The organism is Streptomyces polygonati (genome assembly GCF_042650325.1).
GTDB lineage: Bacteria > Actinomycetota > Actinomycetes > Streptomycetales > Streptomycetaceae > Actinacidiphila > Actinacidiphila polygonati.
This window is the reverse complement of the sequence record NZ_JBHSBB010000009.1, coordinates 422,992-479,669: the sequence shown is the minus strand read 5'-3', so window position 1 is coordinate 479,669 and position 56,678 is coordinate 422,992. Positions and strand designations below refer to the sequence as shown.

Below are 56,678 nucleotides of genomic sequence, written 5' to 3'. Positions count from 1 at the left end.
GTGTTGGTGTTGACGTCGTAGGTGACCAGGCGGCCGTCGGTGGTCTCGATGAACTCGAAGCCGGCCACCTCGATGCCGTGGCGGCGGGCGAAGTCCAGATACTGCCCGAGGACCGGGTGGTCGAAGTCCTCGCGCAGGGCGAACAGACTCGGCGCGTCCGGGCCGCCGTCGATGGCGCAGGCGTCGGCCGGGCACAGCTCGAAGCCGCCGCGGGCGGTGTCGGCGGTGAGCGCGTAGACCACCTCGCCGTCGACGATCTCGACCCGGGTGATCCTCGGCTCGGCGGCCGGCAGGTATTCCTGCAGCAGCGTGATGCCGTCCACCGGCGACTGGTGGTCCGGGTCGGCGAGGTGGTCGGCGAAGGCGTCGACACTGTCGAAGAGCGCGACCCCGAGGCCCTTGCCGCCCTGGTTGTGCTTGACGATGAAGGGCGACGGCAGCTCGGCCGCGGCCGCCAGCAGCTCGCCGCCGCCGACCACCGCCAGGGTGCGCGGCACCGCTATGCCGGCCGCGCGCAGCGCGGTGAGCTGGTCGACCTTGCTCATCTCCAGCTCCAGCACCCGCCGCCCGTTGACCACCCGCCGGCCGTGCGCCTCCAGCCAGTTCAGCACCGACCGGGTGTGGTCCTTGGCCAGCACATGGCCGCGGGTGTGCGCGGAGGCGCTCATCCTCGACCAGAAGACGCCCTGCGGCGGCTCGGCGTCGAGATCCAGCCGTCCCTCACCGAGCAGCCACTGCTCGTGGTCCACACCCTCGGCCTCGAAGGCCGCGGCGAAGGGCGGATACCAGTCCGGGTTCTCGTGGATCACATACGCCTTCACCTGATATGCCGCCTTCCGCAGATTCCTGTCCCGGACCGAGGTTATCGCACGGGTTTTCGCAGGCGGCGGGCCCTGCCGCGGCTCACCGGGGGGCGGGAGACGGCCCACCGCGGGGCCACGCGTGCGGAGCGGCGCGAAGGGTCGCGAAGGGTTGTAAAGGGTCGCGAGGGGTCAGGAGGGGTCACGAGGGGTTCGCCGACAGCAAGAAGTCCGGACCGAATCGATCTCGGCCCGGACTGTGCTGGGGAGTTGTGCTGGGTGTCCGAGGGGGGACTTGAACCCCCACGCCCGATAAAGGGCACTAGCACCTCAAGCTAGCGCGTCTGCCATTCCGCCACCCGGACCGGGTGTGTCACCGCGGCCTCGGGGCCGTGGCGACGAGGTAAACCATAGCAAAGATCGAAGGGCGCTCGATCACGCTGTCGGACCGGCGCCGGGGGGCGGTGCGGGGGAGTGCCGGGGGAGTCTTGGGGGCGGTGGGGGTCGCGGGGGAGGATGGGGGCGGCAGCGGTCGCGGCCGCCGGGGCGGGTTGGCGGGCGCGGCAGGGAACGAGTGAGGAGTCAGCGTGGGCGAATCGGAGTCGGGCAGGGCGGACGGCGTGCGGGGCACGGGCGAGGACGAGGTGGTCGCGCTGTGCAGTGAGCTGATCCGGATCGACACCAGCAACTACGGCGACCACTCGGGGCCGGGGGAGCGGGCCGCCGCGGAGTACGTCGCGGAGAAGCTCGCCGAGGTCGGTCTCGAACCGCGGATCTTCGAGTCGCACAAGGGCCGGGCGTCCACTGTCGCCCGGATCGAGGGCGAGGACCGCTCACGGCCCGCGCTGCTCATCCACGGGCACACCGACGTGGTGCCGGCCAACGCCGACGACTGGACCCGGGACCCCTTCGGCGGCGAGGTCGCCGACGGCTGCGTGTGGGGCCGCGGCGCGGTCGACATGAAGGACATGGACGCGATGACGCTCGCCGTCGTACGCGACCGGCTGCGCAGTGGCCGCAAGCCGCCGCGTGACATCGTGCTGGCCTTCCTCGCCGACGAGGAGGCGGGCGGCGTCTTCGGCGCCAAGCACCTGGTCGACAAGCACCCCGACCTGTTCGAGGGCGTCACCGAGGCGATCGGCGAGGTCGGCGGCTTCTCCTTCACCGTCAACGAGAACCTCCGGCTGTATCTGATCGAGACCGCCGAGAAGGGCATGCACTGGATGCGGCTCACGGTGGACGGCACCGCGGGCCACGGCTCGATGACCAACAAGGACAACGCGATCACGGAGCTGTGCGAAGCCGTCGGGCGGCTCGGCCGGCACGAGTTCCCGGTACGGGTCACCAAGTCGGTACGCGGCTTCCTCGACGAGCTGTCCGACGCGTTCGGCACCGAGTTGGACCCCGAGGACATGGAGACCACGCTCGCCAAGCTCGGCGGCATCGCCAGGATGATCGGCACCACGCTGCGCAACACCGCCGCGCCGACCATGCTCGGCGCCGGCTACAAGGTCAACGTCATCCCCGGGCAGGCCACCGCCCATGTGGACGGGCGCTTCCTGCCCGGCTACGAGGAGGAGTTCCTCGCCGACCTGGACCGGGTGCTCGGCCCCCGGGTGAAGCGGGAGACGCTGCACTCCGACAAGGCGCTGGAGACCGACTTCGACGGCTCGCTGGTGGACGCGATGCAGGCGGCGCTCAAGGCGGAGGACCCGATCGCGCGGGCGGTGCCCTACATGCTGTCCGGCGGCACCGACGCGAAGTCCTTCGCCGACCTGGGCATCCGCTGCTTCGGCTTCGCGCCGCTCCAGCTGCCGCCCGAACTGGACTTCGCCGGGATGTTCCACGGGGTGGACGAGCGGGTGCCGGTGGACGGTCTGCGTTTCGGCGTACGTGTGCTCGACCGGTTCATCGAAAGCTGCTGAAACGGGTGAAGGTCTCGGGCATGTGTGCCCGTGAGCCGGGGGTGCGTCCCCGGTAAGAGTGAATGAACCGGTGCTTTCGTAGCTCTAATTCATCCGGCCTCGTTACGACGTGTGTGGTCCGCGGCTGGGATCACACATGTCCCACGAGGAGGAACTCAATGATCAAGAAGGTTGTCGCTGCTGCGGCCGCCACCGGCGGTCTGGTGCTCGCGGGCGCCGGGTTCGCCTACGCCGACTCCGGGGCGCAGGGCGCCGCGGTGCAGTCGCCGGGCGTGCTGTCCGGCAATGTCGTGCAGATCCCGGTGCATGTGCCGGTGAATGTCTGCGGCAATACGATCAACGTCGTCGGGCTGCTCAACCCCGCCTTCGGCAACACCTGCGTCAACCAGTAGTCCTCCGCCGGCCGTGACGGCCGGATCGGCCCCGGGCGCGTTCGTTCGCGCCGCGGGGCCGATCGTCATTTTCGCCGGACGCGGTCGGACAACGCATTGATACGCAGATACGCAGATCCGCAGATACGCAGGTATGCGGAACAGAGAAGGCAGGGATGTCAGAAGTCATGCGACAGATCACGAAGAGGGGTCTGCTCACCGTCGTCGCCACCGGCGGCGTGCTGGCCGCGACCGGCGGCGGGTTCGCCTACGCGGACGCCGGCGCGGCGGGTGCGGCAGTGGGTTCGCCGGGCGTGCTGTCCGGCAACGCGGTGCAGATCCCGGTGCATGTGCCGGTGAATGTGTGCGGCAACACGATCGACGTCATCGGGCTGCTGAACCCGGTGTTCGGCAACGCGTGCGGCAACGCATCCGTGCACACGACGCCCCCGGCCGTGCCCGGCTCCCCGGGCACGCCGCGGAACCCCGGCCAGCCGGGCACCCCCGGTGAGCCCGGTGAGCCCGGCATTCCGAGCCACCCGGTCCACCCGGGCCACCCCGGTACGCCGGGCAACCCCGGCACTCCGGGCCAGCCCGGTACGCCGGGCAACCCAGGGACCCCGGGCACGCCCGGTAACCCGGGTACTCCCGGCACCCCCGGACAGCCGGGCATCCCCGGTATCCCCGGTACGCCCGGTAACCCCGGCACTCCGGGCCAGCCCGGTACGCCCGGTAACCCCGGCACTCCGGGCAACCCCGGCACTCCCGGTACCCCGGTCACCCCGGGTCAGCCCGCCAACCCCGGCGGCGCCACACCGGTCACGAACCCGGGGACCGGCACCGGCGGCGGACCCCGTACCCCCACGCTGGCGCACACCGGCGCGGACGGCATCGGGCTGGCCGCGCCCGCGGCCGGCGCGCTTGTGCTCGGCGGCGGGCTGCTCTACCGTCGCGGCCGGGCCGCCCGGCGCTGACCGCAGGCCGTAGGACCCCGCGGGCTCAGGGGCCCGCCCTGACGGGACCGGGCGGCGCGACAGCCGCCCGGCCACCCACCCGCGGGCGCCCGCCGGACCGCGGGCGGCACCAGCACCCCGCGGTCACCATGTCGCTCTGACCTGGCGGATGATGCGCCGGCGCAGGCGGACCCGGCGGCTGCCGTCGGCATAGAGCCGGACCCGGTCCAGCTCCCAGTGCCCGTACTCCGCCTCGTCGGTCAACAGGCGTGTCGCGTCCTTGCGGGAGACCCCGCGCGCCACGTACATCTCTCTGAATTCGTATTCCGGCATCGCATCTATTGTGCAAGCAACGCCCCGGTGCGGATAGCGTCTGCATCATGTCTGATGACGTGCAGCCCACCGTGGCCGAGGTCCGCGCCGCGGTCGAGGCGTTCAAGGCCGCGCTCGACCGTCACCTCGACGCGATCGAGAACCGCGCCGGCGGGGACGACCCCGCGGTCTACGCGGCGTTCGAGGCGCTGGCCTCGGCCGCCGAGGTGTATGACGAGTTGCTGTACGACAGCTACGACGAGGTGACGCCCTTCGAAGTGCCGGCCGGCGACGCGATGCCGGAGTACGCCGGCCCCGAGGAGCCGGAAGCGGTCAGCGTGCTGATCCGCCGGGACTACACCATTGTCGAGCCCGACCGGCTGTTCGCCCAGGCCAGACGGGCGGGCGAGGGTGACGACGACGCGGACACCACCACCGTCAACGCCGCGATCGGGGTGATCTTCGGGGAGTACGAACCCGATGACATCGCTCAGCGCCACAAGGAGTTCGGCCTGGAGGAGGGCGACTCCACGCTGTGGGTCTCGGCGGTGGATCCGGCCGAACCGGGGGAGTGGCTCGACGCGCCCTTCGAACAGGCCGACCCGCAGCTGGTGATCTGCCGCTTCGACGTGAGCACGGTCTTCGACGACGAGCTCAGCGTCCTCGACCCGGACTAGGCCGGGACCGGCCGACCCGGCGGCGGAAGGGCGGGGGCGCGGACCGGCGCCCCCGCCCCGGTGCGGGCCCCGGAACCGGGCCGCACGGCCCGGACCCGGATCGGGAGTGAGAGCCGGCTCACACGTCCGCCGACAGCTCCCGCAGCACGTCCGCCAGCCTGCTCGTCCGCTCCTTGGCGGCGGGCCCGGCGATCGCCTGGGCCAGGCCCTGGTCGGCGCCCTGCACCACCGACAGATGCCGTTCGCCACGGGCGAACGCCGTATACACCCAGGAACGGGTCAGCAGCGGTCCCGCGTCGCCCGGTACGACCACCACGACCGCGGGCCAGCGCATCCCGGCCGCCTGATGACCGGTGATCGCCCAGCCGTGCCGCAGCTTGCCGGCCACCTCCTCGCGGGGCACGAGCACGCTGCCGGCCTCGCCCTCCAGCCGCAGCCCGCCCGGCTCCGCGCCCACCACCGTGCCCGGCAGGGTGTGACCGGGCGCCGGGACGTGCACCACGCGGTCGCCCGGGTCGAAGCCGCCGAAGCGGCCCGGGCCGGGATTGAGCCGTTCCTTGAGCGCGGCGTTCAGCGCCCGGGTGCCGACCGCGCCGCCATGGGCGACGGTGATCACCTGTGTCCGGTCCGCCGGCACACCGATCGCCCGGGGCACGGAGTCGGCGACCAACTGGACCGTACGCAGCAGGGCTTCCTGCGGATCACGGACCGGCACCACCACGACCTCGCGGTCCGGGGCCTCGACCGCGGCGAGTTCACCGACGCTCACATACGAGGTCAGCTCGCCGATCGGACCCGGGTCGGGGGTGCGGGAGGTGACGCGCGGGCAGACCTTGGCGGCCAGCAGATCGGCGAAGGCGCGGCCGGGTCCCGCCGACCACAGCGTGTGCGGGTCGCCGCTGAGCACCAGCCGGGCGCCGTCCGGGACCGCCTCCACCAGGTCGGTGGCCTCCTCCACGGACAACTGCTGGGCGTCGAGTACGGCGAGCAGGTCGAGGGCCAGGGAGCTGTCCTCGGCGCGGCCCGGGCCGGTCGCGCCGTCGAGCAGCCCGGCCACGGTCAGCGCCGCCTCCTCGCCCACCGCCTCGGCGAGACGGCGGCGGCCGTTCTCGGTGTAGGCGACGGCGTAGGCGCGCAGGCCGGCCGCCCTGGCCGCCGTGACCAGCGTGGCGGGCTCCGCGCGGGCCGCCTCACCGCCCGTGTGCGCGACCAGGCCGCTGCCGGCGGCGGCACGGATCAGCTCGGCGGCGGAGGCCGAGGGCGCGTCGGCCGCGGCCTTCTCCCAGTCGGCGCCGTCCTCCTCGGCCGCGCCGCCGCCGAAGGAGCGCAGCAGCCGGATCAGGCCGTCGGCGAGGCTCTCCTCCGCGAGGGCGTAGCGGTCCAGGCCGAGCAGCAGCGGTACGTCCGCCGCCGCGCCCCCGGCCTCCCCGTCCGCCGCGTCGTCCTCGGCGTCCTCCTCACCCTCGAACGCGTCGTCGGCGCCGAATTCCAGCAGGCCGCCGTCCTCCACCGCGGCGGCCACGGCGGCGTCCGGGTCCGCGACGGCGTGCCGGGCCAGCGCGGTCTTGAGGGCGTCGGCGGTCAGGGCGGTGTGGCCCTGCTCGGCGGCCCGCTCCATCAGATACGCGACCAGGGCGCCCGCCCGGCGGGCGTCCCCGGGTCCCGACCCATCGCCGAGCAGGGCGCGGGCGAAGGCGTCCGCGTCCTCCACCCGGACACCCGGCAGCCCGAGCACACCCCACGGGTCGGCCCGCAGCGCCTCACCGGCCCGCTCGCCGAGCCTGCGGACGGCCTCCTCCGCCAGCTCGCCGGGCGCCCCGCCGGCCAGCAGCACCCGGCGGGCCTCCTCGACCGCCGCCGCGTCGACGGCCACCGGGCGCCGGGCGGCGGCGGGCGGGCGCTTACGGGTGGCGGCGAGCGGGGTGGTGGCCGGAGTCGCGGCCCCGGCGGTCTGGTCCGGGAACGACGGGTCCGCCGCCGGGGAGCCCTCCTCGGCGACGCGCGAGTCCGTAACGCGCGAGTCCGCGATACCCGAGTCCGCGGCGTCCGTAGCCGCCGGGTCCGTTTCCGCGACGCCCTCGCCCCCGCCCCCGTCCCCGCTCTCGTCCGCCGCCGCGGAAGCCCCGGGTGAGCCGGCCGCGGGCGCCAGGCCCGCTTCCGCCGCCTCGGCTGCCTGGAGCGCCGCGGCCTCCGCCGCCATCGCCTCGCGCCGCTTGCGCCGTGCCTCCGCCGCGTCCCCGCGCGGTGCCGGGGCCACCGGGCTCTCCCCGCGCTCGATCGACCGTACGGCCGCCGCCAGCCCGGCGAGGTCCGGCCGGGGCGCGGGAGCCCGGCCGGCGCCGGACGCGGCCGCCCCGTCCGGGCGTTCGGCGTCCGCCGCGACGGGAGCGGGCGCGGGGGCGGGCCCACCGGCCCCCTGAGCGGGCCGCGGGGTCGGGGGGAAGGTCGGGGTGTCGGTCACTGCGGGGGCCTCCGTGGAGCGGCGCGGCCGCGACTCAGAGCCTGCTCCTCCTCAGAGCGTGCTCCAGTCGTGGTCGGGATAGCGGTGCAAAGGCGCCGAGACATCGTCCAGCGCCAGACAGATCTCTTCCGGAAGCGTAAGGGCCTCCACCGACAGCGCCTGGCTGAGCTGCGCGGCGTTGCGGGCGCCGAGGATGGGAGCGGCGACGCCGGGGCGGTCGCGGACCCAGGCCAGGGCGACGTGCAGCGGCGAGACGGCCAGGCCGTCCGCCGCTATGGTCAGCGCGTCCACGATCAGCCCGGCCGTCTCGTCCAGGTAAGGGGCGACGAACGCCGCCATGTCGGCGGAGCCGCCGCGCGAGTCCGGCGGTGTGCTGTGCCGGTACTTGCCCGTGAGCACCCCGCGCCCCAGCGGTGAGGAGGGCAGCAGCCCCACCCCGAGGTCCAGCGCGGCCGGCAGCACCTCCCGCTCCACCCCGCGCTGGAGCAGCGAGTACTCCATCTGCGTACTGGCCAGCGGGGTGCGGCCGGACGACGCGAGCTGCCAGGCCGCGGCCTTCGCCAGTTGCCAGCCGCAGAAGTTGGAGACCCCGACGTAGCGGGCCCGCCCGGAGCCGACCGCGATGTCCAGCGCCTGGAGGGTCTCCTCCAGCGGAGTGCCGGGGTCGAAGGCGTGCACCTGCCACAGATCCACGTAGTCCGTACCGAGGCGCTGGAGCGAGGCGTCCAGCGCGGAGAGCAGATGCCCGCGCGAGGTGTCGAACCTGCGGTACGGGTCCGGCACGCTGCCCGCCTTGGTGGCGATCACCAGATCGGCGCGCGGCACCAGGTCCTCCAGCAGCCGCCCGAGCAGGTACTCGGCGCCCCCGTCGGCGTAGACGTCGGCCGTGTCGATCAGCGTGCCGCCGGCGTCCCAGAACGCCTTCAGCTGATCGGCGGCGTCGCGTTCGCCGGTGTTGCGCCCCCAGGTGAGCGTGCCGAGCCCCAGCCTGGACACGCGCAACCCGGTGCGGCCGAGGTGCCTTTGCTCCATGGACGCTGAGGCTAGCGCCCGTACCCCCTCAATGGGCAGCAGTGACGTACCCGACAGGCCCCGGAGCCGCGCCGGGACGCTAAAGTCCGGAGGGACAAGGACGTTACTCGCCAGTACATCGGTGAACGGGCAATAACGGGCAAAGGGGAGCGGTATGCGGCTCGGCATCAACCTCGGCTACTGGGGCGCCGGTATGGACGCGGACAACCTCACCGTGGCGCAGGAGGCGGACCGGCTCGGCTACGCCGTCTGCTGGGCCGCCGAGGCCTACGGCTCGGACGCCCCCACGGTGCTCTCGTGGGTGGCCGCGCAGACCGAGCGGATCGACATCGGCTCGGCGATCTTCCAGATCCCGGCGCGCACCCCGGCGATGACGGCGATGACCGCCGCGACCCTGGACTCGCTGTCCGGCGGCCGGTTCCGGCTGGGCCTGGGCGTGTCCGGGCCGCAGGTGTCCGAGGGCTGGTACGGCGTCAGGTTCGACAAGCCGCTGTCCCGCACCCGCGAATACGTCGAGATCGTCCGCCGGGCGATGTCCCGCGAGCGGCTGAGCTACCAGGGCGAGCACTGGACGCTGCCGCTGCCCGAAGGACCCGGCAAGCCGATCAAGCTGACCGTGCACCCGCAGCGCGAGCACATCCCGCTCTACATCGCCGCGATCGGCCCGAAGAACCTGGAGCAGACCGGCGAGATCGCCGACGGCGCGCTGCTGCTCTTCCCGTCCGCCGCGCAGCTGGAGGAGACCGCGATCCGGCACCTGCGGGCCGGCCGGGAGAAGGCCGGCCTGACGATGGAGGGCTTCGACGTGAGCCCGACGCTGCCGCTGGCGCTCGGCGACGACGTGGCCGCGCTCGCCGACGTCTTCCGCCCCTACACCGCGCTCTACGTGGGCGGCATGGGCAGCCGCAAGCAGAATTTCTACAACCAGCTCGCCCGGCGGATGGGCTACGAGAAGCAGGCCGCGGAGATCCAGGACAAATACCTGGCCGGCGACAAGCAGGGCGCGGCGGCCGCGGTGCCGCAGGAACTCATCGACTCCACCAGCCTGCTGGGCCCGGTGGAGCGGATCGCGGACCGGATCGCGGAGTACGCGGCGGCCGGGGTGGACACCCTCAACCTGAATCCGGCCGGCTTCACGCTGGACGAGCGCCTGGCAGGGCTGCGGGCGGGCGTCGAGGCGCTGGAGCGGGCCGGGCTGGCCTGACCGGCCCTGCGGCTGGAACGGGCGGGGCCGGCGTAACCGGCCGGATGCGGGCCCGGCGCGGACCCCGGGCCCGGCGCGGACCCCGGGCCCGGCGCGGACCCCGGGGCCGGCCGGGGCCGACCCGCCCGGAACCGCGCGCCCAGCCCGCGCCGGGCCGAGGTCTTCGGTGACGGCCGTGCGGCTTCCAGAGGCCGCGCGGGGTTCGTCCCGCGGGTCGGCCGCCGGCGCGCGGTGGCCGGTCGCCCGGCGCCTCGCACCCCCGAAAAGCGCACGGGTCCCCGGCGCCGGAGCGTCAGCCCGGCACCAGCCGGCCCAGCAGCCGGCCGAAGGCGATCAGCCGGGCTATCTGGCCCGGCCCGCCGTCGTCCAGCGACTTGCTGAACCGGAACGTCTCCGGCCGGAACTTCGCCGAGGTCACCGGCAGCGGCGAATCCGGGTCGGAGGCCACCGCGCTCAGCTCGTGCGGCATCCCGGTGGCCAGCACCACATAGACCCCGCGGTCGACCCGCCGGCCCAGCTCGTCGCGCCCCACCAGGGTGCGCATACCGAGATGGCCGATCGACCGCAGCGGCAGCACCTGCACCGAGGAGTCCAGTACCGTCCCGCCGGGCGCCTTGTCGTCGGCGAGCTCCTCGCTGTGCCACAGCACCAGCCGGCGGCCGTCGCAGACCGCCGCCTCCTGCCAGACCGAGGCGCCGGCCTCGGTCAGGTCCACCACCCGCTCCAGGGTGAACCCCCGCACCCGGCGCCGCCCGAGCACCCCGGCGATCGCCTCCAGCGCGACGTCCGCGTGCAGGAAATAGGCCTCCGCCGCGTCTTCCAGCCGGCCGTAAGGGGACCAGTCGGCCCCGGCAGGACCTGGTCCACCGGCGAGCTGCGGATGGCTCCTCGTCGCCTTGCTGAACATCTCCACCCGCTTCGCGCCGCCGATTCCCCGGGCCCTTGATCGACCCCCCGCTGAACCCTACCCAGGGCATGGGAAAGCGAGGAGTGCGCGGGGGACGGCGGATCGCGGAATTCCGCGGCCGTGGTGGGGGCTCGGGGGTCTTCCCCGCCACGGCCGTCCCCCAGCACAACGGGCGCGGCCGGGAAGGGTTACGGTGACGGGCATGCCCACCCTCATCCTTGTCCGGCACGGCCGTTCGACCGCCAACGCCGACGGCGTCCTGGCCGGGTGGAGTCCGGGGATCGCCCTGGACGACACCGGCCGGGCCCAGGCCACCGCACTCGCCGCCCGGCTGGCCGGCCTCCCGCTGGCCGCCGTGGTCAGCAGTCCGCTGCAGCGCTGCCAGGAGACCGTGCGGCCGCTGCTCGACACCCGTCCGGAACTGCCCCGGCACACCGACGACCGGGTCGGCGAGTGCCATTACGGCGACTGGACCGGCCGCAAGCTGAGCGAACTGGCCGACGAACCGCTGTGGGGCACCGTGCAGCGGCATCCGTCGGCCGCCGTCTTCCCCGGCGAGGAGGGGGAGTCGCTGCGCGCCATGCAGGCCCGGGCGGTCGACGCCGTACGGGACTGGAACGACAGGATCGAGGCCGAGCACGGCCCGGACGCGATGTATCTGGTCTGCTCGCACGGCGACATCATCAAGTCGCTGGCCGCCGACGCCCTCGGCATGCATCTGGACCTCTTCCAGCGGATCAGCACCGATCCCTGCTCGGTCACCGTCATCCGCTACACCCCGCACCGGCCCTTCCTGCTGCGGCTCGGCGACACCGGCGACCTCACCGGCCTGATCCCGCCGCCGCGCCCGCAGGCCGAGGAGGGCCAGGAGGACGGCGACGGCCGGGGCGGTGACGGCGGGCCCGCCGCCGTCCGGACGGCGGCGGCCGAGGACGACGCCGTGGTCGGCGGTTCCACCGGCACCTCGTGATCAGCTTCCGCAGTAGGGTTGGGCACCGGCAGCGTAAGCGCTGAAAAGCGCATTCGGACGAGCAAACGGAGCAAGGTGTGCCCCGTCAGGTCTTCTTCTACGAACATCCCGACCGTTTCGTGGCCGGGACCGTGGGCCAACCCGGCCAGCGGACGTTCTTCCTGCAGGCCAGCGCCGCCGGACGCACCACCAGCGTCGCCCTGGAGAAGACCCAGGTGGCCGCGCTCGCCGAGCGGATCGACGAGCTGCTGGACGAGGTGGTGCGCCGGACCGGCGGCAGTGCCCCGGTGCCCGCGGTCGCCCCGGCCGAACTCACCGACTCCGGGCCGCTGGAAGTGCCGGTCGAGGAGGAGTTCCGGGTCGGCACCATGGCGCTCGCCTGGGACGGCGCCCATGAGCGGATGGTCATCGAGGCGCAGGCCCTGATCGAACTGGCCGGCGAGGACGAGGACGACCTGGAGACGGCCGAGGAGGAACTCCTCCAGGACGACGAGAACGGCCCGCCGCTGCTGCGGGTGCTGCTCTCCGGAGCCCAGGCCCGCTCCTTCGCCAAACGCGCTCTGGACGTGGTGTCGGCCGGCCGCCCACCCTGTCCTTTGTGCAGCCTGCCCCTGGACCCGGAAGGACACGTATGCCCGCGTCAGAACGGGTACCGGAGGTCGGCCTGACCGCGGCCGGGCCCGAGAGCCCCGCCACGGTGGACCCGGCCGAGACCGAGACGCTGATCCACGGCGAACTGGACGTCAAGGGCCGGGTGCGCGACGCCTCCAACGCGGTGCTGTACTGCGAGAGCACGTACCAGGGCCGTACGGTCGCCTGCGTCTACAAGCCGGTCACCGGCGAGCGCCCGCTGTGGGACTTCCCCGACGGGACACTGGCCGAGCGCGAGGTCGCCGCCTATCTGGTCTCGGAGGCCACCGGATGGGGCCTGGTGCCGCCCACGGTGCTGCGCGAGGGCCCGTACGGCCTGGGCATGGTCCAGCGCTGGATCGAGTTCCCGTCCGGCCCGGGGGAGAGCGTGGACGCGCCGGAAGCCGCGGACGCCGCAAGCGCGCCGCCGCAGCTGCTCGCGCTGACCGAGGAGCTGGAGCCGGCGCCCGGCTGGAAAGCGGTCGTCGAGGCCGAGCTGGAAAGCGGCAGGACCGCCCTGCTGGTGCACGCCGACGACATACGGCTGCGGCGGATCGCCGTCCTCGACGCGGTGATCAACAACGCAGACCGCAAGGGCGGCCACCTGCTGCCGGCCCCCGACGGGCGGATCTACGGCATCGACCACGGCGTGACCTTCCACACGGACGACAAGCTGCGCACCCTGCTGTGGGGCTGGGCCGGCGAACCGCTGCCCGCCGAGGCGGTGACCGTACTGGACAAGCTCGCCGCCGAGCTGGCGGGCGCGCTCGGCGAGCGGCTCGCGACCCTGCTGACCACGGCGGAGACCGCGGCGCTGCGGGCAAGGGTGCACCGGCTGCGGGAGACCGGCACCCATCCGGAACCCGGCGGCGAGTGGCCCTCGATCCCCTGGCCGCCGGTCTGACCTGCGGGTCGCCGGGGCGGGCGGGGGGCGACCGGAGAGCCGTCCGTGCCACGAGTGCCCTGCTCCCGGTCGTTTTGACGGTGAGCTGCCCGGTTAATCTCATGACATGCATGCCTGGCCCGCTTCCGACGTCCCCGCCCTTCCCGGCACGGGACGCGTCCTCCGTCTCCACGACACCTCGACCGACGGTCCGGTGACCGTCGATCCGGGTCCCGTGGCCCGCCTCTACGTCTGTGGGATCACCCCCTACGACGCGACCCACATGGGGCACGCGGCCACCTACAACGCGTTCGATCTCGTGCAGCGCGTATGGCTCGACACGAAGCGCCAGGTCCAGTACGTGCAGAACGTGACGGATGTCGACGACCCACTGCTGGAGCGGGCCACCGCGACGGGGATGGACTGGACGGCGCTCGCCGAGCGCGAGACCGCGCTGTTCCGCGAGGACATGACGGCGCTGCGGCTGCTGCCGCCCGCCCACTACATCGGCGCGGTCGAGGCCATACCGGCGATCGTGCCGCTGATCGAGCGGCTGCGGGACACCGGCGCCGCCTACGAACTCGACGGCGACGTCTACTTCTCGGTGGAGTCCGACCCGGACTTCGGCAAGGTCTCCCGGCTGGACGCGACCGCCATGCGGATCCTGTCGGCCGAGCGCGGCGGCGACCCGGACCGCGCCGGCAAGAAGGACCCGCTGGACCCGATCCTGTGGCTGGCCGCCCGCCCGGGCGAGCCCAGTTGGGACGGCGGCTCGCTCGGCCAGGGCAGGCCCGGCTGGCACATCGAGTGCGTGGCCATCGCCCTGGAGCACCTCGGCATGGGCTTCGACGTCCAGGGCGGCGGCTCCGATCTGGCCTTCCCGCACCACGAGATGGGCGCCTCGCACGCCCAGGTGCTCACCGGCGGGTATCCCTACGCCAAGGCGTATGTGCACGCCGGGATGGTCGCGCTGAACGGCGAGAAGATGTCGAAGTCCAAGGGCAATCTGGTCTTCGTCTCCACGCTGCGCCGGGCCGGTGTGGATCCGGCGGCGATCCGGCTGGCGCTGCTCGCCCACCACTACCGGTCGGACTGGGAGTGGACCGACGCCGTGCTGGACGAGGCGGTCCGGCGGCTGGCCCGCTGGCGTGCCGCGGTGTCCCGGCCCGACGGACCGCCCGCCGAGGCGCTGGTGGAGGAGATCCGCGAGGCGCTCGCCGACGACCTGGACGCGCCGCGCGCGCTGGCCGCGGTGGACCGCTGGGCCGCCGCCCAGGAGGCGGACGGCGGTACGGACACCGGTGGGCCCGGCCTGGTCTCCCGCGCGGTGGACGCGCTGCTCGGCGTGGCGCTGTGAGCCGCTCCGCCGCGTAGGCGCCGCCGACCTGCCGCTGAACGCCGCTGGGCGGGTGCCCCCGGGTGGGGGCGCCCGCCCAGCGCGTCAGTCCTGCGAGCCGTCGTCCCCCGGCCGCGCGTCGGAGTCCGCGCTCCTGCCGGGGGTGTCATCGGGGCCGGCGTCGCCGTCCTCCGACCCGGTCCCGGTCCCCTTGCCGGAGCCGCCGGCCGTCCCGGGAGCGGGCCGGGGTCCGGGCCCCGGCCCCGAGCCGGAGTCCGGGAGGTCGCGGCCGTCGTCGTGGGCCTCCCGCTCCTCGTCGGCGCCCTCCCGGGCCTGCTGGGCGCGGTCCCTGAACTGCGGTACGCCGTCGCCGCCTTCGCTGGTGGCGTAGCCACCGCCCGCCTGCGGGTCCCGGCGGCGCAGATACCGCTCGAACTCCTTGGCGATGGCCTCTCCGGACGCCTCGGGGAGCTCCACGGTGTCCCGGGCCTCCTCCAGGGTCTGCACATACTCGGCGACCTCGCTGTCCTCGGCCGCCAGCTGGTCCACGCCCACCTGCCAGGCGCGGGCGTCCTCGGGCAGCTCGCCCTGCGGGATGCGCAGGTCCAGCAGGTCCTCCAGCCGGTTCAGCAGCGCCAGGGTGGCCTTGGGGTTGGGCGGCTGCGAGACGTAGTGCGGCACCGCCGCCCACAGGCTCACCGCCGGGATGCCGGCGTGCGTGCAGGCCTCCTGGAGGATGCCGACGATGCCGGTGGGGCCCTCGTAGCGGGACTCGTCCAGGCTGAGCGCGGCCGCCAGGTCCGGATCGGAGGTGACTCCGGTGACCGGGACCGGGCGGGTGTGCGGGGTGTCGCCGAGCAGCGCGCCGAGCACCACGACCATCTCGACGCCGAGCTCGTGCGCGAAGCCGAGGATCTCGTTGCAGAAGGAGCGCCAGCGCATGCTGGGCTCGATTCCGCGGACCAGTACCAGGTCGCGGGGCTTGGGCGAGGAGATACGGACCACGGACAGCCGGGTGGTCGGCCAGGTGATCTTGCGCACACCGGCGTCCATCCACACGGTGGGCCGGTTGACCTGGAAGTCGTAGTAGTCCTCGGCGTCGAGCGCCGCGAAGACCTCTCCCTTGAACTCCCGGTCCATATGGCCGACCGCGGTGGACGCGGCGTCCCCGGCGTCGTTCCAGCCCTCGAACGCGGCCACCATGACCGGGTCGATCAGCTCGGGAACTCCCTCGAGCTCGATCACCCAGCGCCTCCTTCCGGCCGGAGGGGGCGGTGCCGTCCCCGTACCGGCTGCTGATCCTTCACGTGCGGCACCAGCCTACGGCTACCAGCGGTCACGGGGCGCCCCAGCCGGTCCGGTAGGCCGCCCAGTCGGCGCCGGTGGCGGTGAAGTCGACGTAGAGGGCGAGGCCGAAGGTGCGCCGCTCCCGGTCGGCGCGGGCCAGCGCCACCTCGGCGCCGCGCACCGCGGCGGTGACCGTCTCGGCGTAGGCGTGGTGGCCGAGGTTCCCGGCGTGGTAGGCGGGCAGGCCGATCAGCAGGTTGGTGGCGACCGGGGTGACCGCCAGCGCCAGGCCGGTCTGCTGGGCGACATAGCCGCCGTACAGCGACGCGGTGGGCATCGCGGTGTCGTAGGCCATCACGGCGATCTGGTCCACCCGGGCGGCGACCTGGCCGAAGTAGCGCTGCGACCACCACTTGGGATGGCTGAACGGCAGCCGGGCCACCAGGTGCAGGTCCGGCAGCGGATCGATCTGCGGGGCGGCGGCGGACAGCGGCACCCCGCGGCCCTCGGTGACGGTGTGCACCGCGTCCAGCAGTCGCAGGAAGCCGCTGTCGCCGGTGGGGACGGGTTCCAGGTCCAGATGGACGCCCTCGAAGCCCGCGTCGAGGACCTGGGCGCAGGAGTCGCGCACCCGGTCGCGTACGGCCGCGTCGTCCAGCCGCAGCCCCGGCGCGCCGTCCCGCGCCACGGTGTCGCCGAGCCAGGCCTGGACGCGCACCCCGGGCAGCACCCGGTGGACGTCGGCGACGAACCGGGCGGCGTCGGGGTAGAGCGAGCGGTCCAGTGTGCCGTCGTCGGCCAGCGGACCGGTGTGGACGTACAGGTCCCGGATGCCGGTGCCGGCCACCCGGGCCCTCAGCTGTTCGAGGTCGGCGGCGGTGTGGCGGCCGTCCACCCAGGCATGGCCGAGCCAGAGCGCGTCATGCCCGCGGGTGCGCCCCGCGGCGGCCGGATTCCCCGCGTACTCGGCCCGCAGCCCGGCCGCGAGCCCCGCGACGGCCAGGACGGACAGCGCCGTCCCGGTAATCGCCGCACGTCGCAGCAGGCGCAGCAGGCTGTCCGAGTCCCACCGGGTGACCCGGCGAGACATCCGATCTGTTACCCACAAATTCTGACCTCCCCCTGGACGAATGACAGGTTCCGCCGCTATACATCGGATCATCGAAAAAAGATCCGATGTCTCGCGACGGGAGTGTGCATGAGTCCGACCATTACCGAGGTCGACGTCTACGACATCCGCTTTCCGACCTCGGAGCAGCTCGACGGCTCGGACGCCATGAATCCCGACCCCGACTACTCCGCCGCCTACGTCGTACTCCGTACCGACGCGCCCGGCGACCTGGCGGGATACGGTCTGTGCTTCACGATCGGCCGCGGCAACGACGTCGTCGCCGCCGCGATCGGAACACTGAGACCCTATGTGGTCGGCCGCCCGGTGGACAGCATTACCGGCGACCTGGGCGCCTTCTACCGGCTGCTCACCCATGACTCCCAACTGCGCTGGCTCGGCCCGGAGAAGGGCGTCATGCACATGGCCGCCGGCGCGGTGGTCAACGCGGCCTGGGACCTGGCCGCCCGTCAGGCCGGCCGCCCGGTCTGGGAACTGCTGGCGGCCATGACCCCCGAGCAGATCGTCGACCTGGTCGACTTCCGCTACCTCAGCGACGCCCTCACCCGCGACGAGGCGCTGGACATCCTGCGCCGCGCCGAGCCGGGCCGGGCCGAGCGCGCCGAACTGCTGCGCCGCGAGGGCTATCCCGCGTACACCACCGAGCCGGGCTGGCTCGGCTACTCCGACGAGAAGCTGACCCGGCTCGCCAAGGAGGCGGTCGCGGCCGGCTTCCACCAGATCAAGCTGAAGGTCGGCGCCGACCTGGACGACGACCTGCGCCGGATGCGGCTGGCCCGCGAGGCGGTCGGCCCCGACATCCGGATCGCGGTCGACGCCAACCAGCGCTGGGACGTCGCCGAGGCCATCCGCTGGATGACCGCGCTCGCGCCGTTCGATCCCTACTGGATCGAGGAGCCCACCAGCCCCGACGACATCCTCGCGCACGCCGCGGTCCGCGCCGGGCAGCCGGTCCCGGTCGCCACCGGCGAACACGTCGCCAACCGCGTGGTGTTCAAGCAGCTGCTCCAGGCCGGCGCGGTGGACTTCGTCCAGATCGACGCGGCCCGGGTGGCCGGCGTCAACGAGAACGTCGCGATCCTGCTGCTCGCCGCCAAGTTCGGCGTGCCGGTCTGCCCGCACGCCGGCGGGGTGGGCCTGTGCGAGCTGGTCCAGCACCTGTCGATGTTCGACTACGTGGCCGTCTCCGGCCGCCTGGACGACCGGATCATCGAGTACGTTCCCCACCTGCACGAACACTTCACCGACCCGGCGGTGGTGGAGAACGGCCGGTACCGGGCGCCCGGCGCCCCCGGCTTCTCCGCCCGTATGGTTCCCGAGACCCTCGCCGACTACCGCTTCCCCGACGGGCCGGTCTGGACCGCACGACAGGAGCTCACCCGATGACCACCGCACCCGCCGCGCCCGACGTGCCCCGGTACCCGCAGGACTTCGCCGGGCTGACCGCCCTGGTCACCGGCGGCGCCTCCGGGATCGGCGCGGCCACCGCCGCGCTGCTCACCGCCCGCGGCGCCCGCGTCGCGGTCCTCGACCGCGACCCGTCCGGCGCCCCGGAGGGCACCGTGCCGGTGCTCGCCGACGTCACCTCGGACGCGGCCGTGCAGGCCGCGGTCGGCGAGGCCGTGGACCGGCTCGGCGGCCTGCACATCCTGGTGGGCAACGCCGGCATCGGCGCCATCGGCACCGTCGAGGACAACGCCGACGAGGAGTGGGCGCGGGTGCTGGACATCAACGTCCTCGGCATGGTCCGCGCCGCCCGCGCCGCGCTGCCGCACCTGCGCAAGGCCGCCGCCGCGCGTCCGGGCAGCGCCTCCATCACCCACACCTGTTCCATCGCCGCCACCGCGGGACTGCCCCAGCGCGCGCTGTACAGCGCGAGCAAGGGCGCGGTGCTCGCACTCACCCTGGCGATGGCCGCGGACCACGTCCGCGAGGGCATCCGGGTCAACTGCGTCAACCCCGGAACCGCCGACACCCCCTGGATCGGCCGCCTCCTCGACCAGGCCGAGGACCCGGCCGCCGAGCGAGCGGCCCTGGACGCCCGCCAGCCGATGGGCCGGCTGGTCACCGCCGACGAGGTGGCCGCCGCGATCGTCTATCTCGCCTCCCCCGCCGCGGCGAGCGTGACCGGAACCGCGCTCGCCGTCGACGGCGGCATGCAAGGACTCCGCCTGCGACCCGCAGCAGGCTGACCCGGCAGGCACCACCCCGGCACCACCGTGCCACCAGCACCACCGCGCCACCCGCACCACCAGCACCGCCGCACCGAACCGACCGTACAAAGCCCACACTCACCCCTGGAAGGGCAGGACTCGACGATGAGACTGCGCACGACGACCGTGGCCGCCTGTGCCGCTCTGCTCGCGGTCACCGCGCTCGCGGGCTGCAACAGAGCAAGCGACAGCAAGGCCGGCAGCTCCGGCAAGGTCGGCATCGACCTGCCGCGCGCCGACAGCGACTTCTGGAACTCCTACAACAGCTACATCGAGAAGGGCGTCGCGGCCGGCGACGTCTCCGCGCTGCCGCGCACCAACTCGCAGAACGACATCGGCAAGCTCGTCGCCAATGTGCAGAGCTTCGCCAACGAGGGTGCCAAGGCGATCATCATGGCCCCGCAGGACACCGGCGCCATCGCCTCCACCCTCGACCAGATGGCCAAGAAGAAGATCCCGGTGATCAGCGTCGACACCCGTCCGGACAAGGGGCAGGTGTACATGGTGGTCCGCGCCGACAACAAGGCGTACGGCGAGAAGGCCTGCGAGTACCTCGGCGCGCAGCTCAAGGGCAAGGGCAAGGTCGCCGAGTTCGAGGGCGACCTGTCCTCCATCAACGGCCGTGACCGCTCCGAGGCGTTCGCGTCCTGCATGAAGACCAAGTTCCCGGCCATCAAGGTGATCCCGCTGGTCACCAACTGGGACGGCGCCACCGCGTCGGCCAAGCTGCAGACCACGCTCGCCTCGGACCCGGACCTCAACGGCATCTACATGCAGGCCGGCGGCGTCTTCCTGCAGCCGACCCTCGCGCTGCTCCAGCAGAAGCACCTGCTCAAGCCGCCGGGCACCGCCGGTCACATCACGATCATCTCCAACGACGGCATCCCGGAGGAGTTCAAGGCGATCAAGGCCGGGCAGATCGACGCCACCATCTCCCAGCCCGCCGACCTCTACGCCAAGTACGCGCTGTACTACGCCAAGGAAGCGCTGGCCGGCAAGAAGTTCACCCCCGGTCCCACCGACCACGGCTCCAACATCATCGCCATCCCCAACGGCCTGGAGGACCAGCTGCCCGCGCCGCTGGTGACCAAGGACAACGTGGACGACCCCAACCTGTGGGCCAACCAGCTCGGGAAGAGCTGACCCATGGGACAGGCCGTACCTCCCGCCGCGGTCCACGCGGAGGGCATCGTCAAACGGTTCGGGGCCACGGTGGCCCTGGACCGGGTGGGCATCACCGTTGCGGCCGGCGACTCGCACGCGCTGGTCGGCCGCAACGGCGCGGGGAAGTCCACCCTGGTCTCCGTACTGACCGGGCTGCAGACGCCCGACGCCGGCCGGGTCTCCTTCCAGGGGGAGCCCGCGCCGGCGCCCGGCGACACCGCCGCGTGGCAGAGCAAGGTGGCCTGCGTCTACCAGAAGTCGATGGTGGTGCCCGATCTGACCGTCGCCGAGAACCTGTTCCTCAACAGGTTCGAGCGCGGCCGGATCCGCTGGTCCGCGCTGCGCGCGCGGGCCCGCGACCTGCTGGCCGAGTACGGGGTCGATGTCGACCCCAGCGCGCGGGCCGGCGATCTGACCGTCGAGCAGGGGCAGTTCGTCGAGATCGCGCGGGCACTGTCCTTCGGGGCCCGCTTCATCATCCTCGACGAGCCCACCGCGCAGCTGGACGCGGCCGGTATCGACCGGCTGTTCACCAAGCTGCGGGAACTGCAGCAGCAGGGGGTGGCCTTCCTGTTCATCTCGCACCACCTGCAGGAGGTCTACGACCTGTGCAGCACCGTCACGGTCTACCGCGACGCCCGCCATGTCGTCACCGCGCCCGTCGCGGAACTCGGCAAGGACGCGCTGGTGGAGGCCATGACCGGTGAGGCCGCGCAGGGCGAGGTGGCCTGGCACGCCAAGGGCTCGGCCCGGCGGGACGCCGAAGCCGTGCTGCGCGCCGAAGGGCTCGCGCTGGACGGCGCGTTCGAGACCATCGACTTCGCGGTCGAGCCCGGCGAGGTGCTGGGCCTGGCCGGGGCCACCGCCAGCGGCAACACCGCGCTCGGCGAGACCCTGGTGGGCCTGCGCCGGCCGACCGGCGGCCGGACGCTGGTGTCCGGCAAGGCGGTTCGGCCGGGCAGCGTCCCGCACGCGCTCGGGGCCGGCATCGGCTATGTCCCGGAGGACCGGCACCGGCAGGGCCTGGTGCTCGGCCGCAGCGTCGCGGAGAACGCCACCTTGACGGTGACCGACCAGCTGGGCCCGTACGGCACCGTGCTGCCGTCGCGGACCCGGGCGTTCGCCGAGCGGATGATCGGCTCGCTGGACATCAAGACCTCGGGGCCCGCGCAGCCGGTCTCCGACCTGTCCGGCGGCAACCAGCAGAAGGTGGTCATCGCCCGCGCCCTGGCCCGCGACCCGCGGGTCCTGGTGGCCATCCGGCCCACCGCGGGCGTGGACGTGAAGTCCAAGGACGCGCTGCTCGGTGTCGTCAGAGGCGTCGCCGACCGCGGGGACGCGGCCGTCATCGTCTCCGACGAACTGGACGACCTGCGGGTCTGCGACCGGGTGATCGCGCTGTTCCACGGGCGGGTGATCGCCGAGTTCGGCAGCGGATGGAGCGACCGGGACCTGGTCTCGGCCATGGAAGGGCTGCCCACGGGCGGCGATGAGGGAGCCGAGGAATGAGCGACACCAGCCAGCTGACCGCCGATGTGGCGGCACCCGACACGACGCGGCGGGGGGCGCCCCGCTTCCAGCTGACCCGCTACCGGGACCTGTCCCTGCTCCCGGTGATCCTGCTGCTGGGCGTCATCGGCTTCATCGTGTCGCCCACCTTCCTGACCTCGAACAACCTGATCGGCGTCCTCCAGCAGTGCAGCGAGCTGAGCCTGCTGGTGCTCGGCGAGGCCATGATCCTGATAACCGGGCGGATGGACCTCTCGCTGGAGTCCACCATCGGTGTGGCCCCGGTGATCGCGATGTGGCTGGTGATGCCGAGCAGCGGTTCGGCCACCTACCACGGCATCGGGCTGATGCCCGGCTGGAGCTCGATCCCGCTGTGCCTGCTGGCCGGTCTGCTGATCGGCGGCTTCAACGGGTTCCTGATCCTGAAACTGAGAGTCAACGGCTTCATCGCCACCCTCGGCATGCTGACCATGCTCAGGGGGCTGCAGGACGGCATCTCCCAGGGCAAGTCCATCGTCGAGGTGCCCAAGTCCTTCTCCTACCTGGGCGGCGCGTCCTGGCTGGGCGCTCCGGCGGCGGTCTGGATCTGCCTGGTGCTGTTCGTGATCGGCGGCCTGGCGCTGGGCTATCTGCGGCACGGCCGGGCGCTCTACGCGATCGGCGGCAACAAGGAGGCGGCCCGCGCGGCCGGTATCCGGGTGGACCTCATCACCTGGGCCGTGCTGGGCATCGCCTCGGTGCTGGCGGCCTTCGCGGGTGTGCTCTACGTCGGCCACTACGGAGCGATCTCCTCGACGCAGGGCAACGGCTGGATCTTCCAGGTCTTCGCCGCCACCGTGATCGGCGGGGTCAGCCTCAACGGCGGCCGGGGCACCCTCTTCGGCGCCCTCACCGGTGTGGTCGCGCTCCAGCTCGTGGTGAACGTCACCACGCTCGGTGGAGTACCGCCGCTGTGGGACAAGTTCCTCTACGGTGCGATCATCATCGTCGCGCTGATCATCTCCCGCTTCGCCAGCGGCGAGAAACAGGACTGAGGCGGCGCCGGAACCCGATCCGGACCGGACCCGAACGAAACGCACAAGGAGAGCGACTGCCCATGCCCGTACCGGCACTCCCCAGGCTCGGCCTCGGCGCCGCTCCGCTGGCCAACCTGTACCGCACCATCACCGACCAGGAGTCGCAGGCCACCGTGGCCGCCGCGTTCGACGCGGGTGCCACGTACCTCGACACCGCGCCGCACTACGGCCTCGGCCGCTCGGAGGAGCGGCTGGGCCGGGCGCTGGCCGGCCGGGACCGCTCGTCCTACGTGCTGTCCACCAAGGTCGGCCGGCGGCTGCGCGACCTCGGGCCGGGCGAGGTGCCGGACGGGCAGGGCTTCACCGACACCCCGGCCCGGGCCCGGGTGTGGGACTTCTCCGCCGGCGGCATCCGCGCCACGCTCGAAGGGTCGCTGCGGCGGCTCGGCGTGGATGCCGTCGACATCGTCTATCTGCACGACGTCGAGGACCACCTGCGCGAGGTCTACGCCTCCGGGTTCCCCGCGCTGGCCGAACTGCGCGACCAGGGCGTCGTCAAGGCCATCGGCTTCGGCATGAACTACAGCGGGGTGATGGCCAAACTGGTCGCCGACCTCGATGTGGACGTGGTGCTCTGCGCCGGCCGCTGGACACTGCTGGAGCGCACCGCGCTGGACGACCTGCTGCCTGAGTGCGAGCGGCGCGGCACCCAGGTCGTGGTCGGCGGCGTCTACAACTCCGGTCTGCTGGCCGACCCCAAGCCCGGGGCCCACTACAACTACGCCGCCGCGCCGGAGGATCTGCTGCGCCGGGCGCTCGACATGGCGCAGGTCTGCGCCGAGTACGGGGTGCCGCTGCGGGCCGCCGCGCTGCGCTTCCCCTTCGCCCACCCGGCGGTGGTCTCCGCGCTGGTCGGCGCGGCCGGCGAGGACGAGATGCGCGACAACGCGGCCATGTTCGACTACGACATCCCCGACGACCTGTGGCACGCCCTGGTGGAGCGCGGCCTGCTCGACGAGGACGTACCGCTGCCGCTGGCCACCACGGTGGCCCGCAACGCCGCGGCCAACGCCGTCCTCAGCGCCGACCGGAACCCCGGGGAGTGACCATGCGCATCGACGCCCACCACCACCTGTGGGACCTCGGCCGCCGACCGCAGCCCTGGCTCAAGGGCGAGGCGCTCGAACCGATCAACCGCACCTTCGCGGCCGCCGAACTCGAACCGCTGCTGGACGCGCACGGCATCGACGCCACCGTCGCCGTGCAGTCCAGCTCCTCGCTGGACGAGACCCGCGAACTGCTCGCCGTGGCCTCGGAGTCCGGCAGCCCGGTCGCCGGAGTCGTCGGCTGGGCGGACCTGACCGACCCCGGACTGCCCGCCGTCCTCGCCTCGTTGGCCGAGCTCGGTCCGCTGGTGGGGATACGGCACCAGGTGCAGGACGAGCCCGACCCCTGGTGGCTGGGCCGCCCGGAGGTACGCGACGGGCTGCGCGCGGTCGCCGGGGCCGGTCTCGTCTACGACCTGCTGGTGACCCCCGACCAGATGACCGCGGCGGTGGCGACCGTACAGGCGCTGCCCGAGGTGGAGTTCGTGCTCGACCACGGCGGGAAGCCGCCGATCGCCGCCGACCAGTGGGAGCCGTGGGCCGGCCAGCTCGGCGCGCTGGCCGCGCTGCCCAATGTCAGCTGCAAGCTCTCCGGCCTGATCACCGAGGCCGACTGGGAGAGCTGGCGCCCGCAGGACGTGCTGCCCTACGCCCGGCAGCTGCTGGAGGCCTTCGGGCCCGAGCGGGTGCTCTTCGGCTCCGACTGGCCGGTGTGCACGCTCGCCGGGCGGTACGCCGATGTGTACGCGCTGGCCGAGCAGGCCGTGGCCGCGCTCGCCCCGGCCGAGCGGAACGCGGTGCTCGGCGGCAACGCGGCCCGGATCTACCGGCTGGCCTGACTCCCGACTGACCTCCGAGCGACCTCCGGGCAGCGAGAAGGCGCCCCCGCCGGAAGATCCCGGCGAGGGCGCCTTCGCGCTGCCCGGCCTCAGAGCGTGGAGCGCAGCCACTGCTCGACGCTGGCCACATGCACGGTCGCCCAGGAGCGGGCCGCCTCGGCGTCGCGGTCGCGCAGCGCGGCCAGGATCGCCCGGTGCTCGTGCAGGGTGCGGCTGACCGCGTCCTCCTGGGTGAGGCCGCGCCACACCCGGGCCCGGGTGGTCGGCCCGGACAGGCCGTCGAGCAGCGAGCACAGCACAGAATTGCCGGAGCTCTGCACGATGCCGCGGTGGAAGTCCAGGTCGGAGGCGACGAGTTCCTCCACCAGGGGCTCCGCGCCGAGAGCGTCCAGCTTGCCCTGGAGGACGTCCAGGTCCTCGATCGGGATGCGCAGCGCGGCCATCGCGGTGGCGGCCGGCTCCAGGATGCGGCGCACCGCGAGGAACTCCAGCACCGTGTCGTCCCGGTGGAAGTCCACCACGAAGCTCAGCGCCTCCAGCAGCAGCTGCGGATCGAGGCTGGTGACGTAGGTGCCGTCGCCCTGGCGCACATCGAGGATGCGGATCAGCGACAGGGCGCGCACCGCCTCGCGCAGCGAGTTGCGCGACAGGCCCAGCTCGGCCGCCAGCTCGCTCTCCTTCGGCAGCCGGTCGCCGGGCCGGAGCGCGCCGGAGACGATCATCTCCTTGATCTTCTCGATGGCCTCGTCGGTGACCGCCATCAGCGCCCTCCCCGTGCTCAGGTCGTGCGGACCCGCCGGACCGCGACAATCCCGGGCCCTGCGGTGCCACCAGACATCCGATGTCTTGGGTTTATTATGGGCCAGAATCCGTGTGCTGCCCAACAGTCCCGGAAACCCGTTTCAGCCGCTCGCGCCGGCGGCCGATACTGGCCGCGTGATACAGCACCTGCTGATCGACCGGGTGGGGGAGATCTGCCGCCGCGACGCCCGGCTGGACGCCGCCCTGATGTACGGCTCCTTCGCCGCGGGGGAGGGCGACGCGCACAGCGACGTGGAGTTCTGGCTGTTCTTCCGCCCGGAGCGGCGCCACGAGGTGGACCCGGCCGCCTGGTGCGCCGACGTCGCCCCGGTGAATCTGGTGCTGCGCAATGAGTTCGGCACCCATGTCGCGCTCTTCCCCGGCCCGGTGCGCGGGGAGTTCCACTTCGCCACCACCGACGACATCGCCTCGGTGGGCGACTGGCCGGCCCGCGGCGCGGCGGTGGACCGGATGCTGGTGGTGGACCGCGGCGGCCTGCTGCGGCCGGTGCTGGACAAGCTGCCGCCGCGCCCCGCGGTCCCGGCCGATCCGGCCGAGATCGCCGACCTGTGCGGCCGGTTCGCCAACTGGCTGGTGCTCGCCCTGCACGTCGGCGCCCGCGGGGAGCGGCTGCGCGCCCAGGACGCACTCGCGCACGCCGCCCGGCACCTGCTGTGGATGGCCCGCCTCGCCGAGGACAGCACCGCCCACTGGTTGACCCCCTCACGGGCCGCGGAGGCCGAACTGCCCGCCCGTACGGTCGAGGCGGTCGCCGCCCGCACCCCCGCCTCGCTCTGGCGGGAAGGCCGGGTCCACTGGCTGGCCCTGCTGGCCCGGACCGGCCGGCCCGAGCCGGCCGCCCTGTTCGCCGAACTGGACGCGCTCACCGGCGGCTGACCGGCGCGGGTCGTGTTCCCCGGGGCCAGCCCGGTCAGCGGGTCGTTCGGCCGGCCGGCCCGGAGCCGGGTCAGGCGCGCTCCCCGAGCACGCGCGCCACCTCGTCCCGTACCTCCGGGGTGTCCAGGCCGCGGATCGTCAGCGTGGTCCGGCGCCGCAGCACGTCGTCCACCTCCAGCGCCCACTCGTGGTCGCGGGCGTAGACGACCTGCGCCCAGATCTCGGGCGCGTCCGGGTGGACCCGCCGGGCCAGCTCCGGGTCCTCGTTGGCCAGCCGGGCGATGTCGAAGGCCAGCGAGCCGTAGTGGGTCGCCAGGTGCCGCGCGGTGTCGGGGGCCATCAGCGGGCCGGGCGCCGTACCGTCGGCGAGCAGCCGGTGGGTGACCGCCTGCGGGCTGGCGAAACCGGGCAGCGGGGCCTTGCGCGGCAGCTCCGACATCGGCTCCATACCGGTGCCGAGCGGGTGCCCGGGCAGCTCGGCCAGCTTGTTCATCACCGTCCGGCCGATGTGCCGGAAGGTGGTCCACTTGCCGCCGGCCACCGACAGCATCCCGCCGCGGCCCTCGGTGACCACCGTCTCCCGCTTGGCCTTCGCGGTGTCGCCGGGCCCGCCGGGCAGCACCCGCAGACCGGCGAAGGAGTAGGTGATCAGGTCGCGGGACAGCTGCTGGTCCCGTACGGACAGCGCCGCCTCGCCCAGGATCTGGCCGATGTCGGACTCGGTGACCCGTACGTCCGCCGGATCGCCCTCGTACGCCTCGTCGGTGGTGCCGAGCAGCAGCATGTCCTCCCACGGCAGCGCGAAGGTGATGCGGTACTTGTCGATCGGTGTGGCCAGCGCCGCCTTCCACGGCGCGGTCCGCCGGAGCACCAGATGCGCGCCCTTGGACAGCCGGATCGACGGCGCGGCCCCCGCGTCCTCCATCCGCCGCAGGTGGTCCACCCACGGCCCGGTCGCGTTGAGCACCAGCCGGGCGTCCACCCCGAACTCGGCGCCGTCGGCGCGGTCGCGCAGCTCGGCGCCGGTGACCCGGCCGCCGGTGAAGCGCAGCCCGGTGACCTCGGCGTGGTTGAGCACGGTCGCGCCGGCCTCCACCGCCGCCCGTACCGTCATCAGCGCCATCCGGGCGTCGTTCATCTGCCCGTCCTCGTAGACGGCGACCGCCCGCAGCTGGTCGGTCCGCAGCTCGGGCACGTCCCGCGCGGCCCGGGCCGGGCTGATGACATGGCCGACGCCGTCGCGGAACGCGGACAGCGCGGAGTAGGCGAAGACACCCGCGCCCAGCTTGGCCGCGCCGTGCGGGCCGCCCTTGTAGACCGGCAGGTAGAAGGTCAGCGGTGACGCCAGGTGCGGTGCGACGTCCCGGGAGACCGCGCGCCGCTCGACATGGTTCTCGGCGACCAGCCGCACCGCGCCGGTCTGCAGATAGCGCAGACCGCCGTGCAGCAGCTTGGAGGACGCCGAGGAGGTGGCGCCGGCGAAGTCGCCGGCGTCCACCATGGCCACCCGCAGCCCCGACTGCGCCGCGTGCCAGGCGGTGGTGATGCCGAGGATGCCGCCGCCGATCACCAGCAGGTCGTATGCGGCATGCCCGAGCAGTTCCCGGGTCTCGGCCCGCCCGGGGTTGGCGCCGGCGGTCGGATGCGTCCCCAGGGCGGGAACGCGCTGCAGCGTGGTCATCTCTTCCTCAGTGCTCCTCTTCGATCCAGCCCATGGTCCGTTCGACGGCCTTGAGCCAGTTGTGGTACTCGCGGTCACGGTCGGCCGCGTCCATCCGGGGGGTCCATTCCGCCGCCCGCTTCCAGTTCGCCCGCAGCGCCTCGACGTCCGGCCAGAAGCCGACCGCGAGACCGGCCGCGTAGGCCGCGCCGAGGCAGGTGGTCTCGGCGACCATCGGGCGCACCACGGGGGCGTCCACGAAGTCCGCCAGGGTCTGCATCAGCAGGTTGTTGGAGGTCATGCCGCCGTCGACCTTCAGCGAGGTCAGTTCGACCCCGGAGTCCTTGGTCATCGCGTCCGAGATCTCCCGGGTCTGCCAGGCGGTCGCCTCCAGCACCGCCCGGGCGATGTGCGCCTTGGTCACATAGCGGGTCAGGCCGGCGATCACCCCGCGGGCGTCGTCACGCCAGTAGGGCGCGAACAGTCCGGAGAAGGCCGGCACGAAGTACGCCCCGCCGTTGTCCTCGACGGACGAGGCCAGCGTCTCGATCTCGGCAGCCGTACTGATCAGTCCCATCTGGTCGCGCATCCACTGCACCAGTGAACCCGTGACGGCGATGGATCCTTCCAGGGCGTAGACGGGGGCGTCCTGGCCGATCCGGTAGCCGACCGTGGTGATCAGGCCGTTGTAGGAGTTCACCGGGGTGTCGCCGGTGTTCATCAGCATGAAGGTGCCGGTGCCGTAGGTGGACTTCGCCTCGCCCTCGGCGAAGCAGGTCTGGCCGAACAGCGCGGCCTGCTGGTCGCCGAGCGCGGAGGCCACCGGTACACCGGTCAGCCCTCCGATGTCCGCGGTGCCGTAGACCTCGGAGGAGGAGCGGATCTCCGGCAGCACCGCGGCGGGCACACCGATGGAGTCCAGGATCTTGGGGTCCCAGTCGAGGGTGCGCAGATTCATCAGCAAGGTGCGCGAGGCGTTGGTGACGTCCGTGACGTGGACCCCGCCGTCGGCGCCGCCGGTGAGATTCCAGATCACCCAGGAGTCCATGGTGCCGAACAGGATGTCGCCGGCCTCGGCGCGCTCGCGCAGGCCCTCGACGTTGTCCAGCAGCCAGCGGATCTTGGGGCCGGCGAAGTACGAGGCCAGCGGCAGCCCGGTCTCGCGGCGGAAGCGGTCCTGGCCGACGTTGCGGCCCAGCTCCCGGCACAGCGCGTCGGTGCGGGTGTCCTGCCAGACCAGCGCGTTGTGCACCGGCTCACCGGTGTGCCTGTCCCACAGCAGGGTGGTCTCGCGCTGATTGGTTATTCCGATCGCCTTGACGTCGGCCGGAGTGAAGCCGGGGATGTCCTGGGCGGCCTTGCCGATCGCGCCGGCCACCACCTCCTGGACATTGGTCCAGATCTCGGCGGCGTCGTGCTCCACCCAGCCCGGCTTGGGGAAGATCTGTTCGTGCTCCTTCTGGTCGACGGCCACGATCCGGCCGTCCCGGTCGAAGACGATGCAGCGGCTGGAGGTGGTGCCCTGGTCGATGGCGGCGATGAACGGGCCGCTGCCGTGCGAGCTGGTGGGGGTCTCGGTCACGTTGTGCTCCTTGGTGCGGGTCGGGTGACGTCCTTCTGCCTGCGGTACGCGCTCCACGTGAACGCCCGGTGAGAACGTTCTACGTGAACGCCAGCCGGTACAGGCCGCCGGCTATCGCCGCGCCGACCAGCGGGCCGACCACCGGGATCCAGGCGTAGCCCCAGTCGGAGCCGCCCTTGTTGGGCAGCGGGAGCAGCGCGTGCACGATCCGCGGACCGAGGTCGCGCGCCGGGTTGATCGCGTAGCCGGTCGGTCCGCCGAGGGACAGGCCGATACCGACCACCACCAGCGCGGTCAGCAGGATGCCGAGGCCGTTGAGCGCCAGGCCCTTGGTCATGCCCTCGGTGAGGATGAACAGCACCAGGACGAAGGTGCCGATGGCCTCGGTGACCAGGTTCTGCACCGGGTTGCGGATCTCCGGGCCGGTGGAGAAGACCCCCAGCACCGGGCCGCCGGGCTGCGCGGTGTTGCCGGTGGCCGGGCCGGCCGGATCGGCGTGCGGGGCGGAAGCCGCTGCCGAAGCGGGGGCCGGCTCCGGGGCGGCGACGCTCGCCAGCACCTCCGGGTCGGTCAGATGCGCCTGGAACTGCCCCAGATAGGCCGCCCACACCAGCAGGGCGCCGATCATCGCGCCGACGATCTGGCCGATCAGGTAGTAGGGGACGGTGCTCCACTGGCCGGTCTTGATGGCCACACCCAAGGTGACCGCCGGATTGAGCTGGCCGCCCGAGTAGCCGTTGGCTATGTAGGCGCCGGCCAGCACGGCGAAGCCCCAGCCGAAGGAGATGGCGACCCAGCCGGCTCCGATGGCCTTCGACCGTTTGAGCGTCACGGCGGCGACCACGCCGCCACCGAGCAGGATGAGGACGGCGGTACCGAAGATCTCGCCGATCACGATGTGGCCATTGGACACTGCGACTCCCTTGTCTCGTCCATGAGCGGAGACGCCGCCGGGTCCCGTCCGGTGTTCGACATTGTCGACCGCTGTCCGAGAGTTTCGTCCTCGGTGGTCAGCCAGGTCAAGAGGGGTGTGACCCACGACTCGCCCGGGAGGGGGTTTCAGAAGCGCCCGGCGCCCAGATCGCGCGCGACGGCGCGCGCGCAGTCCCGTACCGCCGCCACCAGCCGGGCCCTGATGCCCTCGCCGTCGCAGATCCGCTCCACCGCCCCGGTGATGCCGACCGCGCCCACCGGCATCCGCCGCCGGTCGTAGACGGGGGCGGCCACCGACGCCACCCCGTCCCAGGTCTCCTCCAGGTCCGCGCCCCAGCCCCGGGCCCGGGTCAGGTCGAGCACCGACTCGAAGTCCACCGGGTCGGTGACCGTCCTCCTGGTCAGCGTCGGCCGGGCACCCTCGGTGACCTCGTTGTGCGCCACCGGGTCGAAGGCCGAGAGCACCTTGCCCAGCGCGGTGCTGTGCAGCGGCTGCATCGCGCCCACCTCCAGCACCTGGCGGCTGTCGTCGGGCCGGAAGACGTGGTGCACGATCAGCACGCCCTGCTGGTGCAGCACGCCCAGATACGCCGCCTCGCCGCTGGATCTGGCCAGGTCGTCGGTCCACACCAGGGCCCTGGCCCGCAGCTCGTGCACATCCAGATAGCTGTTGCCGAGCCGGAGCAGTTCCGCGCCGAGCTGGTACTTGCCGGAGGCCGGCTCCTGCTCCACGAAGCCCTCCTGCTGGAGGGTGCGCAGGATGCCGTGCGCGGTGCCCTTGGCCAGGCCCAGCGAGGAGGCCACATCGGACAGTCCCAGCCGGCGCTCGCCACCGGCCAGCAGGCGCAAGATGGCCGCCGCTCGTTCCAGCGACTGGATGGGACCTGGCATCGCGAGCACTCCAAGGATGTGGGGCACGACGGCCGGGCGGAGCGGCGGCAGCGGCCAGCCGGGTAACCCGGGTCGACATTGTCGACCATCATCATCGCAGAGCCGCGCCCGGCGTCACCCGTTCGCCCTTCGAAATGGCATCGAACCCCGCGCTCCCGGCCGGTTAGGCTGACGTGGTGCGCGGTCTGCCTCCGCCCGTCCAGGGGCCGGCGGCGCATAGCCGACAGCCGTCGCATCCCAGGGAGCATCCCCATGGCCTCGCCGTCCCCTTCTTCCTCCTCCCCGACCCGCTCCGCCGGCGCCCTCCCGGCGCAGGCCGCCCGGGCCGCCGCCCTCCGCGAGGCACTCGCCTCCCGGGTGGTGGTCGCCGACGGGGCCATGGGCACCATGCTCCAGGCGCAAGAGCCCACCCTGGACGACTTCCAGCAGCTCGAAGGCTGCAACGAGATCCTGAACATCACCCGCCCCGACATCGTGCGCTCGGTGCACGAGGCGTACTTCGCGGTCGGCGTGGACTGCGTGGAGACCAACACCTTCGGCGCCAACCAGAGCGCCATGAGCGAATACGACATCGCCGACCGCATCTTCGAGCTGTCCGAGGCCGGCGCCCGGCTCGCCCGCGAGGTCGCCGACGACTTCGCCGCCGACGGCCGCCGCCGCTGGGTGCTCGGCTCCATCGGCCCCGGCACCAAGCTGCCCACCCTCGGCCACACCGGCTACACCACCCTGCGCGACGGCTACGAGGCCAACGCGGCCGGGCTGATCGCCGGCGGCGCCGACGCGCTGGTGGTCGAGACGATGCAGGACCTGCTCCAGGTCAAGGCCGCCCTGATCGGGTCGCGCCGGGCCATGGCGACGGCCGGGGTGAGCCTGCCGCTGATCTGCTCGGTCGCGGTGGAGACCACCGGCACGATGCTGCTCGGCTCGGAGATCGGCGCCGCCCTCACCGCGCTGGAGCCGCTGGGCATCGACATGATCGGGCTGAACTGCTCCACCGGGCCGGCCGAGATGAGCGAGCACCTGCGCTATCTGACCCGGCACTCCCGGATCCCGCTGACCTGTATGCCGAACGCCGGCCTGCCGGTGCTCACCAAGGACGGCGCCCACTACCCGCTGTCCCCGAGCGAACTCGCCGACGCCCACGAGACCTTCGCCCGCGAATACGGACTCGCCCTGGTCGGCGGCTGCTGCGGCACCACTCCCGAGCACCTGCGGCAGCTGGTCGAGCGGGTCGGCGGCCAGGACCTCGTGCCGCGCAGCCCCCGCCCCGAGCCGGGCGCGGCCAGCCTCTATCAGACGGTTCCCTTCCGGCAGGACACCTCGTACCTGGCGATCGGCGAGCGCACCAACGCCAACGGCTCCAAGAAGTTCCGCGACGCGATGCTGGAGGGGCGCTGGGAGGACTGCGTGGAGCTGGCCCGCGACCAGATCCGCGAGGGCGCCCACCTGCTCGACCTGTGCGTGGACTACGTCGGCCGGGACGGCGTGGCCGACATGGCCGAGGTGGCCGGCCGCTTCGCCACCGCCTCCACGCTGCCGATCGTGCTGGACTCCACCGAGGTGGACGTGCTGCGGGCCGGCCTGGAGAAGCTCGGCGGCCGCGCGGTGCTCAACTCGGTCAACTACGAGGACGGCGACGGCCCCGAGTCCCGCTTCACCCGGGTCACCCAGCTCGCCGTCGAGCACGGCGCCGCCCTGATCGCGCTGACCATCGACGAGGAGGGCCAGGCCCGTACCGTCGAGAAGAAGGTCGCCATCGCCGAGCGGCTGATCGGGGACCTCACCGGCAACTGGGGCATCCACGAGTCCGACATCCTCATCGACTGCCTGACCTTCACCATCTGCACCGGCCAGGAGGAGTCCCGCAAGGACGGCGTGGCCACCATCGAGGCGATCCGCGAACTCAAGCGCCGCCACCCCGAGGTGCAGACCACCCTGGGCCTGTCCAACATCTCCTTCGGCCTCAACCCGGCCGCCCGCACCGTGCTCAACTCGGTGTTCCTGGACGAGTGCGTCAAGGCGGGCCTGGACTCGGCGATCGTGCACGCCGCCAAGATCCTGCCGATCGCGCGGATCCCCGAGGAGCAGCGCGAGGTCGCCCTCGACCTCGTGTACGACCGCCGCAGCGAGGGCTACGACCCGCTGCAGCGGCTGATGGAGCTCTTCGACGGGGTCGACTCCAAGTCTCTCAAGGCGGGCCGGGCCGAGGAGCTGATGGCGCTGCCGCTGGAGGAGCGCCTCCAGCGCCGCATCGTCGACGGCGAGAAGAACGGCCTGACCGCCGACCTCGACGAGGCGCTGGCGGGCCGGCCGGCCCTGGACATCGTCAACGACACCCTGCTGGCCGGCATGAAGGTGGTCGGCGAGTTGTTCGGCTCCGGGCAGATGCAGCTGCCCTTCGTGCTCCAGTCCGCCGAGGTGATGAAGACCGCGGTGGCGTATCTGGAGCCGCACATGGAGAAGAGCGACGACGAGGGCAAGGGCACGATCGTGCTGGCCACCGTGCGCGGCGACGTCCACGACATCGGCAAGAATTTGGTGGACATCATCTTGTCCAACAACGGCTACACCGTGGTGAACCTGGGCATCAAGCAGCCGGTGTCGGCGATCCTGGACGCGGCGGCCGAGCACCGGGCCGATGTGATCGGCATGTCGGGTCTGCTGGTGAAGTCCACGGTGATCATGAAGGAGAACCTGGAGGAGCTCAACCAGCGGGGCCTTTCGGCCGACTACCCGGTGATCCTCGGCGGCGCCGCCCTCACCCGCGCCTACGTCGAACAGGACCTGCACGAGGTCTATCTGGGCGAGGTCCGCTACGCCAGGGACGCGTTCGAGGGGCTGCGGCTGATGGACGCGCTGATCGGGATCAAGCGCGGGGTGCCGGGCGTGGTGCTGCCGGAGCTGAAGGCCCGCCGGGTGGCCAAGCGCGCTCTTCCCGAGGAGGAGCCCGAGCCCAACCTCGGACAGGTCCGCTCGGACGTGGCCGTGGACAATCCGGTGCCCACCCCGCCCTTCTGGGGCAGCCGGGTGGTCAAGGGCATCCAGCTGGCCGACTACGCCTCCTGGCTGGACGAGGGCGCGCTCTTCAAGGGGCAGTGGGGACTCAAGCAGTCCCGGGCGAACGGACCCACCTACGAGGAACTGGTGGAGTCCGAGGGCCGGCCGCGGCTGCGCGGGCTGCTGACCCGCTTCCAGTCCGAGGGACTGCTGGAGGCGGCCGTCACCTACGGCTACTTCCCGTGCGTGTCCAAGGGCGACGACCTGATCGTGCTGCACGACGACGGCACCGAGCGCACCCGCTTCACCTTCCCCCGCCAGCGCCGCGGCCGGCGGCTGTGCCTGGCGGACTTCTTCCGGCCCGAGGAGTCGGGCCAGACCGACGTGGTCGGCTTCCAGGTGGTCACCGTCGGCAACCGCGTCTCGGAGGCCGCCAACGAACTGTTCGCCACCGACTCCTACCGCGACTACCTGGAGCTGCACGGTCTGTCCGTCCAGCTCGCCGAGGCGCTGGCCGAGTACTGGCACGCCCGGGTCAGGTCCGAGCTGGGCTTCGCCGGCGAGGACCCCGACGAGGTCGAGGACATGTTCGCGCTGAAGTACCGCGGTGCCCGCTTCTCGCTCGGTTACGGCGCCTGCCCCGATCTGGAGGACCGGGCCAAGATCGCCGCGCTGCTGGAGCCCGAGCGGATCGGGGTCAAGCTGTCCGAGGAGTTCCAGCTGCACCCGGAGCAGTCCACCGACGCCATCGTGATCCACCACCCGGAGGCGAAGTACTTCAACGCCAGGTGAGCGCGGGCTCCCGCCGGGAGCCGACGGGCAGGCCGCCGGGAGCGCCCTGAGGGCCCGCTGAGGCCGCCGGCGGCCCCCCTGGCGCCCTGCGGGCGGTCCGGTGGCGCCGCGCCGCCCGCAGGGCGCTTCACCACCCGTTGGCGCAGTGTTCGGCGGCCGTCCAGCGCTCGACCGGCGCGACGAATCCCGCCGACGTAGACTCGACGGTCCGGCAGAGGCCGGTCGCCTCCTCGCGCAGCGGGGCCCGGCGACCGGCCTCTGTGTCCCCCCAGAACCGAGGAGTGGGGCCTATGACCAGCAGCGTCTCCGTCGCCGACACCCGTACGGCGCAAGGTGCCCGGCCCCGCGCCGTGCTCCTGGACCTGGACGGCACCCTGGTGGACACCGAGGGCATCTGGTGGGCGGCGGAAGCGGAGGTCTTCGCGGACCTCGGACACGTGCTGGACGAAGTGCACCGCGATGTGGTGGTCGGCGGCCCGATGGCCCGCAGCGTCGGGCACCTGATGGAGGTGACCGGCACCACCGCCACCCTCGCCGAGCTGACCGTGGCGATCAACACCCGGTTCGAGAAGCTGATCGTGCGCGGCGCGCCGCTGATGCCGGGCGCCCGCCGGCTGCTGACCGAGCTGTCCGCCTACGGCGTGCCCACCGCCCTGGTGTCCGCCTCGCACCGGCGCACCATCGACGCCATGCTGCGCTCACTGGGCCGCGAGCACTTCGACTTCACGCTGGCCGGGGACGAGGTGGCGCGCACCAAACCGCACCCGGACCCGTATCTGACCGCCGCCGCCCGGCTCGGCGTCGATCCGGCGCACTGCGTGGTGATCGAGGACACCCTCACCGGCGTGGCCTCGGCGGAGGCGGCCGGCTGCCTGGTGGTCGCGGTGCCGTCGCTGGTGCCGATCGAGCCGGCGGCCGGCCGTACCGTCGTGGCCTCCCTGGAGGAGCTGAGCGTCCCCTTCCTGCGCTCCCTGAACACGCGCATTCACTGAGCGTGGCCACCGGGACGCGCGGGGACTCGGGCCGGTGAAGGTTTCGCATCCCGTTGGTGCTGATCACATCCAATCTCGGTATCGTCGCCGAAGCATGCGCGCGGGATGTGCTGGAATACCTGCGGCGTACCACGCGGCGAGGCACCGGCGGCCGAGCGCGTAAGGTCTTCCCGGGCTCCGACCCTGCCCGGAACCCCGGCGCAAGGGCGGCCTGTTCGGCTTCGGCGGAGCCACCGCGACGCGAGCACGCAGGCAGAGCAGATGTGCAGTCACAAGAGGAGAACGACGACGATGAACCGCAAGCTTCTGGTGCTGCCCGCCCTGCTGGGCGCCCTGACACCCGTGATCACGGGGTGCGGCGGCTCCGGCGGAGGAAGCGGCGGCAGTGGCAAACCCATCGTCGTCGGCACGACCGACAGCATCGTCCTGACCAAGGACAACCCGGCGCCGCTCGATCCGGCCACCTCGTACGACACCGCCACCTGGAACGTCTTCTACAACACCTTCCAGATGCTGCTCGGTTACACCCGGGGCAGCACCACGCCCACCCCGGACGCGGCCAAGGAGTGCCACTACGCGGACACCTCCGGGCTCACGTACCAGTGCACGCTGCGTGACGGCCTGAAGTTCTCCAACGGCCACGACCTCACCTCGCAGGACGTGAAGTTCTCCATCGACCGGATGCAGAAGGTCAACTGGGCGGCCGGTCCCGCGTCCCTGATAGCCAACGTCAAGTCGGTGAACACCCCCGACGACAAGACGGTGGTCTTCCACCTCAAGGCGACGGACGCGACCTTCCCGGCCAAGCTGGCCACCCCGGCCGCGGCGATCGTGGACAGCAAGGTCTACGACCCGGCCAAGCCGTTCGACGGCTTCAAGCTGGTCGGCTCCGGCCCCTACGTCCTCAACTCCTTCGTCCAGGGCAAGCAGGCCGAGTTCAGCAAGAACCCGCACTACCAGGGCCTGGACAAGATCAACAACAGCAAGGTCGAGCTGAAGCTGTTCAACGACTCCGCCAAGATGGAGGCGGCGCTGAAGTCCGGCGCGATCGACGTCATGACCAGGACCATGGCGCCGGACCAGATCATCGATCTGCAGAACAGCACCGACCCGAACATCAAGCTCACCGAGGCGCCCGGCGGGGAGACCCGCTACCTGTTCCTCAACACCGAGTCGCCCGGCCTGAAGGACAAGGCGGTGCGGCAGGCGATAGCCGAGGTCATCGACCGGCAGGCGATCACCAAGGACATCTACAAGCGCACCGCCGAACCGCTGTACTCCGTGGTCCCGCAGGGCATCACCAGCCACACCAACTCGTTCTTCAACCGTTACAGCAGCCCCAGCGTGAGCAACGCGAAGAAGACGCTGAAGCAGGCCCACATCACCGGCAAGATCCCGCTGACCATCAACTACCGCCAGGACACCGGCGGTACGGTCAACAAGCCGGAGGCCGAGGCGATCAAGCAGCAGCTCGACGCGAGCGGGCTGTTCGACGTCAAGGTGCAGAGCGAGGAGTGGAGCGCCTTCCTGAAGGCCGCCGGCAAGCGGGAGTACCAGATCTTCGCGATCAGCTGGCTGCCCGACTTCCCGGACCCGGACAACTACATCGCGCCGTTCTTCGACAAGAACAACTTCCTCAACCTGCCGTACAACAACACCACGATCCAGAACCAGATCCTGCCGGAGACCCGCCGCCAGGCCGAGCGCAGCACGGCCAGCCCCGCCTTCGGGCAGGCGCAGGACATGATCGCGGAGGATGTCCCGATCGTGCCGCTGTGGCAGGGCAAGCAGTACATCGCCTCGCGCGGTGACATCACCGGTGTCGAGTGGGCGCTGAACTCCTCGACCACCGTGCAGTTCTGGGAGCTGGGCCGCGGCGTCAGCGGCTGACCCCGCCCGCACACCCGGCCCGACCCAGCACGAGTGGAGCCGCCCCGGGGCCCTCAGCCGGCCCCGGGGCGCACCAGCCCGCTCTCATAGGCGTAGACGGCGGCCTGCACCCGGTCCCGCAGCGCCAGCTTCGTCAGCACATGGCCCACATGGGTCTTGACAGTCGTCTCGCTGACGAACAGCTCGGCGGCGATCTCCGCGTTGGACAGGCCGCGGGCCACCAGCTTGAGCACCTCGACCTCCCGCTCGGTCAGGGCGTGCAGCGGCTGCGGCACCGACTCGTCGCCCGAGGGCAGCCGTCCGGCGTACTTGTCCAGCAGCCGGCGGGTCACGCTCGGCGCGAGCATCGCCTCACCCGCCGCGACCACCCGGATCGCCTGCACCAGCTCGGCGGCCGGCGCGTCCTTGAGCAGAAACCCGCTGGCACCGGCCCGCAGCGCCTCCACCACGTACTCGTCGAGGTCGAAGGTGGTCAGCACCAGCACCTTCGCCGGGCCCGAGCGGTCCGGGCCGGTGATCTGCCGGGTGGCCTCCACCCCGTCCATCCGCGGCATCCTGATGTCCATCAGCACCACGTCGGGCCGCAGCGCCCGCACCTGGTCCAGCGCCTGCTGGCCGTCGCCGGCCTCGCCGACCACGGCCAGATCCGGCTCGGCCTCCAGGATCATCCGGAAACCGGTACGCAGCAGGGGCTGATCGTCCACCAGCAGGACGCGGATCGCCACAGGGACTCCTTCGCTAGACCAGGCCATTCTGGCCCACCACCGATGGCGCCCCCACGGATTCCGCGAGCGGATAGGGCGGGGGAGTCCCGCCGAATTCGGGGCAGAACGCCTGGTGGTCGCACCAGCCGCACAGCGGCGAGCGGCGGGGCGGCCAGTCGCCGCTGCCGGTCGCCGCGCGGATCGCCTCCCACAGCGCCAGCAGCCTGCGCTCGGTGGCCAGCAGGTCCTGCTCCGTCGGGTCGTACGTCAGCACGTCCCCGCTGCCGAGATAGACCAGCTGGAGGCGGCGCGGGACGACCCCGCGCAGCCGCCACAGCACCAGCGCGTAGAAGGTCATCTGGAACAGCGGCTCGTCCTTGTACTCAGGGCGGGGCGCCTTGCCGGTCTTGTAGTCCACCACCCGCAGATCGCCGGTGCCCGGGGCGATGTCCAGCCGGTCCACATAGCCGCGCAGCGTCAGCCCGGACTCCAGCACCGTCTCCACGTACAGTTCGCGCTCGGCGGGCTCCAGCCGTGTCGGGTCCTCCAGCGAGAACCAGCGCTCGACCAGCCGCTCGGCGCTCTCCAGCCAGGCGGCCAGCGCCGCCGCGTCGGCGGCGCCCTCCGCCGCGGCGAACAGCGACGCCAGCTCCGGCCGGGCTGCCCGCAGCCGCTCCCACTCACCGGCCACCATCGACCGCGCCCGGTCCGCGGTCCGCTCGGCGGCCGGCGCGTCGAACAACCGCTCCAGCACGGCGTGCACCACGGTGCCGCGGGTCGCCGCCTCGCTGGGCTTCTCCGGCAGCCGGTCGATCACCCGCAACCGGTACAGCAGCGGGCAGCGCATGAAGTCGGCGGCGCGCGACGGCGACAGCGACACCGGCACCGCGGCGGCGGGCGAGGCGCGCCGCGCGGGCGATACGCGCGGCGCCGCCGCGGACGGGCGCGGCGGCGGAATCTCGGCAGGGGTCCCCATGGCTGGAGACCTTACGGCCTGCCACCGACAACGCCGGTGCGTGTCCGGCGGAACAGGGCAATAGCATGGCCGAGGAGCCACTTGTCCCGCATGATCGGTATGAGGGTTCGTATCAGCACGAGGGGAATCAGTGAGCGAGAGCGGTCTGCCGCCGTCCCAGGACACCCGCGATCCCGTCCAAGGCGGCGACGGCGACTCGCAGTCGACCAAGCGCGGTCCGGGCGGCGGGGTGCTGATGGGGCGGTTCTACGGCGTCCCGATCTATGTCGCGCCCAGCTGGTTCCTCGTCGCCGCGCTGATCACCTGGGTCTTCGGCGGACAGCTCGACACGGTGCTGCCCCGGCTCGGCGGGCTGCGCTATCTGGTCTCGCTGTTCTTCGCGGTCGCCTTCTACGCCTCGGTGCTGATCCACGAACTCGCGCACACCGTGGCGGCCCTCCGCTTCAAACTCCCGGTGCGCCGGATCCAGCTGCAGTTCTTCGGCGGTGTCTCGGAGATCGAGAAGGAGTCCGACACCCCGGGCCGGGAGTTCATGCTCGCCTTCGTCGGACCGCTGCTGTCGCTGGTGCTCGCCGTGCTGTTCTTCGGCGGGATGCAGCTGGTCGAGCGGGGCACGGTGCCGGGAGTGCTGCTGGCCGGCCTCATGGTGAGCAATCTGATCGTCGCGATCTTCAACTTCCTGCCCGGACTGCCGCTGGACGGCGGCCGGATGCTGCGGGCGGTGGTGTGGAAGATCAGCGGCCGGCCGATGACGGGCACCATCGCCGCCGCCTGGGTCGGCCGCGGTCTGGCACTGGCGGTGCTGATCGGTCTGCCGCTGCTGTCGTACGCGGGGGGCATCAACGGCGACACCACGGCCAGCAGCGCCGACTCGCTCACCGACGCGCTGCTCGCCGCGATCCTGGCCGCCATCATCTGGACCGGCGCCGGCAACAGCCTGCGGATGGCGCGGCTGCGCGAACGCCTCCCCGGCCTGCGGGCGCGCACCCTGACCCGGCGGGCCGTCCCGGTCGCCTCCGACACCCCGCTGTCCGAGGCGCTGCGCCGGGCCCACGAGGCGGGCGCCCGCGCACTGGTCGTGGTGGACGGCAAGGGCGACCCCACCGCGCTGGTCCGCGAGTCCGCGATCGTCTCCGTCCCCGAGCACCGCCGCCCCTGGGTGGCGGTCAGCGGCCTCGCCCAGGAACTCAACCCCGGCATGCGGGTGTCCGCCGAGCTGGCCGGCGAGGACCTGCTGGACCGGCTGCGGGCCAATCCCTCCACCGAATACCTGGTGATCGAGCCCACCGGGGAGATCTACGGCGTCCTGTCCACCACCGACGTCGAGCGGGCCTTCCTGGCCGCGATGGGCCGGGGCTCCTCGTTCTGACCGTTCCGGCCACCGACGGCGGCCGGCGATACGTGGAGGGCGTCCGGCGGTAAAGGGGCGATGAACCGAGCCCCTAAGATAAACCTCATGTCCGAACCGACCGGTGCCGCCCGCCGACGCGGGCCCTTCAAAGTCGGGGACCAGGTACAGCTCACCGATCCCAAGGGACGCCACTACACGTTCACGCTCGAGGCAGGAAAGCAGTTCCACACCCACAAGGGCGCTTTCCCGCACGACGAGCTGATCGGTGCCCCCGAGGGCAGTGTGGTCCGAACCACGGGAAACGTCGCCTATCTCGCGCTGCGCCCGCTGCTCCCCGACTACGTCCTGTCCATGCCCCGCGGCGCCGCCGTGGTCTACCCCAAGGACGCGGGGCAGATCCTGGCGATGGCCGACATCTTCTCCGGCGCCCGCGTCGTCGAGGCCGGGGTGGGATCGGGCTCACTGAGCAGCTTCCTGCTCCGGGCGATCGGCGACCAGGGCATGCTGCACAGCTACGAGCGGCGGGCGGACTTCGCCGAGATCGCCACCCAGAACGTGGAGCGCTACTTCGGCGGTCCGCACCCGGCCTGGCAGCTCACTGTCGGTGACCTTCAGGACAACCTCTCCGACACCGAGGTCGACCGGGTGATCCTGGACATGCTCGCGCCCTGGGAGTGCCTGGAGGTGGTCGCCAAGGCGCTGGTGCCCGGCGGCATCCTGTGCGCGTACGTGGCCACCACCACCCAGCTGGCCCGCACCGTCGAGGCGATCCGCGAGTTCGGCAGCTTCAACGAGCCGGCCGCCTGGGAGACCATGGTGCGCAACTGGCACGTGGAGGGTCTCGCCGTCCGGCCCGACCACCGGATGATCGGCCACACCGGCTTCCTGCTCACCGCCCGGCGGCTCGCCGACGGCGTGGAGCCGCCGCTGCGCCGCCGCCGCCCCGCCAAGGGCGCCTACGGCGAGGACTACACCGGCCCCGGCGGCGGCAGCGGGGGTACCGCGGCCGAGGAGTGATCCCCGGGGTCCCTCCGGCGGCCCTGCCGGGGTGGACGATTTCAGCCAATCTCGGCCAGTCTCGTCGCGCCGCCGCCGGTTTGTCCGCTCCCGGACACCGGCGGCGGCGCTTTTCGCCGGCCCCGCGCCCCGCCCGGAGCGCCCCGCCCACAACAGCGGCCCCCGGCGTACCGCCCCGGTGTGAGATATGGCACCATGCTGGCCACCCCCGCTGTTCGACCCCAGGAGACAGGCGCGTGCAGGCGTCCACAGGACCGGCCCTTCCGCACACCCGCAGCCGTACCGCGCACTGGCTCACCACCGCCGGGGCCCTGGGCGCCCTGGTCGCGGCGGTGGCCCTGGTGCAGCCGGCCGACGCCTCCCAGACCGCCGCTCCCGCCGCCCCGCCGAAGGCGCCGGCCCGGCCGGTCGCCGCACCGGACCCGGCGGCCGTCACGTACCCGCTGGACTGCGGCGCGGGCATCGGCACCGACGTGGTCTCCCGGGTCTCGGGCGACCTGGACGGCGACGGACGGCCGGAGACCGTCGTAGTGGTGCACTGTCACTCGGATGTCGGTACGCCGCCGGCCGGCGTCTTCGTGCTGGCCGCCCCGGTCACCGCGGGCGGCAGGCCGCGCATCGCCGAGACCCTGGTCCGGCCGCGCGACCAGCGGCAGATCACCGGCTTCCGGCTGGACGGCCGGACGGTGCGGGCGACCGTCCTGGGCTTCTCCAGCGACACCGTGCCGCGCTGCTGCCCCGACCTGAGCCGCGGCTACGCCTGGGAATGGCGCGGCGACCGCTACGTGGCCATCCCCGCGCCGGCCGCGAACAGCATCTGACCCCCCGGACGGCTCAGTCCGCGTCGGGCCCGTAGACCTCCACCAGGTCCGCGGCGCGCCGTACGTGGATGCAGTCGCCGGGGCACTCCTTGGCGGAGTCGGCCACGTCCTGCAGCAAGGTGAGCGGCACCGGCACGGTGGCCCCGGGGGACTGGCGCAGCTCGTCGTCCGCGCCCTTGACATAGGCGAGCCCGTCGATGTCCAGCTCGAACACTTCCGGCGCATACTGCACGCAGATCCCGTCACCCGTGCACAGGTCCTGGTCGATCCAGACTTCGAGCGCTTCTGCCGTCTTGTCGGTCACGGAAACCCTCGCCTGCCGTTGTTCGTTCGGGAAGAGACCACCGTCGCCGGCGGTTGACCCGGACGACGATACAACCGGCGAGCTTTCGAATGGAGATCGGCGGGTATCTCAGTGGCGGAGGGACGTGCGCAAGGGTGAAGATCGGACACACCGCGATCGTCTTTGTGATCTAGGGGTTTCAACCCCTACCGGTCCAGGTAGGGTCTGGAAACGTCCAGCTCCCCTTGGAGGAGGTGAGGACCGTGGCGGCCCACGACGACGACATCAACCGTGGCGGCCGACCCGCTCGTGGTTCGGAAGACCCCATGAGCCAGGTCGCCTTTCTTGAGCAGGAGATCGCCGTCCTGCGACGCAAGCTCGCCGACTCTCCGCGGCACTCGAGGATTCTCGAGGAGCGGATCGTCGAGCTGCAGACCAATCTGGCAGGCGTGTCCGCGCAGAACGAACGGCTGGCGAACACACTCCGTGAGGCCCGCGACCAGATCGTGGCCCTCAAGGAGGAAGTCGACCGGCTCGCGCAGCCGCCGGCCGGCTTCGGCGTATTCCTGCAGGCCAACGAGGACGGTACGGCCGACATCTTCACCGGTGGGCGCAAGCTCCGGGTGAATGTCAGCCCCGCCGTCGAACTGGACGGGCTCCGGCGCGGCCAGGAGCTGATGCTCAACGAGGCGCTCAACGTGGTCGAGGCCATGGAGTTCGAGCGCGTCGGGGACATCGTCACCCTCAAGGAGGTCCTGGAGGACGGCGAGCGCGCCCTGGTCATCGGCCACACCGACGAGGAGCGGGTGGTGCGGCTCGCCGAACCACTGCTCGACGGCGCCCTGCGGGCCGGCGACGCGCTCCTGCTCGAACCCCGCTCCGGCTACGTCTACGAGCGTGTGCCCAAGAGCGAGGTCGAGGAGCTCGTCCTCGAAGAGGTCCCCGACATCGACTACCGCCAGATCGGCGGGCTCGGCAACCAGATCGAGCAGATCCGCGACGCCGTGGAGCTGCCCTATCTGCACGCCGATCTGTTCAAGGAATACGCGCTGCGCCCGCCCAAGGGCGTCCTGCTCTACGGCCCGCCCGGCTGCGGCAAGACGCTCATCGCCAAGGCGGTCGCCAACTCGCTGGCCAAGAAGGTCGCCGAGGTCACCGGCCAGCCCCAGGGCAAGAGCTACTTCCTGAACATCAAGGGTCCCGAGCTGCTCAACAAGTACGTCGGTGAGACCGAGCGGCAGATCCGCCTGGTCTTCCAGCGGGCTCGTGAGAAGGCCTCCGAGGGCACTCCGGTGATCGTCTTCTTCGACGAGATGGAGTCCCTGTTCCGCACCCGTGGTTCCGGTGTCAGCTCGGACGTGGAGAACACCATCGTCCCCCAGCTGCTCGCCGAGATCGACGGTGTGGAGGGTCTGGAGAACGTCATCGTGATCGGCGCCTCCAACCGCGAGGACATGATCGACCCGGCGATCCTGCGGCCCGGCCGCCTGGACGTGAAGATCAAGATCGAGCGGCCCGACGCCGAAGCGGCCAAGGACATCTTCTCCAAGTATCTGGTCGACAGCCTTCCGCTGCACGGCGAGGACCTCGCCGAGCACGGCGGGTCGCCGGCCGGCACCGTGGATGCGATGATCCAGTCGGTGGTGGAGCGGATGTACTCCGAGAGCGAGGAGAACCGCTTCCTGGAGGTCACCTATGCCAACGGTGACAAGGAAGTCCTGTACTTCAAGGACTTCAACTCCGGGGCGATGATCCAGAACATCGTGGACCGGGCCAAGAAGATGGCGATCAAGGACTTCCTGGACCACAGCCAGCGGGGTCTGCGCGTCTCCCACCTGCTCGCCGCCTGTGTGGACGAGTTCAAGGAGAACGAGGACCTGCCCAACACCACCAACCCCGACGACTGGGCGCGTATCTCCGGCAAGAAGGGCGAGCGGATCGTCTTCATCCGCACCCTGGTGACCGGAAAGCAGGGGGCGGACACCGGACGCTCCATCGACACCGTGGCGAACACCGGACAGTATCTGTAAGCACTACCCTCCGGCTGCGGGTCCCGACAGCGGGTACCCGCAGCCGGTGTGTTTTCCGGCCCGCACGGGCCGGAGCCGGGCAAGGAGGGCCGCATGACCGTACGGCGAGTAATGGGCATCGAGACCGAGTACGGGATCTCCGTGCCCGGCCACCCCAACGCCAATGCCATGCTCACCTCGTCCCAGATCGTCAACGCCTACGCGGCGGCGATGCACCGGGCGCGGCGCGCCCGCTGGGACTTCGAGGAGGAGAACCCGCTGCGGGACGCCCGCGGCTTCGATCTCGCCCGGGAGGCGGCGGACTCCACCCAGCTCACCGACGAGGACATCGGCCTGGCCAATGTGATCCTCACCAACGGCGCCCGGCTCTACGTGGACCACGCCCACCCCGAGTACTCCTCGCCGGAGATCACCAACCCGCGCGACGCCGTGCTGTGGGACAAGGCCGGCGAGCGGATCATGGCCGAGGCGGCGATGCGGGCGGCGCAGATCCCCAGCGCCCAGCCGATCCACCTCTACAAGAACAACACCGACAACAAGGGCGCCTCCTACGGCACGCACGAGAACTACCTGATGCGGCGCGAGACGCCGTTCTCGGACATCGTGCGGCACCTGACCCCGTTCTTCGTGTCCCGCCAGGTCGTCACCGGCGCCGGCCGGGTCGGCATCGGCCAGGACGGCCACGAGCACGGCTTCCAGCTGAGCCAGCGGGCGGACTACTTCGAGGTCGAGGTCGGCCTGGAGACCACCCTCAAGCGGCCGATCATCAACACCCGCGACGAACCGCACTCCGACGCCGAGAAGTACCGCAGGCTGCACGTCATCATCGGCGACGCCAACCTCTCCGAGATCTCCACCTACCTCAAGCTGGGCACCACCGCGCTGGTGCTGTCCATGATCGAGGACTCCTTCATCAAGGTGGACCTCGCGGTGGACCAGCCGGTCCGCACCCTGCACCAGGTCTCCCACGACCCCACCCTCGAACGCCTCATCACGCTGCGCAACGGCCGGAAGCTCACCGCGGTCCAGCTCCAGATGGAGTACTACGAGCTGGCCCGTAAATACGTCGAGGAGCGCTACGGCGCCGACGCCGACGAGCAGACCCAGGACGTGCTCGGCCGCTGGGAGGACGTGCTCAACCGGCTGGAGAACGACCCGATGAGCCTGGCCGGCGAGCTGGACTGGGTGGCCAAGAAGGAACTGCTGGAGGGCTACCGCCGGCGCGACGACCTCGGCTGGGACGCCGCCCGGCTGCATCTGGTGGACCTGCAGTACGCCGATGTGCGGCCCGACAAGGGCCTGTACAACCGGCTGGTCTCCCGCGGCCGGATCAAGCGGATACTGGACGAGGACGACGTGCTCAGGGCCGTCGGCAAGCCCCCGGAGGACACCAGGGCCTACTTCCGCGGCCGCTGCCTGGAGCAGTACGCGGACGACGTGGCCGCCGCCTCCTGGGATTCGGTGATCTTCGACCTGCCCGGCCACGACTCCCTGCAGCGGGTGCCCACCCTGGAGCCGCTGCGGGGCACGCGCAAGCACGTCAAGGAGCTGCTCGACCGCTGCCGTACCGCCGAAGACCTGGTACGCATCCTCTCGGGCGGCTGAAACGGCCCAGAACCGGGAAACAACCCAGTGACAGTCGTACGTTGAGGTAATCGAGCGCCGATGTCGGACCTTGCTTGTAGGGTCTGATCTTGTACGGCAGTCAGTTCCACAGTGAGTACGGCAGGTAACCGAGCGCACGGACACCAAGCGGGGTGAGGGACATGGCCACGAAGGACACCGACGGCGGACAGCAGAAGGCGACGCGTTCCACGGAGGAGGTCGAGGAGGTCCAGGAGGACACCCAAGCGGCCGAGGACCTCAAGGAACGCCAGGAGAAACTCTCGGACGACGTGGACTCCGTCCTCGACGAGATCGACGACGTGCTCGAGGAGAACGCCGAGGACTTCGTCCGATCGTTCGTCCAGAAGGGTGGCGAGTAGCCGCTCGCCCCTCCCTCCGCCCCGCGATCCCGACCGCGGGGCGGATGGATTTCCGGGCCGCGGGTAGGGTCCGTACCGACTTCATGATCGTGTGGAAGGAAACGTGTGGAAGCCAACCATCGAAGCACCGGGCGACTGCCGGCCGCCTTCCTGACGCCGGGCTCGTCGTCGTTCCTCGACTTCCTGGGCGACCACTCGCCCGAGCTGCTGCCGGGAGGCCGGCCGCTGCCGCCGATGAAGGGGGCGATCGAGTTGCCGCACGGCACCACGATCGTGGCCGCCACCTTCGAGGGGGGCGTGATCCTCGCCGGTGACCGCCGGGCCACGATGGGGAACATCATCGCCCAGCGCGACATCGAGAAGGTCTTCCCGGCCGACGAGTTCTCCGCGGTCGGCATCGCCGGCACCGCGGGCCTCGCGGTGGAGATGGTCAAGCTCTTCCAGCTGGAGCTGGAGCACTACGAGAAGATCGAAGGGGCGACGCTCTCCCTGGAGGGCAAGGCCAATCGCCTGTCCACCATGATCCGCGGCAATCTCGGCATGGCCCTGCAGGGCCTGGCCGTGGTGCCGCTGTTCGCCGGTTACGACACCGAGCGTGACAAGGGCCGCATCTTCTCGTACGACGTGACCGGCGGCCGCAGCGAGGAGCACGGCTTCGCCGCCACCGGTTCCGGATCGGTCTTCGCCCGCGGCGCGCTGAAGAAGCTGTACCGCCGCGACCTCACCGAGGAGCAGCTGTCCACCGCGGTGATCCAGGCGCTCTACGACGCGGCGGACGACGACTCGGCCACCGGCGGCCCCGATATGACCCGGCGGATCTTCCCGATCATCACGGTCATCACCGAGGCCGGCTTCCGGCGGCTGAGCGAGTCCGAGGTCGCCGAGATCGCCCGGGTGGTGGTCGAAGGACGCCTGGAGCGCCCCGACGGACCCCAGGCGCAGGTGCTGTGACGGCCGGTCAGCCGAGCGGCGGGCCCCCGCCGCACACCCCGCCAGCCCCCACAGCCCTGCGGGCGTCGGGGTGCTCCCAAGCGCCGACAGCAGAAAGGCACGGTTAGCCGGTGTCCACGCCCTTTTATGTTTCGCCACAGCAGGCCATGGCGGACCGCGCCGAGTACGCCCGCAAGGGGATCGCGCGCGGCCGCAGCGTCGTGGTGCTGCAGTACACCGACGGCATCGTCTTCGTCGCCGAGAACCCGTCCCGCGCCCTGCACAAGGTCAGCGAGATCTACGACCGGATCGCCTTCGCGGCGGTCGGCAAGTACAACGAGTTCGAGAATCTGCGCATCGGCGGCGTCCGGTACGCCGACCTGCGCGGCTACACCTATGACCGCGAGGACGTGACCGCCCGCGGCCTGGCCAATGTCTACGCCCAGACGCTGGGCACCATCTTCTCCAGCGTCGGCGAGAAGCCGTACGAGGTGGAGCTGATCGTCGCGGAGGTAGGCTCGGCCCCCGAGGACGACCAGATCTACCGGCTGCCGCACGACGGCTCGATCGTGGACGAGCACGGCGCGGTGGCGGTCGGCGGCAACTCCGACCAGATCGGCACCTTCCTCGACCAGCGGCACCGGGACGGCATGACCCTCGCCGAGGCGCTCGCGCTGGCGGTGGAGTCCCTCAGCCGTGACACCAACGGCGGCGACCGCCAGCTCACCGCCGAGCAGCTGGAGGTGGCGGTCCTCGACCGCACCCGCCCCCAGCAGCGCAAGTTCAAGCGCATCCTGGGCCGCCAGCTCTCCCGCCTGCTCGACACGGAGAGCGCGGCGACGGCCCAGACGGACGACCCCTCGGACGACGTCGAGGAGTAGAGCCCCGGGCGGCCCTGCCCCGATCCCGCTCACGGCGTTACGGTGCCCCGGCGACTGCCGGGGCACCGCCGTGCTCCGGGGGTTCCCGCGGTATCACCCGGTGCCCGCCGGCCGGGGCGCGGCAGCAGAGGGCGCGCCCGTGGAGGCACGGGTGACGAGGGTGACCGGGAGTTCGCCGCCGGGGGCGGGGGCGCCGTCGAGGAGGGCCAGCAGGGCGGTCATACCGGCCGCGCCGACCGCCTCGGCGGGGAGGCGGACCGTGGTGAGTTCGGGGTCGATCGCGGTGGCCAGCGCCAGATCGTCGAAGCCGGCCACCGACAGGTCGCCGGGGACGTCCAGGCCCAGGCCCCGGGCGGCCTTGCAGGCGCCCGCGGCCAGTACGTCCGAGTCGCAGATCAGCGCGGTGGGCCGCGGGCCCGGACGGGTCAGGGCCCGCAGTGCGGCGGCGCGGCCCGGCGCCACGTCCAGCGCCGACCGCTCGGTGTGCAGCAGGACCGCCTCCGGCACCCGGCTCAGCTCGGCCGCGACGGCCTGCGCCCGTACTTGGAAGGTCCAGGCGTCCACGTCGCTCGCCAGATGGACGAACCGCCGGTGGCCCAGCGACAGCAGATGGCGGGTCACCTGCCGGATGCCGTCCCGGACGGCCAGGTTCACCGTCGGGGCGCCGCCGGGCGCCGCCGGATCGCTGTCCAGCATCACCAGCGGCAGCCCGCCCTCGGCGCCGCCCCGGGCGATCCCGGCGAGCGCGTCGGCCGCCATCGAGGAGGCGATCACCCCGTCGATCGCGGCCGCCGCCGAGCCGAACGGGTCCCGGGCCGGCCCGACGCCCTCCGGGGACGGGTAGAGCACCAGCCCGAAGCCGTGCTCGGCGGCGACCCGCTCGGCCCCGGTGTAGACCCGGGCGAAGTACTCATGGGTGAGGGCCGGCACCACCAGCAGCGCGGTCCTGGTCCGGCCGAGCCGCAGATTGCGGGCGGCCAGATTCGGCCGGTAGCCCAGCGCGCCCGCCGCCTCCCGGACGGCGTCCGCGGTCCGCTCCGAGACCCGCCCCCGCCACTTGCCGCCCAGCACCAGCGACACGGTGGCCTGCGACACACCGGCCTCCCGCGCCACGTCCCGTGAGGTCGGCCGCGCGTTCCCGGTCACCGGCTCCCGTCCCTTTCCCGCCTCGTCGCAGTCCGGTCGGACCCCCCACCGAACCCTCACGGGGTGGACCCATGAGCTGCCGACATGGTACGTATGACGATCTGACGTTATACGTAACACGGAAGCGGGGGAACATGACGGCGACCGGCTACGGCGACCTGCTCAGGACACGGCACGCCGCCCGACTGCTGGGCGGGACCCTGCTGGGCCGGCTGCCCAACGCCATGTCGGCGCTGGCCATCGTGCTCTTCCTCCGCTCCCAGGGCGCCGGCTACGGACTGGCCGGGACCCTGTCCGCGGTCTTCGGCCTGGCCCTGGCGATCGGGCAGCCACTGCTCGGACGGGCGGTGGACCGGCGCGGCCAGCCCCGGGTGATGACGGCCGCGGCACTGCTGTCGGCCGCCGGGTACGGACTGCTCACCGTGGTCGGCCCGAAACCGCTGCCGCTGGCGGTCGCGGCCGTCGTCCTGGCCGGCCTGGCCACCCCGCCGCTGGAGGGCGGCCTGCGGGCGCTGTGGCCCGAGGTGCTGCGCCACGAGGGGCAGGTGCAGAAGGCGTACGCGCTGGACGCCGCCGCCCAGGAAGTGCTCTACGCCATCGGCCCGCTGCTGGTGACCCTGGCGGTCGCCGCCGCCGACGAGGCCGCCGCCGTGGTGGTCACCGGACTGCTCGGGGTGGCCGGCACCCTGGTCGTGGTCACCTCGGGGCCCTCCCGGCGCTGGCGGGCACCGGCCCGCGAGGCGCACTGGCTGGGCGCCCTGCGCTCCCGGGGCCTGGCCGTCCTGCTCGGCTGCTGCCTGTTCATCGGCATCGCGCTCGGCGGCTTCTCGCTGGCCGCCGTGGCCTACGGTGACGCGCACGGCGGCGACTCGGTCACCGCGTACGTGCTGGCGGCCAACGGCGCGGGCGCGCTGGCCGGCGGGCTCGGCTACGGCGCCCGCGCCTGGGCGGGAGTCCCGGAACGACGGCTGCGGCTGCTGGCGCTGGGCCTGGCCGCGTGCTACCCGCCGCTGCTGCTGGTGCCCGGGCCCGGCTGGATGCTGCCGCTGGCGGCCCTGTCCGGTTTCTTCCTCGCACCCACGCTGGCCTGCGCCTTCCTCGTAGTGGACCGACACGCCCCGGCGGGCACGGTGACCGAGGCATTCTCCTGGGTGGTGACCGCCATGGGGGTGGGCGCGGCCCTGGGGACCGCGCTGGCCGGCCTGGTCGCCCAACACGGCGGAACCGGGGCCGGATTCGCGGTCAGCGCGGTGAGCGGCCTGGTCGCGCTGCTCGTACTGCTGCTCACCAGCCGAATCCTGACGGTTCCAAACCTCGGAACTCGGACGGAAAAAGATCGAAACGGTGGCGTCGAACCTCGTTTCAGCACCACGCATCAGGCGTAATGTTCAGACATGGACCGCCGCATTTTCGGGCTGGAGAACGAGTACGGCGTCACATGCACGTTCAGGGGACAGCGGCGTCTGTCCCCTGACGAGGTGGCGCGCTACCTCTTCCGCCGTGTCGTGTCATGGGGCCGAAGCAGCAATGTTTTCCTCCGCAACGGGGCCCGCCTCTACCTCGACGTCGGTTCGCACCCGGAGTACGCCACTCCCGAGTGCGACAACGTCACCGAACTCGTCACCCACGACAAGGCCGGTGAGCGCATCCTCGAAGGCCTTCTGGTGGACGCCGAACGGCGACTCCACGAAGAGGGCATCGCCGGCGATGTGTACCTGTTCAAGAACAACACCGACTCGGCCGGCAACTCCTACGGATGCCACGAGAATTACCTCGTCGCCCGGCACGGGGAATTCTCCCGGCTGGCGGACATCCTGATTCCGTTCCTCGTCACCCGGCAGCTGCTCTGCGGGGCCGGCAAGGTGCTGCAGACCCCCCGGGGCGCGGTGTTCTGCGTCAGTCAGCGCGCCGAGCACATCTGGGAGGGAGTCAGCTCCGCCACCACCCGATCCCGCCCCATCATCAACACCCGCGACGAACCGCACGCCGACGCCGAGCGCTACCGGCGGCTGCACGTCATCGTGGGCGACTCCAACATGTCCGAGACCACCATGCTGCTCAAGGTCGGCGCCACCGACCTGGTGCTGCGGATGATCGAAGCGGGCACCGTCATGCGTGACCTCACCCTGGAGAACCCGATCAGGGCCATCCGCGAGGTCAGCCACGACATCACCGGCCGCCGCAAGGTGCGGCTGGCCTCCGGCCGCGAGGCCTCCGCCCTGGACATCCAGCAGGAGTACTACTCCAAGGCGGTGGAGTTCTGCGAGCGCCGCGGCATCCGCAGCGGCGTGATCGAGCAGGTGCTGGAGCTGTGGGGCCGCACCCTGGAGGCCATCGGCAGCGGTGACCTCGGCAAGATCGGCACCGAGATCGACTGGGTCATGAAGTACCAGCTGATCGAGCGCTACCGGAACCGCGACAACATCACCATGTCCCACCCCCGGGTCGCTCAGATAGACCTCGCCTACCACGACATCCACCGTCGCCGAGGGCTCTATTACCTGCTGGAGCGCAAGGGGCAGGCCAAGCGGATCTGCAACGACCTGAAGATCTTCGAGGCCAAGTCGGTGCCCCCGCAGACCACCAGGGCCCGGCTGCGCGGCGACTTCATCCGCCGTGCCCAGGAGCAGCGCCGGGACTTCACCGTCGACTGGGTCCACCTCAAGCTCAACGACCAGGCGCAGCGCACGGTGCTGTGCAAGGACCCGTTCCGGTCGGTCGACGACCGGGTGGAGAAGCTGATCGCCGGGATGTGACGGGAGAGGCGCAGCACGTAGGGTGTGGGGCGGCGGAATCCGAGACCGCCGGCCCCACCCCCGACGAACCGAACGAGGAACCCCGTGCGCCGACGCTCCGTACTGCTCGCCGTGCCCGCGCTCATGCTCACCGCCGCAGGGTGCGGTGGATCGGACGGAAAGAGCGATTCGGCCTCCTCACCATCGGGGACTCCCTCGGACACCGTCTCGCCCACCACCACGCCGTCCGCGGCCGGCACCCCCACCGCGAAGATCGTCGGCGGACCGGTCCCCGACATCACCGCGGGCACCGCCTTCAACCACAAGCCGACCGTCGCCAAGGGCGCCGGAACCCCCTCGAAGGACCTCGCCGTCAAGACGGTGATCACCGGCGACGGCCCGGTCATCGCCTCCGGTGACTTCGTTCAGGTGAATTACGTCGGCCAGGTGTGGGACACCGCCAAGGTCTTCGACACCTCCTTCAGCCGCGGCCCCTACACCAACATCATCGGCCAGGGAAAGGTCATCCCGGGCTGGGACCAGGGCCTGGTCGGCCAGAAGGTGAAGAGCCGGGTGGAGCTGGCCATCCCGCCGGCCCTTGGCTACGGCAGCTCGGGCAATGCCCAGGCCGGCATCAAGGGCACCGACACCCTGGTCTTCGTGGTGGACGTCATCGACCGGTTCAACGGCAAGAGCTCCTCCACCGGCACCAAGGTCGCCCAGACCGACGCGAGCCTGCCGAAGATCGGCACCAACACCGACGGCGCGGCCCCCTCCATCACGGTCCCCAAGGGCAAGGCCCCCACCAAGCTGGTCTCCGAGTACATCCTCGAAGGCGACGGCCCGGTGGTGAAGGCGACCGACAACCTGCTGCTGCAGTACAAGGGCGTGCTGTGGGACACCGGCAAGCAGTTCGACGCCTCCTACACCAACGGGCAGCTGGCCGCCTTCCCGCTCGCCCAGCTCATCAAGGGCTGGCAGCAGGGGCTGGCCGGGAAGAAGGTCGGCAGCCGCGTGATGCTGGTCACGCCGCCCGATCTGGCCTACGGCAGCACCGCGAACCAAGGCATCCCGGCCAACTCCACGCTGGTCTTCAGCCTCGACATCCTGGCCCTTCTGTGAGGTCTGCAAGACTGTCCCGGTTGCCCGCAGCAGCACCCGGAAGAGCACAAGGAGCATCGAAGTGAGCATCGAGAAGCCCGAGATCGACTTCCCGGGCGGCGAGCCGCCGGCCGACCTGGAGGTCAAGGACATCTGGGAGGGCGACGGTCCCGTCGCCACCGCCGGGGACACCGTCTCCGTCCACTACGTGGGCGTGGCCTTCTCCTCCGGCGAGGAGTTCGACGCCAGCTGGAACCGCGGCACCCCGCTGCGCTTCCAGCTCGGTGTCGGCCAGGTCATCCCCGGCTGGGACCAGGGCGTGCAGGGCATGAAGGTCGGCGGGCGCCGCCAGCTGACCATCCCCGCGCACCTCGCCTACGGCGACAGCGGCGCCGGCGGCGCCATCAAGCCCGGCGAGACGCTGATCTTCGTCTGCGACCTCGTCTCGGTCTGAACCCCGGCTGAGCGACACCGAGGGCCCCGCCGACGGCGGGGCCCTCGGCTTGGGCCCCGCGCCGCGATAGCGGTAGGTTCACCGGTCGAGGGCAGTGCGAAAGAAGGGTGCGCGATGGCGATTGCCAAGGCGGAGCGGCTGATGAACCTCGCGCTGTGCCTGATGAACACCCGGCGCCCGGTCAGCAAGCGTGAGCTCGCCGAATCCATCGAGGCCTACCACGAGGTCACCTCGGACGACTCCTTCAACCGGATGTTCGAACGGGACAAGGACGACCTGCGGGAACTCGGCCTGGTCATCGACACGGTGGAGAGCATCGACGGCGAGTTCGGCTATCTCGCCCGCAGCGACCGCAACCGGCTGCCCGACATCGCGCTCGACCCCGAGGAGGCCGCCGCCCTCGGCCTGGCCGCCAAGGTCTGGCAGCAGGCCCGGCTCGCGGAGGCCGCCAGCGGCGCCCTGCAGAAGCTGCGTGCCGCCGGAGTGCCGTACGAGGCCACCAGCAGTGTGCTCGAACCCCGTATCCCCGCCCCCGAACCGGCCTTCGAGGCACTGATGCTGGCCACCCGCGAACGGCGGGCGGTCGCCTTCGACTACCGCAAGGCCAACGCCGTCCGGCCCGAACCCCGGGTGATCGAGCCCTGGGCCCTGGAGTGCTGGCGCGGCCACTGGTACGTCGCCGGTCATGACCGCGACCGCGGCGCCGTCCGGGTCTTCCGGCTGTCCCGGATCAGCGGCAAGGTCCGCGGCCGGGGCGCCTTCACCGCCGAGGTCCCCGACCATGTGGACGTCCGCGAGGCCGTCGCCCGCTGGGCCGGCGAGGGCGCCACCGCGGCCACCGCCCGCATCCGGCTGCGCCGCGACAGCGGCTATCCGCTGCGCTCCCGCGCGGTCACCACCACCCCCGTCGACGCCGGATGGGACGAGCTGGAGATCCCGTACGGCCACGGCCTGGACGCCTGGCTGGCCGAGTTCGGCCCGGACGTGGTCGTGCTGGCCCCGGAGGAACTGCGCGGCGAGGTCCTGGAGCGGCTGCGCGCGGTGGCGAAGGGCTGACGTGCCTTCTCAGACATCCGGACACGAACCAGGGGGCCGTGCATGAGCAACGCGATCGACCAGACCCGCCGGATGCTGTCCCTGGTGACGTATCTGCGGGAACGGCCCGGGGCCCGGGTCAGCGAGGTGGCCCAGGCCTTCGGGGTGACCGAGGCGGAGCTGATCGGGGACCTCAACGTGCTGCCGCTGTGCGGGACCAGCTTCCGCGGCGGCGACCTGCTCGACATCGACACCGACGGCGAACGCATCTGGTGGCACAACCCCGGCACCGCCGACGACGTGGCCCAGCCGCTGCGGCTGGCCGCCGACGAGGCCACCGCGCTGCTGGTCGCCGCCCGCGCGGTGGCCAACCTGCCGGGGCTGCGGGACCGTGACCGGCAGGCACTGCTGCGGGCCGGCGCCAAGCTGGAGACCGCGGCCGGCGAGGTGGCCGACTCCAGCGCCCAGCTGTCGGTGACCTTCGAGTCCGAGGGCAGCGTCTTCGCCACCGTGGACCGGGCCATCACCGAGCGCCGGCTGCTGTGGATGCGCTACTACTCGCCGGCCCGCGACACCCTGACCGAACGCCGGGTGGACCCGATCCGGCTGTTCACCGTCGGCCACACCTACTTCGAGGGCTGGTGCCGCCTCTCGGAGGACCACCGCACCTTCCGGCTGGACCGGGTGGCCGAGATCGAACTGCTCGACGAGCCGTCCGACCCGCCGCGGCTGGAGCCGAGGGACCTGTCGCAGGGCCTGGTGCAGCCGGCCGGCGACGACCCGGAGGTGGTGATCGAGGTCGGGCCCGGCGGGCGCTGGGTCGCCGAATACTATCCGCACGACAACGCCGAGGAACTGCCCGACGGCGGCCTGCGGATCACGCTGCGCACGCCCGACCCCGGTTCGCTGCGGCGGCTCGCGCTGCGGCTGGGCCGCGACGGCCGGATCGTGTCACCGGCCGCACTGGCCGGCGAAGCGCGCGACGCGGCCGTACAGGCCCTGGCCGCCTACGCGGAGTGAGAGACCTATGACGATCACCGCGGCCTTCCCGCCGCAGCCCGCGCCCGGGC

At 72.0% G+C, this 56,678-nt stretch carries 51 protein-coding genes and 1 tRNA gene (2 of these 52 only partly in view); 35 read left to right on the top strand and 17 right to left on the bottom strand.

What is annotated here, in order from left to right; all coding sequences use genetic code 11:
* Positions 1-821 carry the 5' portion of an ATP-grasp domain-containing protein gene (locus ACFO3J_RS12290; RefSeq protein WP_386429042.1) on the bottom strand. It extends 100 nt beyond the left edge of the window, so 821 of the gene's 921 nt are visible here — the first part of the coding sequence; it begins with the start codon at positions 819-821; the stop codon falls past the left edge of the window.
* Positions 822-1,080: 259 nt separating this feature from the next.
* Positions 1,081-1,165, bottom strand: a tRNA-Leu gene (locus ACFO3J_RS12285).
* A gap of 222 nt (positions 1,166-1,387) precedes the next feature.
* Here ACFO3J_RS12285 and ACFO3J_RS12280 point away from each other — a divergent pair.
* The 3 genes from ACFO3J_RS12280 to ACFO3J_RS12270 all read left to right on the top strand — a co-directional run bounded on the left by ACFO3J_RS12280 (position 1,388) and on the right by ACFO3J_RS12270 (position 4,070).
* On the top strand, positions 1,388-2,725 hold the full coding sequence (locus tag ACFO3J_RS12280; protein ID WP_386429040.1) for a M20/M25/M40 family metallo-hydrolase: 1,338 nt from the start codon (positions 1,388-1,390) through the stop codon (positions 2,723-2,725).
* 158 nt (positions 2,726-2,883) lie between these two features.
* On the top strand, positions 2,884-3,117 hold the full coding sequence (gene chpH, locus ACFO3J_RS12275; RefSeq protein ID WP_386429038.1) for a chaplin ChpH: 234 nt from the start codon (positions 2,884-2,886) through the stop codon (positions 3,115-3,117).
* Between the two features lie 167 nt (positions 3,118-3,284).
* Positions 3,285-4,070, top strand: coding sequence for a chaplin (locus ACFO3J_RS12270; protein ID WP_386429036.1), 786 nt, complete (start codon positions 3,285-3,287; stop codon positions 4,068-4,070).
* Between the two features lie 123 nt (positions 4,071-4,193).
* Here ACFO3J_RS12270 and ACFO3J_RS12265 read toward each other — a convergent pair whose 3' ends face one another.
* On the bottom strand, positions 4,194-4,382 hold the full coding sequence (locus ACFO3J_RS12265) for a DUF5703 family protein (protein ID WP_386429034.1): 189 nt from the start codon (positions 4,380-4,382) through the stop codon (positions 4,194-4,196).
* Between the two features lie 47 nt (positions 4,383-4,429).
* On the opposite strand from ACFO3J_RS12265, the gene ACFO3J_RS12260 reads away from it, so the two are divergent.
* Positions 4,430-5,038 carry a hypothetical protein gene (locus ACFO3J_RS12260; protein WP_386429032.1) on the top strand — a complete coding sequence of 203 codons (609 nt, stop codon included), beginning with the start codon at positions 4,430-4,432 and terminating at the stop codon, positions 5,036-5,038.
* 118 nt (positions 5,039-5,156) lie between these two features.
* On the opposite strand, the gene ACFO3J_RS12255 is transcribed toward ACFO3J_RS12260, so the two are convergent.
* Positions 5,157-7,499, bottom strand: a complete 2,343-nt coding sequence (locus ACFO3J_RS12255; RefSeq protein ID WP_386429030.1) for a helix-hairpin-helix domain-containing protein — start codon at positions 7,497-7,499, stop codon at positions 5,157-5,159.
* A gap of 51 nt (positions 7,500-7,550) precedes the next feature.
* Positions 7,551-8,531: an aldo/keto reductase gene (locus ACFO3J_RS12250; protein WP_386429028.1), complete on the bottom strand. Its 981-nt coding sequence runs from the start codon at positions 8,529-8,531 to the stop codon at positions 7,551-7,553.
* A 154-nt stretch (positions 8,532-8,685) separates the two neighbouring features.
* Between ACFO3J_RS12250 and ACFO3J_RS12245 the strand changes: the two genes are divergently transcribed.
* Positions 8,686-9,735, top strand: coding sequence for an LLM class F420-dependent oxidoreductase (locus ACFO3J_RS12245; RefSeq protein WP_386429026.1), 1,050 nt, complete (start codon positions 8,686-8,688; stop codon positions 9,733-9,735).
* A gap of 292 nt (positions 9,736-10,027) precedes the next feature.
* Here ACFO3J_RS12245 and ACFO3J_RS12240 read toward each other — a convergent pair whose 3' ends face one another.
* A complete protein-coding gene (locus ACFO3J_RS12240; protein ID WP_386429024.1) occupies positions 10,028-10,642 on the bottom strand; it encodes a hypothetical protein in 615 nt (204 codons plus the stop codon).
* Between the two features lie 202 nt (positions 10,643-10,844).
* Here ACFO3J_RS12240 and ACFO3J_RS12235 point away from each other — a divergent pair, with 202 nt between their 5' ends.
* The 4 genes from ACFO3J_RS12235 to mshC all read left to right on the top strand — a co-directional run bounded on the left by ACFO3J_RS12235 (position 10,845) and on the right by mshC (position 14,482).
* Positions 10,845-11,612 (top strand): histidine phosphatase family protein, encoded by a 768-nt coding sequence (locus tag ACFO3J_RS12235; RefSeq protein ID WP_386429022.1) that lies wholly within the window; start codon positions 10,845-10,847, stop codon positions 11,610-11,612.
* A 77-nt stretch (positions 11,613-11,689) separates the two neighbouring features.
* Entirely contained in the window at positions 11,690-12,280 is a 591-nt protein-coding gene (locus tag ACFO3J_RS12230; RefSeq protein ID WP_386429020.1) for a DUF3090 domain-containing protein, read from the top strand.
* Positions 12,244-13,146: an SCO1664 family protein gene (locus ACFO3J_RS12225; RefSeq protein WP_386429018.1), complete on the top strand. Its 903-nt coding sequence runs from the start codon at positions 12,244-12,246 to the stop codon at positions 13,144-13,146. The genes ACFO3J_RS12230 and ACFO3J_RS12225 overlap by 37 nt, the downstream gene beginning before the upstream one ends.
* Before the next feature lie 106 nt (positions 13,147-13,252).
* The gene (gene mshC, locus ACFO3J_RS12220; RefSeq protein WP_386429016.1) at positions 13,253-14,482 is read left to right on the top strand and encodes a cysteine--1-D-myo-inosityl 2-amino-2-deoxy-alpha-D-glucopyranoside ligase; all 1,230 of its coding nucleotides are present in this window, start codon (positions 13,253-13,255) and stop codon (positions 14,480-14,482) included.
* Between the two features lie 84 nt (positions 14,483-14,566).
* Here mshC and ACFO3J_RS12215 read toward each other — a convergent pair whose 3' ends face one another.
* Both ACFO3J_RS12215 and ACFO3J_RS12210 read right to left on the bottom strand, forming a co-directional pair.
* Positions 14,567-15,706 carry a PAC2 family protein gene (locus ACFO3J_RS12215; protein WP_386429014.1) on the bottom strand — a complete coding sequence of 380 codons (1,140 nt, stop codon included), beginning with the start codon at positions 15,704-15,706 and terminating at the stop codon, positions 14,567-14,569.
* Positions 15,707-15,797: 91 nt separating this feature from the next.
* Positions 15,798-16,838 (bottom strand): hypothetical protein, encoded by a 1,041-nt coding sequence (locus ACFO3J_RS12210; protein ID WP_386429013.1) that lies wholly within the window; start codon positions 16,836-16,838, stop codon positions 15,798-15,800.
* 108 nt (positions 16,839-16,946) lie between these two features.
* On the opposite strand from ACFO3J_RS12210, the gene ACFO3J_RS12205 reads away from it, so the two are divergent.
* The 7 genes from ACFO3J_RS12205 to ACFO3J_RS12175 all read left to right on the top strand — a co-directional run bounded on the left by ACFO3J_RS12205 (position 16,947) and on the right by ACFO3J_RS12175 (position 24,724).
* A complete protein-coding gene (locus ACFO3J_RS12205; protein ID WP_386429011.1) occupies positions 16,947-18,263 on the top strand; it encodes an L-fuconate dehydratase in 1,317 nt (438 codons plus the stop codon).
* On the top strand, positions 18,260-19,069 hold the full coding sequence (locus ACFO3J_RS12200; RefSeq protein WP_386429009.1) for an SDR family NAD(P)-dependent oxidoreductase: 810 nt from the start codon (positions 18,260-18,262) through the stop codon (positions 19,067-19,069). Before ACFO3J_RS12205 ends, ACFO3J_RS12200 begins: the two co-directional genes overlap by 4 nt.
* 126 nt (positions 19,070-19,195) lie before the next feature.
* Positions 19,196-20,233: a sugar ABC transporter substrate-binding protein gene (locus ACFO3J_RS12195; RefSeq protein ID WP_386429007.1), complete on the top strand. Its 1,038-nt coding sequence runs from the start codon at positions 19,196-19,198 to the stop codon at positions 20,231-20,233.
* A 3-nt stretch (positions 20,234-20,236) separates the two neighbouring features.
* A complete protein-coding gene (locus ACFO3J_RS12190) occupies positions 20,237-21,763 on the top strand; it encodes a sugar ABC transporter ATP-binding protein (protein WP_386429005.1) in 1,527 nt (508 codons plus the stop codon).
* A complete protein-coding gene (locus ACFO3J_RS12185; RefSeq protein WP_386429003.1) occupies positions 21,760-22,797 on the top strand; it encodes an ABC transporter permease in 1,038 nt (345 codons plus the stop codon). The genes ACFO3J_RS12190 and ACFO3J_RS12185 overlap by 4 nt, the downstream gene beginning before the upstream one ends.
* 62 nt (positions 22,798-22,859) lie before the next feature.
* On the top strand, positions 22,860-23,885 hold the full coding sequence (locus ACFO3J_RS12180) for an aldo/keto reductase (RefSeq protein WP_386429001.1): 1,026 nt from the start codon (positions 22,860-22,862) through the stop codon (positions 23,883-23,885).
* 2 nt (positions 23,886-23,887) lie between these two features.
* Positions 23,888-24,724, top strand: a complete 837-nt coding sequence (locus ACFO3J_RS12175) for an amidohydrolase family protein (RefSeq protein ID WP_386428999.1) — start codon at positions 23,888-23,890, stop codon at positions 24,722-24,724.
* Between the two features lie 89 nt (positions 24,725-24,813).
* On the opposite strand, the gene ACFO3J_RS12170 is transcribed toward ACFO3J_RS12175, so the two are convergent.
* Positions 24,814-25,485 carry a FadR/GntR family transcriptional regulator gene (locus ACFO3J_RS12170; protein WP_386428997.1) on the bottom strand — a complete coding sequence of 224 codons (672 nt, stop codon included), beginning with the start codon at positions 25,483-25,485 and terminating at the stop codon, positions 24,814-24,816.
* Between the two features lie 175 nt (positions 25,486-25,660).
* On the opposite strand from ACFO3J_RS12170, the gene ACFO3J_RS12165 reads away from it, so the two are divergent.
* Positions 25,661-26,422, top strand: a complete 762-nt coding sequence (locus tag ACFO3J_RS12165) for a hypothetical protein (protein ID WP_386428995.1) — start codon at positions 25,661-25,663, stop codon at positions 26,420-26,422.
* 70 nt (positions 26,423-26,492) lie between these two features.
* Here the strand turns inward: ACFO3J_RS12165 and ACFO3J_RS12160 are convergent, their stop codons facing one another.
* The 4 genes from ACFO3J_RS12160 to ACFO3J_RS12145 all read right to left on the bottom strand — a co-directional run bounded on the left by ACFO3J_RS12160 (position 26,493) and on the right by ACFO3J_RS12145 (position 31,488).
* On the bottom strand, positions 26,493-28,103 hold the full coding sequence (locus ACFO3J_RS12160) for a glycerol-3-phosphate dehydrogenase/oxidase (RefSeq protein ID WP_386428993.1): 1,611 nt from the start codon (positions 28,101-28,103) through the stop codon (positions 26,493-26,495).
* A 7-nt stretch (positions 28,104-28,110) separates the two neighbouring features.
* Positions 28,111-29,664 (bottom strand): glycerol kinase GlpK, encoded by a 1,554-nt coding sequence (gene glpK, locus ACFO3J_RS12155; protein ID WP_386428991.1) that lies wholly within the window; start codon positions 29,662-29,664, stop codon positions 28,111-28,113.
* 79 nt (positions 29,665-29,743) lie between these two features.
* Entirely contained in the window at positions 29,744-30,577 is an 834-nt protein-coding gene (locus ACFO3J_RS12150) for an MIP/aquaporin family protein (RefSeq protein WP_386428989.1), read from the bottom strand.
* A 146-nt stretch (positions 30,578-30,723) separates the two neighbouring features.
* The gene (locus ACFO3J_RS12145; protein ID WP_386428987.1) at positions 30,724-31,488 is read right to left on the bottom strand and encodes an IclR family transcriptional regulator; all 765 of its coding nucleotides are present in this window, start codon (positions 31,486-31,488) and stop codon (positions 30,724-30,726) included.
* 252 nt (positions 31,489-31,740) lie between these two features.
* Between ACFO3J_RS12145 and metH the strand changes: the two genes are divergently transcribed.
* The 3 genes from metH (at position 31,741) to ACFO3J_RS12130 (ending at position 38,159) form a co-directional block, all read left to right on the top strand.
* Entirely contained in the window at positions 31,741-35,277 is a 3,537-nt protein-coding gene (gene metH, locus ACFO3J_RS12140) for a methionine synthase (protein ID WP_386428985.1), read from the top strand.
* Between the two features lie 290 nt (positions 35,278-35,567).
* Positions 35,568-36,269, top strand: coding sequence for an HAD family hydrolase (locus tag ACFO3J_RS12135; RefSeq protein WP_386428984.1), 702 nt, complete (start codon positions 35,568-35,570; stop codon positions 36,267-36,269).
* 291 nt (positions 36,270-36,560) lie between these two features.
* Complete coding sequence (locus ACFO3J_RS12130) at positions 36,561-38,159, top strand: ABC transporter substrate-binding protein (protein ID WP_386428982.1); 1,599 nt, start codon at positions 36,561-36,563, stop codon at positions 38,157-38,159.
* A gap of 53 nt (positions 38,160-38,212) precedes the next feature.
* Here the strand turns inward: ACFO3J_RS12130 and ACFO3J_RS12125 are convergent, their stop codons facing one another.
* Together ACFO3J_RS12125 and ACFO3J_RS12120 are read right to left on the bottom strand one after the other, a co-directional pair.
* Positions 38,213-38,884: a response regulator gene (locus ACFO3J_RS12125; RefSeq protein WP_386428980.1), complete on the bottom strand. Its 672-nt coding sequence runs from the start codon at positions 38,882-38,884 to the stop codon at positions 38,213-38,215.
* Between the two features lie 13 nt (positions 38,885-38,897).
* Positions 38,898-39,839, bottom strand: a complete 942-nt coding sequence (locus ACFO3J_RS12120; protein ID WP_386428978.1) for a RecB family exonuclease — start codon at positions 39,837-39,839, stop codon at positions 38,898-38,900.
* Positions 39,840-39,969: 130 nt separating this feature from the next.
* Here ACFO3J_RS12120 and ACFO3J_RS12115 point away from each other — a divergent pair, with 130 nt between their 5' ends.
* From ACFO3J_RS12115 to ACFO3J_RS12105, 3 genes are all read left to right on the top strand, one after another.
* Positions 39,970-41,208, top strand: a complete 1,239-nt coding sequence (locus ACFO3J_RS12115; RefSeq protein ID WP_386428976.1) for a site-2 protease family protein — start codon at positions 39,970-39,972, stop codon at positions 41,206-41,208.
* Between the two features lie 87 nt (positions 41,209-41,295).
* Complete coding sequence (locus ACFO3J_RS12110; RefSeq protein WP_386428974.1) at positions 41,296-42,207, top strand: tRNA (adenine-N1)-methyltransferase; 912 nt, start codon at positions 41,296-41,298, stop codon at positions 42,205-42,207.
* 236 nt (positions 42,208-42,443) lie between these two features.
* Positions 42,444-43,028 carry a hypothetical protein gene (locus tag ACFO3J_RS12105; protein ID WP_386428972.1) on the top strand — a complete coding sequence of 195 codons (585 nt, stop codon included), beginning with the start codon at positions 42,444-42,446 and terminating at the stop codon, positions 43,026-43,028.
* Positions 43,029-43,041: 13 nt separating this feature from the next.
* On the opposite strand, the gene ACFO3J_RS12100 is transcribed toward ACFO3J_RS12105, so the two are convergent.
* Positions 43,042-43,332, bottom strand: coding sequence for a ferredoxin (locus ACFO3J_RS12100; protein ID WP_386428970.1), 291 nt, complete (start codon positions 43,330-43,332; stop codon positions 43,042-43,044).
* Positions 43,333-43,574: 242 nt separating this feature from the next.
* Here ACFO3J_RS12100 and arc point away from each other — a divergent pair, with 242 nt between their 5' ends.
* From arc to prcA, 5 genes are all read left to right on the top strand, one after another.
* Entirely contained in the window at positions 43,575-45,341 is a 1,767-nt protein-coding gene (arc, locus tag ACFO3J_RS12095) for a proteasome ATPase (RefSeq protein WP_386428968.1), read from the top strand.
* A 93-nt stretch (positions 45,342-45,434) separates the two neighbouring features.
* Entirely contained in the window at positions 45,435-46,946 is a 1,512-nt protein-coding gene (gene dop, locus ACFO3J_RS12090; RefSeq protein ID WP_386428966.1) for a depupylase/deamidase Dop, read from the top strand.
* Between the two features lie 161 nt (positions 46,947-47,107).
* On the top strand, positions 47,108-47,326 hold the full coding sequence (locus ACFO3J_RS12085) for a ubiquitin-like protein Pup (RefSeq protein ID WP_386428965.1): 219 nt from the start codon (positions 47,108-47,110) through the stop codon (positions 47,324-47,326).
* A 105-nt stretch (positions 47,327-47,431) separates the two neighbouring features.
* A complete protein-coding gene (gene prcB, locus ACFO3J_RS12080) occupies positions 47,432-48,277 on the top strand; it encodes a proteasome subunit beta (protein WP_386428964.1) in 846 nt (281 codons plus the stop codon).
* Positions 48,278-48,387: 110 nt separating this feature from the next.
* Positions 48,388-49,137, top strand: a complete 750-nt coding sequence (gene prcA, locus ACFO3J_RS12075) for a proteasome subunit alpha (RefSeq protein WP_386428962.1) — start codon at positions 48,388-48,390, stop codon at positions 49,135-49,137.
* A gap of 93 nt (positions 49,138-49,230) precedes the next feature.
* On the opposite strand, the gene ACFO3J_RS12070 is transcribed toward prcA, so the two are convergent.
* Positions 49,231-50,283, bottom strand: a complete 1,053-nt coding sequence (locus ACFO3J_RS12070) for a LacI family DNA-binding transcriptional regulator (protein WP_386428960.1) — start codon at positions 50,281-50,283, stop codon at positions 49,231-49,233.
* A gap of 134 nt (positions 50,284-50,417) precedes the next feature.
* Between ACFO3J_RS12070 and ACFO3J_RS12065 the strand changes: the two genes are divergently transcribed.
* The 7 genes from ACFO3J_RS12065 to ACFO3J_RS12035 all read left to right on the top strand — a co-directional run.
* Positions 50,418-51,668 carry an MFS transporter gene (locus tag ACFO3J_RS12065; protein WP_386428958.1) on the top strand — a complete coding sequence of 417 codons (1,251 nt, stop codon included), beginning with the start codon at positions 50,418-50,420 and terminating at the stop codon, positions 51,666-51,668.
* 9 nt (positions 51,669-51,677) lie between these two features.
* A complete protein-coding gene (pafA, locus tag ACFO3J_RS12060) occupies positions 51,678-53,039 on the top strand; it encodes a Pup--protein ligase (RefSeq protein ID WP_386428956.1) in 1,362 nt (453 codons plus the stop codon).
* An 84-nt stretch (positions 53,040-53,123) separates the two neighbouring features.
* The gene (locus tag ACFO3J_RS12055; RefSeq protein WP_386428955.1) at positions 53,124-54,140 is read left to right on the top strand and encodes an FKBP-type peptidyl-prolyl cis-trans isomerase; all 1,017 of its coding nucleotides are present in this window, start codon (positions 53,124-53,126) and stop codon (positions 54,138-54,140) included.
* A 61-nt stretch (positions 54,141-54,201) separates the two neighbouring features.
* Positions 54,202-54,573 (top strand): FKBP-type peptidyl-prolyl cis-trans isomerase, encoded by a 372-nt coding sequence (locus tag ACFO3J_RS12050; RefSeq protein WP_386428953.1) that lies wholly within the window; start codon positions 54,202-54,204, stop codon positions 54,571-54,573.
* Positions 54,574-54,687: 114 nt separating this feature from the next.
* Positions 54,688-55,629 carry a helix-turn-helix transcriptional regulator gene (locus tag ACFO3J_RS12045; RefSeq protein WP_386428952.1) on the top strand — a complete coding sequence of 314 codons (942 nt, stop codon included), beginning with the start codon at positions 54,688-54,690 and terminating at the stop codon, positions 55,627-55,629.
* Positions 55,630-55,671: 42 nt separating this feature from the next.
* Positions 55,672-56,628 carry a helix-turn-helix transcriptional regulator gene (locus ACFO3J_RS12040; protein WP_386428950.1) on the top strand — a complete coding sequence of 319 codons (957 nt, stop codon included), beginning with the start codon at positions 55,672-55,674 and terminating at the stop codon, positions 56,626-56,628.
* Between the two features lie 7 nt (positions 56,629-56,635).
* Positions 56,636-56,678, top strand: the beginning of a protein-coding gene (locus ACFO3J_RS12035) for a hypothetical protein (RefSeq protein ID WP_386428948.1). 215 nt of this gene lie beyond the right edge of the window; only the first 43 of its 258 coding nucleotides appear in the window; it begins with the start codon at positions 56,636-56,638; its stop codon lies beyond the right edge, outside the window.

What these genes read in the sequence shown, in the direction of transcription:
- chpH (WP_386429038.1), top strand. Translation starts at nt 2,884, where the DNA reads ATGATCAAGAAGGTTGTCGCTGCTGCGGCCGCCACCGGCGGTCTGGTG.
- ACFO3J_RS12270 (WP_386429036.1), top strand. Translation starts at nt 3,285, where the DNA reads ATGCGACAGATCACGAAGAGGGGTCTGCTCACCGTCGTCGCCACCGGC.
- ACFO3J_RS12265 (WP_386429034.1), bottom strand. Translation starts at nt 4,382, where the DNA reads ATGCCGGAATACGAATTCAGAGAGATGTACGTGGCGCGCGGGGTCTCC.
- ACFO3J_RS12260 (WP_386429032.1), top strand. Translation starts at nt 4,430, where the DNA reads ATGTCTGATGACGTGCAGCCCACCGTGGCCGAGGTCCGCGCCGCGGTC.
- ACFO3J_RS12250 (WP_386429028.1), bottom strand. Translation starts at nt 8,531, where the DNA reads ATGGAGCAAAGGCACCTCGGCCGCACCGGGTTGCGCGTGTCCAGGCTG.
- ACFO3J_RS12245 (WP_386429026.1), top strand. Translation starts at nt 8,686, where the DNA reads ATGCGGCTCGGCATCAACCTCGGCTACTGGGGCGCCGGTATGGACGCG.
- ACFO3J_RS12240 (WP_386429024.1), bottom strand. Translation starts at nt 10,642, where the DNA reads ATGTTCAGCAAGGCGACGAGGAGCCATCCGCAGCTCGCCGGTGGACCA.
- ACFO3J_RS12235 (WP_386429022.1), top strand. Translation starts at nt 10,845, where the DNA reads ATGCCCACCCTCATCCTTGTCCGGCACGGCCGTTCGACCGCCAACGCC.
- ACFO3J_RS12225 (WP_386429018.1), top strand. Translation starts at nt 12,244, where the DNA reads ATGCCCGCGTCAGAACGGGTACCGGAGGTCGGCCTGACCGCGGCCGGG.
- mshC (WP_386429016.1), top strand. Translation starts at nt 13,253, where the DNA reads ATGCATGCCTGGCCCGCTTCCGACGTCCCCGCCCTTCCCGGCACGGGA.
- ACFO3J_RS12210 (WP_386429013.1), bottom strand. Translation starts at nt 16,838, where the DNA reads ATGTCTCGCCGGGTCACCCGGTGGGACTCGGACAGCCTGCTGCGCCTG.
- ACFO3J_RS12205 (WP_386429011.1), top strand. Translation starts at nt 16,947, where the DNA reads ATGAGTCCGACCATTACCGAGGTCGACGTCTACGACATCCGCTTTCCG.
- ACFO3J_RS12200 (WP_386429009.1), top strand. Translation starts at nt 18,260, where the DNA reads ATGACCACCGCACCCGCCGCGCCCGACGTGCCCCGGTACCCGCAGGAC.
- ACFO3J_RS12195 (WP_386429007.1), top strand. Translation starts at nt 19,196, where the DNA reads ATGAGACTGCGCACGACGACCGTGGCCGCCTGTGCCGCTCTGCTCGCG.
- ACFO3J_RS12190 (WP_386429005.1), top strand. Translation starts at nt 20,237, where the DNA reads ATGGGACAGGCCGTACCTCCCGCCGCGGTCCACGCGGAGGGCATCGTC.
- ACFO3J_RS12185 (WP_386429003.1), top strand. Translation starts at nt 21,760, where the DNA reads ATGAGCGACACCAGCCAGCTGACCGCCGATGTGGCGGCACCCGACACG.
- ACFO3J_RS12180 (WP_386429001.1), top strand. Translation starts at nt 22,860, where the DNA reads ATGCCCGTACCGGCACTCCCCAGGCTCGGCCTCGGCGCCGCTCCGCTG.
- ACFO3J_RS12175 (WP_386428999.1), top strand. Translation starts at nt 23,888, where the DNA reads ATGCGCATCGACGCCCACCACCACCTGTGGGACCTCGGCCGCCGACCG.
- ACFO3J_RS12170 (WP_386428997.1), bottom strand. Translation starts at nt 25,485, where the DNA reads ATGGCGGTCACCGACGAGGCCATCGAGAAGATCAAGGAGATGATCGTC.
- ACFO3J_RS12160 (WP_386428993.1), bottom strand. Translation starts at nt 28,103, where the DNA reads ATGACCACGCTGCAGCGCGTTCCCGCCCTGGGGACGCATCCGACCGCC.
- ACFO3J_RS12145 (WP_386428987.1), bottom strand. Translation starts at nt 31,488, where the DNA reads ATGCCAGGTCCCATCCAGTCGCTGGAACGAGCGGCGGCCATCTTGCGC.
- metH (WP_386428985.1), top strand. Translation starts at nt 31,741, where the DNA reads ATGGCCTCGCCGTCCCCTTCTTCCTCCTCCCCGACCCGCTCCGCCGGC.
- ACFO3J_RS12135 (WP_386428984.1), top strand. Translation starts at nt 35,568, where the DNA reads ATGACCAGCAGCGTCTCCGTCGCCGACACCCGTACGGCGCAAGGTGCC.
- ACFO3J_RS12130 (WP_386428982.1), top strand. Translation starts at nt 36,561, where the DNA reads ATGAACCGCAAGCTTCTGGTGCTGCCCGCCCTGCTGGGCGCCCTGACA.
- ACFO3J_RS12120 (WP_386428978.1), bottom strand. Translation starts at nt 39,839, where the DNA reads ATGGGGACCCCTGCCGAGATTCCGCCGCCGCGCCCGTCCGCGGCGGCG.
- ACFO3J_RS12110 (WP_386428974.1), top strand. Translation starts at nt 41,296, where the DNA reads ATGTCCGAACCGACCGGTGCCGCCCGCCGACGCGGGCCCTTCAAAGTC.
- dop (WP_386428966.1), top strand. Translation starts at nt 45,435, where the DNA reads ATGACCGTACGGCGAGTAATGGGCATCGAGACCGAGTACGGGATCTCC.
- ACFO3J_RS12085 (WP_386428965.1), top strand. Translation starts at nt 47,108, where the DNA reads ATGGCCACGAAGGACACCGACGGCGGACAGCAGAAGGCGACGCGTTCC.
- ACFO3J_RS12065 (WP_386428958.1), top strand. Translation starts at nt 50,418, where the DNA reads ATGACGGCGACCGGCTACGGCGACCTGCTCAGGACACGGCACGCCGCC.
- pafA (WP_386428956.1), top strand. Translation starts at nt 51,678, where the DNA reads ATGGACCGCCGCATTTTCGGGCTGGAGAACGAGTACGGCGTCACATGC.
- ACFO3J_RS12045 (WP_386428952.1), top strand. Translation starts at nt 54,688, where the DNA reads ATGGCGATTGCCAAGGCGGAGCGGCTGATGAACCTCGCGCTGTGCCTG.
- ACFO3J_RS12040 (WP_386428950.1), top strand. Translation starts at nt 55,672, where the DNA reads ATGAGCAACGCGATCGACCAGACCCGCCGGATGCTGTCCCTGGTGACG.